Here is a 57,671-nt window from a genome sequence, read left to right as displayed (position 1 = left end):
CGAGACCGCCCACGACCACCTGAGCCTTAACCTGCTCAAACGCATTGCCGCTACTTTTGGCGAAGCTGTGCCGGAACAGGGCGCCGATTTGCCGCCGCTGTGGCAGTGGTGTTTTTTCCAGGACCCGCTGCCGGAATCGGCCTTGGGCACCGATGGCCACCCGGCCCGTGGCGGGTTCCTGCCGCCCGCTGATAACCGCAATCGCATGTGGGCCGGTGGGCGCATCGAGTTCGTGCATGCCTTGCGCGCGGGTGAGGCGGCGACCCGCGTGTCGACCATCACCCAGGTCGAAGAAAAGACCGGGCGAACCGGCTCGCTGTTGTTTGTCACCGTGCGTCATGACTATTCCCAGGACGGTCGCCTGGCGATCCGCGAAGAACAGGACATCGTTTACCGCGAACCGACGCCGCCCAAACAGGGCAGTGGCGACGCCTTGCCCGAAGGCGAATGGCAGGCATCGATCAGCCCCACGCCAACCCTGCTGTTTCGTTACAGCGCCGTGACCTTCAACGGCCACCGCATCCACTACGACTACCCGTATGTCACCGACACCGAAGGCTATTCAGGCCTGGTGGTGCACGGCCCGCTGATCGCTACCTTGAGCCTGCGCGCGTTTTGCCGCGCCCATCCCGACGCGACCCTGCGCCGTTTTGCCTATCGCGGTGTTCGCCCACTGATTGCACCGCAGCCATTTGTGGTCGGTGGGCGCGTGACCGAAACCGGTGTGGCGCAGTTGTGGGCGGGCAACGCCGGTGGTCTGGCGCAGACCGCTCAGGTCCACTTCGAATAATCCAGGAACAACAGGCGGAGAGCCGTTAATGAACCCCAATGACAACGAAGAACTCAATGCCATCCGTGAAGGCGTGCGCGCCTTGTGCGCCGAGTTCGACGCGGCGTACTGGCGCAGGATCGACGAACAAAAAGGCTTCCCCGAAACCTTTGTCAAAGCCCTGACCGACGCCGGCTGGCTGTCGGCGATGATCCCTGAAGAATACGGCGGCTCTGGCCTGGGCCTGGCCGAAGCCTCGGTGATCCTCGAAGAAGTCAACCGTTGCGGTGGTAACTCCGGCACCGTGCACGGCCAGATGTACAACATGTTCACCTTGCTGCGCCACGGCAGCGAAGCGCAAAAAAGCTTCTACCTGCCCAAGCTCGCCAGCGGCGAATTGCGCCTGCAATCGATGGGCGTGACCGAGCCCACCACCGGCACCGACACCACCAAAATCAAGACCACGGCGATCAAGCGTGGTGACAAGTATGTGATCAACGGCCAGAAAGTCTGGATCTCGCGCATCCAGCATTCCGACTTGATGATTCTGCTGGCGCGCACCACGCCGCTGGCCGAGGTGAAGAAGAAGTCTGAAGGCATGTCGATCTTCCTGGTCGACCTGCGCGAAGCCATCGGCAACGGCCTGACCGTGCAGCCCATCGCCAATATGGTCAACCACGAAACCAACGAACTGTTTTTCGACAACCTGGAGCTACCCCTCGACAGCCTGATCGGCGAGGAGGGCAAAGGCTTTAAATACATCCTCGACGGCCTCAACGCCGAACGCACCCTGATCGCCGCCGAGTGCATCGGCGACGGTCGCTGGTTTATCGAAAAGGCCAGCGCCTACGCCCGCGACCGCGTGGTGTTTGGCCGCCCGATCGGGCAGAACCAGGGTGTGCAGTTCCCGATTGCCGAGGCGCATATCGAAATCGAAGCGGCGGACCTGATGCGCTGGCGTGCCTGCGAAGAATACGACAGCGGCAAGAATGCCGGGGCCAGCGCCAACATGGCCAAGTACCTGGCTGCCAAGGCGTCCTGGGAAGCGGCCAACGCCTGCCTGCAAACCCACGGTGGTTTCGGCTTTGCCTGTGAGTACGACGTAGAGCGCAAATTCCGCGAAACACGCCTGTACCAGGTGGCGCCGATCTCCACCAACCTGATCCTGTCCTACGTGGCCGAGCACCTGCTCGAACTGCCACGCAGTTTCTGAGGGCCTGAGCATGAGCCATACCCAAACGCTGTGCCGGTTCCTTGCGGACCTGAACTACGAACAATTGCCGGAAAAGGTACTGGCACGCACCGAAGACCTGTATCTGGATTGGTTGGCCTCGGCGCTGGCAAGCAAGGGTGCGCACCCGATCCCGTTGTTTGAACGCTATGCACAAAAAATGGGACCCCACAGCGGTCCCGCCCAGGTGATCGTCAATGGCAGCACCACCAGCGCGTATTTTGCGGCGCTGGTGAACGCCGCATCCTCACACCTGGTGGAGCAGGATGACCTGCACAACAGCTCGGTGCTGCACCCCGCGACCGTGGTGTTTCCGGCCGCGCTGGCTGCCGCCCAGGACCTCGGCAAATCCGGCCGTGAATTGCTGCTGGCCTCGGTGGCCGGTTATGAAGCCGGAATTCGCATCGGCGAATTCATGGGCCGGTCCCACTACCGCATCTTCCACACCACAGCCACCGTCGGCACCCTGGCGGCGGCGGTGGCCGTGGGCAAACTGCTGGACTTTAACCAGGAACAGTTCATCAACCTGCTCGGCAGCGCCGGCACCCAGGCCGCCGGGCTGTGGGAGTTTTTGCGCGATGCCGCCGACTCCAAGCAACTGCACACCGCCAAGGCGGCGGCGGATGGCTTGCTCGCGGCGTATTTGACGGCGGACGGGCTCACCGGCGCACGCAATATTCTGGAAGGCGATCAAGGCTTGGCAGCAGGCATGTCCAGTGATGCCGAGCCTCGCAAGTTATCGGCCGACCTTGGCAGCCGCTGGGCGCTGCTGGAAACCTCGTTCAAGTTCCACGCCTCGTGCCGTCACACCCATCCGGCCGCGGATGCCCTGCTGGATCTGATGCAGCGCGAAGGGCTATGCGCTGTAGATATCGCCACGGTTGAAACGCGTGTCCATCAAGGTGCCATCGACGTGCTGGGCCGCGTGACCACGCCTGCCACTGTGCACCAGGCCAAATTCTCCATGGGCACCGTGCTCGGCCTGATCGCCGTGCACGGTAAAGCCGGGCTCACCGAGTTCCACGAACGGGCGCTGACCGACCCCGCCGTCTCGGCTTTCCGCGACAAGGTCAGCATGACCCTCGACGCAGAAGTCGACGGCGCCTACCCGCAGCGCTGGCTGGGCCGCGTCACTGTCACCACGCTCGATGGCCGCACGCTGCAGGGCGCCATCGACGAACCCAGGGGCGATCCTGGTAACACCCTGAGTCGGGTGGAGCTCGCGGATAAATTCCGGCGCCTTACCCAATTCAGCGGTGCGCGCACACCCGCGCAGGCCAATGCACTGATCGAAAAGGTCTGGCACCTGCGCAGTGCAGCGTCCATGGCCCACTGGCTTTGAGGAAGCGTCATGACTAATCAACGACCGCTGGACGGCATCACCGTGATCAGCCTGGAGCACGCGATTGCTGCGCCATTCTGCACCCGCCAGTTGGCGGACCTCGGCGCCCGTGTGATCAAGATCGAACGCCCCGGCGCCGGTGACTTTGCCCGTGGCTATGACGAGCGCGTGCGCGGCCTGGCCTCGCACTTTGTGTGGACCAACCGCTCCAAGGAAAGCCTGACCCTGGACCTCAAGCAGGACGAGGCCGGCGACATCCTCCAACGCCTGCTGGCCGATGCCGACGTGCTGGTGCAGAACCTTGCACCCGGCGCGGCGGCGCGCATGGGCCTGTCGTTTGAAGCGCTGCATGAGCGCTTTCCACGGCTCATCGTCTGCGATATTTCCGGCTATGGCGAAGGCGGGCCTTACGAGAAAAAGAAAGCTTATGACCTGCTGATCCAAAGCGAGGGCGGTTTTTTATCGGTAACCGGTGGCCCGGGTGAAGATCAGATGGCCAAGGCCGGTTGCTCGATCGCCGATATTTCCGCCGGCATGTACGCCTACAGCGGCATCCTCTCGGCCTTGCTGTTGCGCGGCAAGACGGGGCAGGGCAGCCGCATCGATGTGAGCATGCTCGAAAGCCTGGTGGAGTGGATGGGCTACCCGATGTATTACGCCTTCGACGGCGCGCCCCAGCCACCACGGGCCGGGGCGGCGCATTCGACGATCTACCCGTATGGGCCGTTTCCCACCGGCGACGGCGGCACGGTGATGCTCGGCTTGCAGAACGAACGCGAATGGGCGGCGTTCTGCGACAAAGTGCTGCTCACGCCTGAGCTGGCTACCGATGAACGTTTCTCGGCCAACTTCAAGCGCTCGGCCAACCGTGACGTGCTACGCCAGATCATCGTTGACAGCTTCGCGCAGTTGGACGCTGAAGCCGTGATCCAACGCCTGGAAAACGCGCAGATCGCCAGCGCCAGGGTCAACGACATGCAAGGCGTGTGGGACCACCCGCAGCTCAAGGCGCGAGACAGCTGGCGTGAAGTCCAGAGCCCGGCCGGGCCGCTGCCGTCGTTGTTGCCGCCGGCGCGTAATGCTGCGTTTACCCCGCGCATGGACGGCGTTCCCGCCTTGGGCCAGCACAGCCAGGGCATCCTCGATCAGCTTGGGTTTTCGGCGCAAACCATCGACGGCCTGCGCGCACGCGGCGTTATCTAATAAGGAATTCAAGTGATGCCAAAGCCTATAGTTCGTTCGGCCTTGTTTGTGCCCGGCAGCCGCCCGGAGCGGTTTTCCAAAGCGCTGGCCAGTGGCGCCGATGCGGTGATTGTGGATTTTGAAGACGCGGTTGAAGAACCCCTCAAGCGCCAGGCGCGGGATAACCTCGGGGTGTTCTTGCAAGCGCATCCAGAGGCTCAGGTGTGGGTGCGCATCAACGCGCCGGAGCATGCCGAGCATTTTGAGGATGTGGCGTTCTGTAAAGCCCATGCCAATGTGACGGGTGTGCTGCTGCCCAAGGTAGAGAGCGCCGCCCAGGTGGCCGTGGTGGCGGCTGCTAGCAAGGTGATATGGCCGATTATCGAAAGCGCCAAGGGCTTGCTGGCGGTGGCTGAGATTGCCCACGCGCCGCAGGTCGAGCGCCTGTCCTTTGGCGGCCTGGACCTGGCGCTGGACTTGAACCTGAGCAGCGGTTCCGCGGCTGCGCAGTTTGCGTTGGATCAGGCACGCCTGGCGCTGATTGTGCATTCCCGTGCTGCTGGCTTGGTGGCGCCACTGGACGGCGTGCACCCGGCCATCGACGACCCTGAAGGCCTGCGCCGTTCGATCCGGCATGCCTATGAAATGGGCTTTGCCGGGGCGCTGTGCATCCATCCCAAGCAGGTGGCAGTGATTCATGCCGCACTGGCGCCCAGTGCCGAAGACCTGGCCTGGGCCAAACGCGTGGTAGAGGCGGGTGCCCATGGGGCCGGGGCTTATCAGATTGATGGGCAGATGGTGGATGCGCCGGTGTTGCTGCGCGCACAAAGGCTCCTGGCCGGCCAACTCTGACTGAAACAACCGGGAGCAAAATGTGGGAGCTGGCTTGCCTGCGATAGCGGTGGACCCTCCCATGAATTGACGGCCTGACACACCGCCATCGCAGGCAAGCCAGCTCCCACACTGGATCTTCATTGTTCTGAAGTATGGCGTTCGGCCTGGCCGAACGCAGGTATCTAAAATTCGAAATTCACTACACGCACCACATCAGGCACCTTGCCCTATAACACAACAATAAGAAGGTGATTCCCCATGCTCAAGCTTTCTCGGGCGCTGCTGTGCGCCGCCACTCTGTTTGCCGCGGGCCTGGCCCAGGCGGCAGACCCGATTGTGATCAAGTTCGCCCACGTGGTTGCCGAAAACACGCCTAAAGGCCAGGGCGCGCTGCTCTTCAAGAAGCTCGCCGAAGAACGGCTGCCGGGGCGTGTGAAGGTCGAGGTGTACCCCAACTCCTCGCTGTTCGGCGATGGCAAGGAGATGGAAGCGTTGTTGTTGGGCGATGTGCAGATGCTGGCGCCGTCCCTGGCCAAGTTCGAGCAGTACACCAAGCAAGTGCAGATCTACGACCTGCCGTTCCTGTTCAACGACCTGGCCGCCGTCGACCGTTTCCAGGCTGCTCAGGGCAAGGCATTGCTGACCTCTATGCAGGATAAGAACATCCTCGGCCTGGCCTATTGGCACAACGGCCTCAAGCAGCTTTCTGCCAACAAAGCACTGCGTGAACCCAAGGACGCCCGTGGCCTGAAGTTCCGTGTGCAGGCTTCCAGCGTACTTGAAGAGCAGTTCAAGGCGATCCGCGCCAACCCGCGCAAGATGAGCTTTGCCGAGGTATATCAAGGCCTGCAGACCGGCACCGTGAATGGCACCGAGAACACCTGGTCCAATTATGAAAGCCAGAAGGTCAACGAGGTGCAGAAGTACTTCACCGAGTCCAATCATGGCCTGATCGACTACATGGTGATCACCAACGCCAAGTTCTGGAACGGCCTGCCGCCGGATGTGCGCACCAGCCTGGACCAGATCATGGTCGAAGTCACCGTCGAGGTGAACAAGCAGGCCGAAGCGCTGAACCAGTCGGCCAAGCAGAAGATCATCGACGCCAAGACCAGCGAAATCATCGAACTGACCCCGCAGCAACGCCAGCTGTGGCGCGAAGCCATGCGCCCGGTGTGGCAGAAGTTCGAAGGTGAGATCGGCGCCGACCTGATCAAGGCGGCGGACGCCTCCAACCAGTAATTGGGCGACCACCCAAAACTACTGTGGAAAGGGCTTTATGTGGGAGCTGGCTTGCCTGCGATGCAGGCAACTCGGTGTATCTGTAGCGCCGAGTTGATCCCATCGCGGGCAAGCCCGGCTCCCACAGAGGTCCGCTTCCACAGTTTGTTCCGCTTTCCACCCCGACATCATTCCCGCTTCGCGAGGTTTTGCCATGCAAACGCTAAGGCGCGTCTGGGAGCACCTGGAGGAAGGGTTTATCGCCTTCCTGCTGGCCGCCATGACCCTGGTGACATTCGTCTACGTCATGCTCAACAACATCTACACCCTGTTTTTTGCTCTGTCTGACAAGTGGGCATGGAGCAGCAGCTTTTTCGGTGCCCTGGGCGACCACACCATGACCTGGGCCCAGGACATGACCTGGAGCGTGGCGCTGACCAAGGCCATGTTCGGCTGGCTGATTTTCTTCGGCATCTCCTACGGCGTGCGCACCGCCGGCCACCTTGGCGTAGATGCGCTGGTCAAGCTGACCAAACGCCCGGTGCAACGCCTGCTCGGCATGCTCGCCTGCCTGTGTTGCCTGGCCTACGCCGGGCTGTTCATGGTCGCCAGCTACAAGTGGGTGAGTGCGGTGATGACCGCGCAGATCGGCGCCGAAGACCTCGACCAATACGGCGTGGACGTGGGCGATATCGTGATCATCGTGCCCATCGGTTTTGCCCTGGTGTTTATCCGCTACCTGGAAATTTTCTATCGCATCTTTACCCACCGTCAGGTCGGGTTGGGGCTGGCCGACGAGGCCGGGGAGGCCAGTAAGCTGGCCGGCAGCCATGAGGAGCGTCACTGATGGCCGTGCTCTGTCTGTTTTTGCTGTTGTTCGTGTTCATGTTCCTCGGGGTGCCGATTGCGATTTCCCTGGGGCTGTCCGGCGCGGTGTCGATCCTGATGTTCAGCCAGGACTCGGTGAGTTCGCTGGCCATCAAGCTGTTTGAAACCTCCGACGCCTACACCTTCCTGGCGATTCCATTCTTCCTGCTCTCCGGTGCGTTCATGACCACTGGCGGTGTGGCGCAACGGCTGATCGACTTCGCCAACGCCTGTGTCGGGCATATCCGAGGCGGCCTGGCGATTGCGGCGGTTCTGGCGTGCATGCTGTTTGCGGCGCTGTCCGGGTCATCGCCGGCGACGGTGGCGGCAGTGGGCTCGATTGCCGTGGCGGGGATGGTGCGCTCGGGTTACCCGAAGGAGTTCGGCGCCGGGATCATCTGCAACGCCGGCACCCTGGGCATCCTGATCCCGCCGTCGATTGTGATGGTGGTGTACTCGGCAGCCACCGAAACCTCGGTGGGCAAGCTGTTCATGGCCGGTGTGATTCCAGGGTTGCTGCTGGGCCTGATGCTGATGGTCGCGATCTACATCGTCGCGCGCATCAAGAAGCTGCCGGCGCAGCCACGTGCGACCTTCCGCGAGTGGCTGACCTGCGCACGCCGCGCGTTCTGGGGCTTGCTGTTGCTGGTGATCATCCTCGGCGGCATCTACAGCGGCATGTTCACGCCGACGGAAGCGGCGGCCGTGGCGGCGGTGTATTCGGCGTTTGTCGCGCTGTTTGTGTACAAGGACATGAAGCTGCGCGATTGCCCCAAGGTGCTGCTGGAATCCGGGCGCCTGGCGATCATGCTGATGTTTATCATCGCCAACGCCATGCTCTTTGCCCATGTACTGACCACCGAACAGATCCCGCAGGAAATCACCGCCTGGGTGATCTCCGAAGGCCTGACGCCGATTGGCTTTTTGATCATGGTCAACGTGGTGTTGCTGGTGGCCGGCAGCTTTATGGAGCCTTCCGCGATTGTGCTGATCCTGGCGCCGATCTTCTTCCCGATTGCCATGAAGCTGGGGATTGACCCGATTCACCTGGGGATTGTGATGGTGGTCAACATGGAAATCGGCCTGGTACACCCACCGGTAGGGTTGAACCTGTTTGTGACCTCGGCGGTGACCGGGTTGACCCTCGGGCAGACGATTCGCGCAGCGTTACCGTGGCTGATGATCTTGTTGGTGTTTTTGATCATGGTCACGTACTTGCCGTTTATCTCGCTGGCGCTGCCGCACTGGCTGGGCATGTAACACGGTCTGAAAATGTGGGAGCTGGCTTGCCTGCGATCGCCATACGTTCGAAGGCACCCCGTTCCCCTGTGGCGAGCAGGCTTGCCCTGCGTTGGGCTGCGCAGCAGCCCCAAAACCAGGCGCTGAGTTCTTTCAGAAAGAATTTCAGTGCCCTTGCTGGGGGCTGCTGCGCAGCCCAACGCAGGGCAAGCCTGCTCGCCACAACAAGTGGCGTACCGCAGGCTTTGTTTTAACCGGCAGTTGTGTAGATACCTATGCTGAGATAGCGGTGGTTCAGTCAGCCAATTCGGTGACTGATATACCGCCATCGCAGGCAAGCCAGCTCCCACCTTTGATTCTTGTCAGGCCTTAGTTGTCCATCGCATTCAAGATCGCATAAGCCAATTTAACCCGCTCGGCATTCGGGTAATTGCGGTTAGCCAGAATCACCACACCCATGTCCTTGCTCGGTACGTAAGCCACATACGCGCCAAAACCGCCGGTGGAGCCGGTTTTGTTGTACAGCACGTTGGCCGGTTGTGCCTGCGCCGGCGTCAGCCAATTGACCTTGTGCGGCTGCATCGCCATTTCGGTCGAGTTGCCCTCCAGCAAGGCCTGCAGCTTGATCGGGTAGGGGTAGCGTTCCCAGCCCAGACCCTGGGTCATGCCATTGACGGTGTAGTAACCCGCGTGAGTGGTGGAGATCGCTTGTTGCAGCGGTTTTTCCAGGGTCTCGGGGTGCAGGTTGGCAATCACATAGCGGGCGAGGTCCTGGGTGCTGGTCTTGATACCGTAGGCTTCGCTGTCCAGGGCGCCGGGGCTGACGCGAATGGGTTTCAGATTTTTGTCATAGCCTTGCGCATATCGAGCGGTTTTGCTCGCCGGCACGCTGACGTGGGTGTTGGTCAGGCCCAGCTTGGGCAGCAAGGTTTTCTCCATGGCAACGTTAAACGGCTGCCCCAGGCTTTGCGCCGCGAGGTAGCCGAACAAGCCGATGCTGGGGTTGGAATACAAACGCTGTTCGCCCGGCGCATACGCGGGTTTCCAGTGCTGGAAATAACCGAGCATGGCACCGGCATTGTCGGCCGCGTCGGGAAACTGCAACGGCAGGCCACCCGGTGTGTAGGTCGCCAGTTGCAGCAGGCTGATGTGATCGAATACGCCACCGGCCAGGGCTGGCAGGTGCTGGCTGGCGGTATCCGAGAGCTTGAGCTTACCGGTGGCCTGCGCGTAGCCGCCGAGGGTGGCGGTAAAGGTTTTGCTGATCGATCCGATTTCAAACAGGGTGTCTTGGTTAACGGCCTGTTTGGTTTCCCTTGATGCAACACCGTAGTTAAAGTATTGAACCTTGCCTTGGTTAACCACCGCGACCGACAGGCCGGGAATCCCTTGTTGCTGCATCAGCGGCGCAACGCTGGCATCGACTACCGTGCGCAGGTCGGTGGCGGCCATGCAGCTACCGGAGCCTATTAACAGGGCGCTGAACAGAATTTTTTGTAAGGTGTGATTCATGCGGGTTCGCTTCCATGTAAAAGATGTGCTGACGATCAAGGCCTGCGCAGGCGGGGCAAATCTAGGTGGATTTTGTTCGGCGGGCAAACGATGATATCTCGCATCAGCCATTAGTTAATTTAGGGTCATGCATGCTGCGCTCCCATTTACCGCTCAATGCGTTGCGCGCATTTGAAGCTTCCGCCCGGCATTTGAGCTTCACCCGAGCGGCCATCGAGCTGTGTGTGACCCAGGCGGCAGTCAGTCATCAGGTCAAAAGCCTGGAGGCGCAGTTGAACGTCACCTTGTTCAAGCGCCTGCCACGCGGCCTGATGCTGACCCGCGAAGGCGAAACACTGCTGCCGGTCGTGCGCGACTCTTTCGACCGGATTGCCCTTACTTTAGGCCAGTTCGAAGGTGGCCATTACCGTGAAGTGCTCACCGTCGGGGCGGTGGGCACCTTCGCCGTCGGCTGGTTGCTGCCGCGTTTGCCGGACTTTCAAAGCCGCTACCCATTTATCGACCTGCGCCTGTCGACCCACAATAACCGTGTTGACGTTGCCGCCGAGGGTCTCGACTACGCGATCCGCTTCGGCGCTGGCGCCTGGCATGGCACCGACGCCTGCCAGTTGCTTGAAGCGCCGTTGACCGTGCTGTGCGTGCCGCAGATTGCCGAGCAATTGCACACGCCGGACGACGTGCTCAAGCACACCTTATTGCGCTCTTACCGCGCCGATGAATGGAACCTGTGGTTCCAGGCCGCCGGGCTGCCGGCCGACACGCCGGTGCCGCGCAGCATCGTGTTCGACTCGTCCCTGGCGATGATGGAGGCCGCGCAGCAGGGCATCGGCGTGGCCTTGGCGCCGGCGATGATGTTCTCACGGCAACTGGAGAGTGATGTGATTCGCCAGCCGTTCAGCGTGGGCATCAGCACCGGCAGTTATTGGCTGACGCGCTTGCAATCGCGGGCAGAAACCTCGGCCATGGCCGCGTTCAAAGGCTGGTTGAAGGCACACAGCGCCCAGGCTTGAAGTTTTTATTCTTGAAACAAAATGAAACATTCGTGACGGGTTAACCTCTACCGTACCCCGTACCGAGTGCTTCCATGAAAATTCCGCGCCCCTCTGCCCGCATGCCCCACCTCATCCAACTGCGCAACCTGAAGATGGCGCGCTCGGCCCATGCTTATGTGCGCGGCAGCACCGTGCAGTTTTACGAGTGGCTGCACAGCCAGCCCGGCCGCCGCTTGCCCCATGGCCCGGCGATCTGGATCTGCGGCGATTGCCACGCGGGCAACCTCGGCCCCACGGGTGATACCAAGGGCCGTATCGACATGCATATCCGCGACCTCGACCAAACCGTGATCGGCAACCCGGCCCATGACCTGGTGCGCCTGGCGCTGTCGTTGGCCACCGCCGCACGCGGCTCGGACCTGCCGGGCGTGACCACCGCACGCATGCTCGAAGAAATGATGGTGGGCTACGAACAAGCCTTCAAAGACAAGCCCGATGAAGCGCCGCCGCGTCCGTCCCAAGTCAAGGCTGGCATGCGCAGCGCGGTGGAACGCACCTGGAAAAACCTGGCGCGTGAACGCATTGAAAATGCCCGGCCTACGATTCCGTTGGGCAAGCACTTCTGGTCATTGTCGCGGGCGGAAAAAAGCGCGCTGCAAAGTGTTTGCGCCTCGGATGAAATCCACCAGTTGGTGACCTCGCTCAAAGGCCGGCCCAAAGACGCCAAGGTCCAATTGCTTGATTCGGCCTATTGGGTCAAAGGCTGCAGCTCCCTCGGCTTGCTGCGTTATGCAGCCTTGTTGGGCGTGGGCGACAAGGACGACCAGGAATATTGCCTGATCGACATCAAGGAAGCCGTCGGCGCTGCCGCGCCCCGGGCGGCACGCGCGAAGATGCCACGCGACAATGGCCGGCGTGTGGTGGAAGGCGCCCGCCAGCTGTCACCGGGCCTGGGCGAGCGCATGCTGGCCACACGTTTTCTCGATCACGGTTTCTTCATCCGTGAACTGCTGCCTCAAGACATGAAGCTGGAACTCGATGAGCTAAGCGAGATCGACGCCATGCACGCCGCCGGTTACCTGGCCCGTGTGGTCGGCATCGCCCATGCCCGCCAGATGGACCGCGATACGCGCAAGGAGTGGATGGCGGTGTTGCAGGAAAACCGCTCCAAACAGCTGGATGCGCCGTCGTGGTTATGGACCAGCGTGGTGCAGTTGGTGGGCAGCCATGAGCAGGGGTATCTCAACCATTGTCGGCGGTATGCGTTGGAGCACTAGAAGCGGCGCATGAGCGGTGTGGCTAATTTATGGCGTTAAGAAAATTTCGCTATTATTTAGGAAGTTTCCTATTTCATTAGTCGTTATTTTGAGAGTGTCAAGCCAAGGTCTATTGCCGTTTGTCGGAAAGATTAAATACCAAAAAATGCACAAATTTATTTCATTCTTATATATATCAATAAGTTATATCTCTAATTCTGATTGTTTTATATATTGCCGGAATGTTGGCATATTCAAAGTTCGATGATAGCGTTCCGCCTTCAATTATCGACGGATCGAATATGCACTTGTCCACGCCATGGATTCGGCCATTACTGTGCCTGACAGTGTTGTGCCTCAGCGCTCACAACAGCGCCTTCGCCGCGACCAATCCAGGTGACCAGGACCTGATTCGCGACCGGCAAAACCGCCTGCTGGAAGAGCAACAGCGGCGCCTTGAAGAACTCAAGGACCTGCCCGGCAAAGAGCTGAAACCGGCGGCGCCCGCCACCCCCGTCGATACCCGTTGCTTCCCCATCCAGCACATTGAACTCAAGGGCGCCGACAACCTGTCTGTCGATGAGCGCGAGCGCCTGGTCAAGCCTTATCTCAATCAGTGCCTGGGGGTTTCCCAACTGAATGAATTGCTCAAGCGCGTGACCGACTCTTACATCGACAAAGGTCTGGTCACCAGCCGCGCCTACTTGCCGCAACAAGACCTGTCCAGCGGTCGTCTGCAGGTATTAGTGGTGGAAGGCAAGCTGGAGGGGATTAAAGGCGCCGACAACAGCACCCTGTCCGAGCGCGAGTTGGCCATGGCGTTTCCCGGCCACACCGGCGACTTGCTCAACCTGCGAGAAGTCGAGCAGGCCATCGATCAGCTCAATCGGTTGCCGTCCAACCAGGCGCAAATGGAACTGGCGCCCGGCAGCGCAGTGGGCGGCAGCACGGTGCTGGTCAAAAACAACCCGCAAAAACCCTGGCGTGCCAGCCTGTCGCGCAATAACGATGGGCAGCGCAGCACCGGCGAGCAGCAGTGGGGCACCGGCTTTGAATGGGACAGCCCACTCGGCCTGGCTGATCAACTGGTGCTGCGCGGCGGCCACGACGCGATCAGCGACCATCAAAAAACCTCTAAAAACGCCATGCTCTACTACAACGTGCCGTGGGGTTGGTGGAACTTCAGCTACAGCTACAACCAGAGCGATTACCGCTCGGTGGCCCAGGGCGACGGCTTTGACTTCAAGCAAACCGGCGACAGCCAGAACCACCAATTGCGCGCCGAACGGGTGATCCATCGCGACGCCCTGAGCAAAACCTCGGTCAACGTGGGCCTGGCCCATCTGCGCACCAATAACTACATCAACGACAGCCACCTCAAAGAGAGCAGCAACCGTCTCAGCGAGTTGCAGGTGGGCATCAACCACGGGCGCCGCATTGGCAGCGCCTTCGTAAACCTCGACGTCGGCATGCAAAACGGCACCGGCGCGTTCGACGCCCAGGGCAATCACAACCCCGGCCCGGGCGTGCCGGATGCGCGCTACCGCAAATACACCGCCACCATCAGCTACCTGCAACCGTTCAAGCTGTGGGGCGAGTCCTTCAGTTTCACCAGCCTGGCCACCGGGCAGCGCAGTGAAGATGTGTTGTTCAGCCCGCAGCGCATGAGCCTCGGCGGCTCCTCGTCGATTCGTGGCTACAAGGACCAGCAACTGAGTGGCGACAGTGGAAGTTATTGGCGCAACGACCTGCGCTGGAGTCGCCCGGTGACGCTGGAGTGGCTGCGCCCGGTGTTCGGTGAGTACGGCGCCAGTGTTGGTTATGACCAAGGCGTGATTCGCAATGCGCGCTACAACGGCGAGTTACACGGCCGGGTCTCGAGCAACTCGCTGGAGCTGTTTGCCCGTGGCCAATACGTCAGCACCAGTGTGACCTTTGCCCACTCGCTGGAACGACCGGCCACGCTGCTTGAACGCGAAGCGCCGATCTACTTCCGCATGGATTTTTTCCTGTAATTCAACGCCCCGTTGCATCGAGAATTTGAAATGGATGTTCGCCAGTTTGCCTTCCTTGTTCGCCAGCCTTCGGCTGCCCTGAAAAGCCGTGACGCGTTCCTGGGCCTGCCCAAACGTGGCTTGGCCCTGATCCTGGCCAATGCGCTGTTCTGGCAGCCATTGCTGGCCCAGGCCGAAGGCATTGTGGTCAGCGCACCGGGCACCAGCGTCGGCCAGGCCGGCAATGGCGTGCCGATCGTTAACATCGCGGCGCCCAATGGCAGTGGCTTGTCCCACAACCAGTTCAAGGACTACAACGTCGGCGCCAACGGGCTGATCCTCAACAACGCCACCTCCACCACGCAGTCGACCCAGTTGGGCGGGATCATCCTCGGTAACTCCAACCTGCAGGGCCGCGCTGCCAACATCATCCTCAACGAAGTCAACGGCGGCAGCCCCAGCCAGTTGCGGGGCTACACCGAAGTGGCGGGGCAGTCGGCCAAGGTCATCGTCGCCAACCCCTACGGCATCAGTTGCAACGGTTGCGGCTTCATCAACACCCCCAACGTCACGCTGACCACCGGCAAACCCATCCTCGATAACGGTCGCCTGGACCGTTACCAGGTCGATGGCGGCGCCGTGACCATCGACGGCCAGGGCCTGAACGCCAGCAACGTCGACCGCTTCGAAATCATCACCCGCTCGGCGAAGATCAACGCGCAGATCAATGCGCGCAACTTGACCGTGATTGCCGGGCGTAACGACGTCAACGCCCAGACCCTGAATGCCACCGTACGTGCCGATGACGGCAGCGCCAAGCCGGAACTGGCGATTGACTCGTCGGCGTTAGGCGGGATGTACGCCGGTGCGATCAAGCTGGTGGGCACCGAAGCCGGTGTGGGCGTGAAGCTGGACGGGACGTTGGCGGCCAGTGGTGGGGATATTCAGCTGGATGCCAATGGCCATTTGAGCCTGGCGCAGGCGGCGGCCAGCGGCGCGGTCAACATCAAGGCCGCAAGCCTCGACGCCCAGGGACCGGTCTACGCCGGCACGGCGTTGGATGTGCAGACCCAAGGCGACCTGAACAGCCGTAAAACCCTCGCGGCCCGCGACAGCGTCACCTTGACCAGCGGCGGCCAACTGACCAACAACGGCATTATCGAGGCCGGGGTCAACGCGGATAACACCCGCAACGCCACAGGTGATCTGAACCTCACCGCGCAAACCGTTAACAACAACGCCAGCAGTCTGGTTGCCAGTCGCAACCTGACCGTCAACGTGACACAAGCCCTGAACAACCAGGGCGGAACCTTGAGTGCTAAACAGGTCGCCAACGTTAGTGCGGGTACCCTGGACAACCAGAACAAAGGCCGAGTGCTGAGCACGGGCAGCCTGACCTTGAATGCCAGCCAATTGCTCAACGCCCAGGGCGGGCTGGTGAACAGCAGTGGTCCGTTGACGGCGACCCTCGGCCAGTTGAGTAACCGCAACGGTGAGGTGTCGAGCCTTGGCGCGGCCATGCTGAACATCGCTTCACTGGATAACGTCGCGGGTGTGGTGACAGCCAACCAGAGCCTGCGCATCACCGCCAGCGGTGCTATCAACAACCGGGGTGGCAAACTCACCAGCCTGGATACCCTTAACCTCACCGCAGGCGCCGTGGATAACAGCGCCGCTGGCCGTATCGCCAGCAACCAGGGCCTGACCGCCAACGTTGCCAGCCTGAACAACAACGCCGGTCAACTCACCAGCGTCACGTCGTTGACCCTGGACGTGAACAAGGGGCAGTTGAACAACCAAAGCGGCTTGATCCGTGGTCCAGCCCTGGCCCTGAACAACCTCGCCGACGTCGGCAACCAGAGCGGTGAAATTTCCAGCGCCCAGGGTTTCACTTTCGCGGCGAATAGTCTGGACAACACAGACGGCAAATTGCTCAGCGACCAGGGCCTGACCCTGCGCCTGGATCAGGCGCTGACCAACGTCAAAGGTCTGATTTCGGCCAGCGGACTCGATGCCCGCGCCGCCAGTTTGAACAACAGCAGCGGCACGCTTACCAGTGGCGCAGGCCTGTTGCTCAACCTCGACGGTGCCTTGACCAATACTCAAGGCGAGGTTTCCAGCGCCGGGGCTAGTGAAGTGCACGCCGTCAGCCTGAATAACAGCGGCGGCAAGGTCACTGGCGATACCTCATTGAACGTTGATGTGCGTGGCGCGCTGAACAACCGTCAAGGCGTACTCGGCACCGGCCAGACGGCCTCGATCACCGCCGCCAGCCTGGACAACAGCAACACCGGCAAAGTGCTCAGTGACGGCAGCCTCACCGCGCGTATCACGGGCCTGCTGGACAACCAGAACAACGGTCTGCTCACCGCCAAAGGCACGATGGATGTGCAGGCGGGCAGCCTCGATAACCGGGGCGGCAGCTTGAGCGGCAGAGACTTGCTGACCCTGAACACGGCAAGCCTGGACAACCGTGGCGGCAAGGTCAGTGCCGACAAGAACCTGCAGCTCAACGTCACCCAGTTGAATAACCAGGACAAGGGCCTGCTCAGCGGGCAATCGGCGATCCAATACCTGGGCACGACCCTGAGTAATCAGGGCGGCTTGCTCAGTGGCGTGGGACCGGTGCGCCTCGACGCGACGACCGTGGAAAACACCGACGGGCGTATCTCCAGCAAGTCTGATCTGACGGCCAACGTCACCCATTTCAATCAGCAAAAAGGTGAATTGGTCGCCGAAGGTAATTTGCGCCTGACCGGCAGCACGCTCGATAACCGCAACGGCGGTCTGATCGGCGCGACAAAAGCGCTGACCCTCACCGTCGATGACATCAACAACCAGGCCGGGGAAATCTCCAGCGCCGTAGACGTGAACCTGGCGGGTACCCGCCTCAATAACAGCGGTAACGGCAAGCTGTTGGCCGGTACCGACCTGGGGCTCAAGGTGGCGCAGGTCATCAATCAGAGCGAAGGCCTGTTGTTCGGCAAGGGCAAGGTGACGCTGCAAGGCCTGAGCCTGGACAACAGCGGCGGCACGGTGTCCGGCCAACAAGGCCTGACCCTGACCCACAGTGGTGATCTGAATAACACCGGCGGCTTGCTCACCAGTCAAGGCTCCATCACCGCCACAACGGCCGGGCTGAACAATACGGCGGGCAAGGTATCGAGTGCCGGTGCCATTGCGCTAACCGCTACCGGTGCGATGACTAACCACAATGGCGCCGTGACCACCGACCAAGGCTTGATCCTTAACAGTGCCAGCCTGGGCAATAGCGGGGGCACACTCAGTGCCAAGGGTGCGGTAGGCGTTACCACCGGTGCTTTTGACAATACCCAGGCCGGTCGCCTGATCAGCAATGACACCCTCACTCTGACTGCCGGCCAGGTCAGCAACGGCACGCACAGTCGTATTGCCAGTGACAAAAATCTGGTCGCCAGCGTGACGGGTTTTGATCAGCAGGGCGGGCAGCTCTACAGCAAGACCTCACTGAGCCTGGACCTGAACAACGGTCAACTGAACAACCAGCAAGGCCTGATCAACGCGCCGTTACTGATGCTGAAAAACCTCAACGCGGTCAACAACCAGAACGGCGAAATCTCCAGTGCCCAGGCGTTCACCCTGGCCAGCAAAAGCCTGGATAACAGCAGCGGCAAACTCATCAGCAACCAAGCGCTGACCCTGCGCGTTGAACAGGCTCTGAGCAACATTAAGGGCCTGGTTTCTGCAGCTGCGCTGCAGGTGCATAGCGCCAGCCTGGATAACAGCGGCGGTCTGCTCAGCAGCCGTGGCGAGTTAGGTCTCACGGTTGACGGTGCTTTCAAGAACCAGGACGGCTCGGCGATTGGCGACGGCAACGCGCAACTGACGGCGGCCAGCCTGGACAACACCGACGGCCAGGTTTCCAGCAAAGGTGATCTCACGGTGAACGTCGCGGCGGTCACCAACCAGAACGGCGCCCTGATCGCCCAAGGTGCGCTTTCCCTTACAGGTCAGACGCTGGACAACCGGAAAAATGGTTTCGTAGGCGCCAACCAACGTGCCGACGTCAACGTAGGCGCGGTGGATAACCGTGGCGGTGAGATCTCCAGCAAAGCCGCCGTGCAGATAACCGGCCAGCGTTTGGATAACAGTGACAGTGGCCTGGTGCTCGCCGCGACTGACTTGAAGCTAAACGTCGACAAGGTGCTGAACCGTAACAAGGGCCAACTCAGCGGCCAGAGCGGTGTGAACCTGGCAGGCGACAGTCTGGACAACAGCGGCGGCAGCCTGATCAGCCAGAAAGACCTTGCCCTTAAGCTCGGTGGCGAGCTGAACAACAGCCAAGGCAAGTTGAGCAGTGAAGGTCTGCTGACTGTTAACGCGGCGAGCCTGAACAACCGTCAAGGCAGCGTATCCAGTGCAGGGGCGTTAAACGTCACCACCCCAGGGGCCGTGGATAACCAAGGCGGGGAACTGGTCACTGATGCAGGCCTGACCTTGAGCAGCGCCAGCCTGGATAACAGGCAAAAAGGCACCCTCAGCAGCACTGCCGCGCTGAAGATCACCACCGGCGCGTTCGACAATAGCCACGCCGGCAACGTCAGCACCAGCGACACCCTCGACATCACCGCCGGCCAGTTGACCAACCAGGACGGCGGTCGCTTGACCAGCAACAAGGCCCTGATCGCCAAGGTCACCGGCCTGGATCAGCAGGGCGGCAAACTCTTCAGCAACACCTCGGTCGCACTGGACCTGAACAACGGCCAGTTGAACAACCAGGGCGGTCTGATCAACGGCCCGCTGTTGATGCTGAAAAACCTCAAAGGCGTGAACAACCAGGGCGGTGAACTCTCCAGCGCCCAAGCCTTCACACTGGCCGCCGACAGCCTGGATAACACCAGCGGTAAATTACTCAGCAACCAGGCGCTGACCCTGCGCATCAACCAGGCGTTGAGCAACGTCAAAGGCCTGATCGCCGCCCAGTCCATCGACGGCCGTGCCGCCAGCCTGGACAACAGCGGCGGCACCCTGACCAGTCGTGGCGACACTTCGTTTAATGTCGACGGCCAGCTCAGTAACCAGAACCAAGGGCTGATTAACGCTGCCAATACCCTGACCCTCAACAGCACCGGCCTGAACAACCAGGGCGGCTCTGTGCTGGGCAAGTCCATTGCCATCGACCTGGGCAACGCTACTGGCGACCTGAATAACAACGCCGGCCTGATCACCACCGACGGCCAACTGACCATCACGCACCTGCGTGACCTGAGCAACCAGGGTGGCGAAATCTCCACTGCTCAGAACCTCAACCTCAGTGGTCGCACGCTGGATAACAGCACTGGCAAACTGATCAGCAACAACCTGCTGACCCTAAGCGGCAATAAGCTGGTCAACCAGAGCGGCCTGATCTCCGGCTGGCAGGGTGTCAGCATCAGCGGCGCGGACCTGGACAACCGCAACCAAGGCACCGTCTCCAGCCGTTATGGCAACGTCGACGCCACCCTGAGCAACAGCCTGCTCAACAGCGGCGCCGGTGCGCTGGTCAGCCAAAAAGCCCTGACCGTCAAAGCCGCCAGCCTCGACAACAGTGACAAAGGCATCCTCTCAAGTGCAGGCGGGCAAACCCTGACCATCACCGGCCTGCTCAACAACGCCCAAGGTGGGTTGATTGACAGCGGCGCGGCCCTCGACCTGCAAGCGCAAACGCTCAACAACACGGGCGGTACGGTTAATGCGCAGCAGGCACTTAGCCTGACCGCCACCAGCCTCGACAACAGCGGCGGCACCCTGATCGGCAACGGCGCCGTAACCCTCGACCTGCTCGACGCCCTGACCAACACCAATGGCAAGCTCGCCAGCGCCGGCGCGCTGCTGCTCAAACGCGCCACTGAAATCAACAACCAGGGCGGCCAACTGGCCAGCCAAGGCCTGCTGACGCTATTCGCGGGCAGCCTGGACAACCGCAATCGCGGCACTGTGGCTGCCAACGGCGCAGTGACTGTCACGACCACCGGCGCCGTACAAAACAGCGGCGACGGCCTGATCTACAGTCAGAACGCTGACTTGAAGCTCAAGGCTGCGAGCCTCGACAACGCCAAGGGCTCGATCCAAAGCCAGATCGCCCTGAACCTGGAGATAGACAAGGCCCTCGACAACCAAAGCGGCAAAGTCATCGCCCAGGCCGGTGATGTGAACATCACCGCTGCGACCATCGACAACCGTGGCGGCACCCTGGCCAGCCTCAAAGGCGCCCTGCAAGCCAAAGCGCTGGGTGGCTTGTTGCGCAACGACTTTGACCTGAACAACAACCGCCAGGCCGGCATTATCCAGGCACAAAACCTGATCCTGACCAGCGCCAGCCTCAACAACAACGGCGGGCGCATCGCATCGCAAACCGGCGACACCGTCGTCACCACTGGCGCCTTCGACAACCGCGACGGCGGCCTGTACGCCAAAGGAGCGGTCAAGGTCACCGGCGGCAGCTTTGATAACAGCGGCGATGTACGCGGCCAGGTTGCAGGCAGGCAGATCGACCTCAACCTCAGCGGTGCGCTGAACAACCAGAAAGGCATCATTGAAAGCGATACCACCCTGAAAGTCGTTGCGGGCAGCGTGGACAACCAGAAAGGCCAACTGCGGGCGCTGGGGGCTAGCGGTAAGACTGAGTTTCAGATTGGTGGGGTGTTTGATAACCGCAACGGCACGTTGGAAACCGCCAACAGCGATCTGACGTTGAACGCCGGCAGCTTCCAGAACGTGGGCGGCAGTGTCTTGCACGTGGGGGCTGGTACGTTTGATATCAGTACCGCCAACCTGACCAATGCGGGCGGCACCGTTATCACCCGCGGCGGCCTGACCCTGACGGCCGACAACTGGACCAACAGCAGCGTGATCCAGGCTGGGCGATTGACGGTTAACGTCAAGACGCTCAACCAAACGGCAGGGGGGCAGTTACTGGCTTCCGATAGCTTGATTGGTGATGGTGGTAACTGGAGTAACGATGGGCTGATTGCCAGTGATGGCGGCCTCAAGCTGACGCTGGGCGGAACCTATAGCGGCAGTGGACGCGTCAGCAGCCTCGGAACACTGGGCCTGAGTGCCGCGCAAATGAACCTCAGTAGCGCCGCCACGCTCGCGGGAGGCGGCAATACGGCGGTGTCTGTGGCGGGCCAGTTGAATAATGCCGGGCGCATGACGTCGGCGACCGACCTGACCTTGACCGCCGGTAGCGTGAACAATACCGGGACCCTGGGCGCCGGCCAGAACCTGACAGTGACTGCCGGGACGTTGCTCAACGACCGCGGCCTGATCTTCAGTGGCGCGGACATGCAGCTGCTCAGCCCGAGCTTCACCAACAGCTACGCCCAGGTCTACAGCTTGGGGAGTTTACTGATTGCCCGGGACAAAGACGGGACCAAAGCAGACCTGCTGGACAACCGTTCCGCAGGGATCGAAAGCGTGGGCAACCTGACCCTCGCCGCCGCCACACTCAACAACACCATGGACGTGTTGCAGTACACCGAACATGAGAAAAGTGCCACGACCATCACTCGGCTATCGTGCGCACTGATACCCATATGGGGCTGCGACAATCGGGGCGGTGGGCGCTTCAACGGCCTTTGGGAGGTATCAGAAACCGACCGCTTGCTGATCACGCTGCGGTCCGCAGCGGCCACGATCAATAGCGGTGCGGATCTGGTGATCAATGCCCGAGAACTGAACAACACAAGCAGCAGCATTAGCGCTGCCGGAAACCTGACGGCGAATGCCACGACGATCAACAACAAAGGGCTGCAAGCGCAAGAGATCAAATCCAGCCAGCAATACGTGAGTTACGTCGACCAGACAGGCAGAGCCGCGCAACTGGCCGCTATCTTCAATCAGCGAAACAGCCCGACTCCTTCTGCCACGGTCGAGGCGGACCTGAGCAACTTTCTGGCCTTGACCGGGCCACCGGCGGTCCCTCTGCCCAAGAGTTCAACCGTCACCAACATCGAGTCTTTGGACGCGATTATTCAGGCAGGGGGCGCAGTCACACTCAACGCTGTCCAGAACATTAACAACAGCGTAGTTCGTCCCTACTATGCCTATGTTTCGGCGGGTAAAACCAAGATCGACACGGGCGCAGGCAGCGGCTACTCGACGGCGATTTCCATCAATGCGCAACTCCCTCCAGATGTCGCCCAGCAACAAGTCAACCCGATAACGCTTCCCGGCTTTAGCCTGCCGACAGGGCAGAATGGTTTGTTTCGCCTGAGCGGCCAAGGTGCTGCAACACCGACCCAACAAGGCCCGCAAAGCTGGACCATGGGCAGCGCGGTTATCGACACTGCCCAACGTGAACAAGCGGTGCCTGCCAGTGGCGGCAGGGCCGTGCAGGTGGGCAATGCAGCTCAAACCGCAGTAACCACGCAAGCTCCCGTGCACACCGCTGACCTGGCGGCCAATGTATCCGGTAGCGCCACGGCCCTGAACGTGGCCCCGGTCGTAGATCCTGCCACGGGCGCCACGTTGCCAGGCCGGTCAGACGTCGGCGGTGTCAGCTCGGCAACGCCCGTAGAGGGGCAGGCGACATCAACGGGCTCGTTGACCGTTAACCGTGTGCAAGGGTTGCCTGACAGCAGCTACGTATCCAATCCTCAAAAATACCTGATCGAAACCAACCCGGCTCTGACCGACCTCAAGCAATTCATGGGCTCGGACTACCTGCTGTCGAAGCTTGGTTACAACCCGGATAACAGCTGGAAACGCCTGGGTGATGGTCTCTACGAACAACGACTGATCCAGCAAGCCGTGATCGCCCGCACCGGCCAGCGCTTCATCGACAACCAGACCAGCGATGCCGGTTTGTACAAATACCTGATGGACAACGCCATCGCCAGCAAGCAACAACTGAACCTGGCCGTAGGCGTGAGCCTCACTTCCGAACAGGTCGCGGCGCTGACCCACGACATCGTCTGGATGGAAAGCGCCACCGTAGCCGGTCAACAAGTGCTTGTGCCGGTTTTGTATCTGGCCCAGGCCAATAACCGTCTTGGCCCCAACGGTGCATTGATCGCCGGTAACGACGTCAACCTGATTGCCGGGGAAAACCTCAACAACGTCGGCACCCTGCGCGCCACCAACAATCTGTCGGCCAGCGCCGGCGCCAACCTGGTCAACAGCGGCCTGATCGAGGCCGGTAATCGTCTGGATCTGTTGGCGGGCAATAACCTGATCAACAAGGCGGGCGGGATCATTTCTGGGCGCGATGTGAGTCTCACGGCGGTTAACGGCGACGTGATCAACGAGCGTACGGTTACCACTCACGAGAGCGGCGGCGGGGCTTACATCCGAGAGGTGCGGCAGGACTTTGTGGACAACGCTGCCCGTATCGAAGCGGCCAACAACCTGAGCGTACGCGCCGGTCGCGACGTCAATAGCGTTGGCGGCGTGATGAGCAGCGGCGCCGACATGAGGATAGCGGCGGGGCGTGACGTGAACCTCGTCGCAGCCGAACAACGCACTGGCCGTGGCACCACAGAGGCGCGCACTGACAGCGTCACCCAGTATGGTACCGTGATCGAAGCCGGCCGCGACTTCCGTGTGCAGGCTGGGCGTGATATCAGCGCCATTGCCAGCCAGATTGACGCCAAGCGTGACGTTGCCATGGCTGCTACGGGCGACCTGACCTTGGCTTCAGGCGTGGATGAACAGCATTACTCGTATAACACCAAGAAGGTCAAGATCCAGGAAGACCACGCCCAGCAAGTGTCCACCACGGTGAAGGCTGGTGGTGATGTGGCGTTGAGTGCCGGGAATGATTTGGCGTTGATTGCCAGCCGGGTGACGGCGGGGGATGAGGCGTATTTGTACGCGGGTAAAAATCTGGAACTCAAATCTGCTGAGGACCAGGACTACAGCTTCTTTAGTAAGACCAGCAAGACATCGACGGGCAAGAAGTTCCGTCTCGATGAAACCGATACCGTCACGAACGTTGGCAGTTTGGTCAATTCAGGTGGCAACAGCACTCTGGTAGCTGGTGAAAACCTGCTGTTGGCCGGCAGTGCTGTGACTGCCGAGAAAGGTGCCGCGAAATTGGTGGCCGGCAAGGATGTACAGATTCTGGCCGTGACCGATTCCGACAGCGCCCGCCATGAGCGCAAGGAAAGCAAAAGCAGTTGGGGTGGGTTTAAGTCGAGCAAGGTTGAGGACCAGGTCGACGAGAAACGTACCACTGCGGTGGGCAGTATGGTCTCCGGCGATACCGTCACTGTTGCAGGCGGACAAGACGTGAAAGTGACGGGGTCGTCTCTGGTCAGTACCGGTGATTTGGCTGTGCAGGCTGGGCGTGATCTGACCATCGACGCGGCGCAGAATACCTTCTCACGCACCGACATGCACAAGGAAAAGAACCGTGACCTGACGGGGGTGTTAACAGGCAATAAGCTGGGCCTGGATGACATCACCGGCAACCAGCATCTGTTCATCAACAGCCAGAAACACAACGGAACCGCTACAGAAACTACCCTCACCGGCAGCACCGTTGGCTCCAGCGCTGGCAACGTGACGCTGACCGCAGGGCGCGAGCTAACGGTGATAGCCAGTGACCTGATCAGCACCAAAGACATGTCCCTGAATGGCGCGAACGTCACCATCGCCGCAGGGACCGAAACGGCTAACCAGACCAGTAAGGACAGTTCCAAAAGTTTGGCCGTGGGACGCGTGATCGGCGGGACAATCGTCGATACCGCCAAGAGCATCCGCAATGACGTGCGGGCGGCACAACAGGCCGATGACAGCCGTTTGAAAGCCGTCAAAGGCGCTCAGGCGCTGCTTTCTGCCTATGGCGCAATGAACGGCGATGACAGCGCGGCCAACGAATCGGATGGCAAGCCCGCCAATAGCAAAGGTTCCATGATCAAGATCGGTACCGAGCTGGCTTCTACACGTAAGAAAAGCACCAGCGAGTACGACGCCGAAACGGTCAAACAATCGAGTCTCAACAGCGGTGGCAGTCTGGCTATCGTTGCCACAGGCAACGCGCCGGATACCAAAGGCGATATCCATGTGATTGGCAGCAGCATCAAGGCCAAGGAAGTGCTGCTGCTGGCGAAAAACAACATCACTCTGGAAAGCGCACAAGATCGCAAAAACTGGGACAACCAGAACAGCAATAACAAAACCAGTATCGGTGCTAGCTTCAACATTGGTGACCAGAACGGTTTCACCCTCGACCTTGGCGCCAAAATGGCCAAAGGCATGGGCACTGGGCAGGAGGTTACTCAGGTCAATAGTACCGTCGACACTGGTGTGTTAGTGCTCAAAAGCGGGCAGGACACCACGCTGGCCGGAGCCCAAGTGCGAGCCGATGCCATCAAGGCTGACATTGGCGGCAACCTGAATATCGCGTCGCGCCAGGACGAGGCGAGCCAGAAGAACAAGCAGACCAGCGCAGGTGTCGGCGCGAGTATCTGCGTACCTCCTTTCTGCTGGGGTTCGATGGTGACGGCCTCCGGCAATATCGCCGGCAGTAAAATGAACAGTGACTACAAAGCCGTCACTGATCAGACCGGGTTGTTTGCAGGTAGCGGTGGCTACGACATCAATGTGGGCAAAAACACCACGCTTGAAGGCGCCGTGATTGCCAGTGAAGCCAGCGCTGATAAAAACCGCCTCAGCACCGAACGCTTGCTGGTCAGCGATATCAAGAACAAGAGTGATATCAAAAGCCAGGCGGCCAGCCTGAGCCTTTCCTATACCAGCACCAAAGGGGATAAACCGGGCGGTCCAAAAACACCGGACGATCAAAGGCAGTGGGCGCACACGGACACCGGCGGCACGATGCCGTTGATGCTCAAGGAATCCGACAGCAGTAAAACCCGCAGCGCTGTCAGCCCTGGGACCATCGTCGTGCGTGACGCTGCCGGGGCGAATGATCTGGTGGGGTTGAGCCGCGACACCGCCAATGCCAACAAACATCTTGATCGGCCGGACGAGAAGGCCATGCAAGAGCGGATCGACCTGATCCAAAGCTCGGCGCAGCTTTCCAGCAGCGTGATCAGCATGGTGGGTAAAGCCAAGGCGGATGAGGCTAATAAACTGCGCAAGCAGGCGGAGGCGCAGGCTAACGCAGGTTCGTCTGATGCAGCCGGAACAGCACGTGCAGCCGATGCGGCATACGCAGAGGCCCAGCGTTGGCAGGTCGGTGGCGATAAGAAAATGATGGCCGATATTGCATCGGGCCTGGTTGCTGCGGGCTTGGGTGGTGCAACGGGTGGTACGGCGGTTGGGATTGTTGCTAATACTTCATCCAGTGACATATTCAATAAAATTGGTAGCTTCGCCGACGAACAGAAAAACCGGAAAGACATAGATAGCGTGACTAAGGCTGCATGGGAAGAAGGCGGCGCGGCGCGCGTTTTATTGCACGCTTTGGCGGGCGCAGCGATTGGGCTTTCCAGCGGTAGTGCGCAGAGCGGAGCGTTGGGTGCGGGAGCCTCGGCGGCTCTACTACCATCCGTCATGCAAGCTCTGGCTGACAGCAAGATGAATGAGGCTGATCAAAAGGCCGTAGCCTCATTGATAGCCGCGGGTGTAGGTACTGCGGTCGGATCCAGTAATGGCGTGAGCGGCTCAGTCGTGGCCGCTGGGACTGCAGTGGGTGTGGAGAAGTACAACCGCCAGTTGCATCCGGACGAAATCAAGTTCGCCTCTGACAATGATCGAGTCAATCGCTACGCGAAAGAGAAAGGTATTACTGACGAGCAAGCGCGTATGGAGCTTCTGCGAACTGCTGCGGCGATGGTTGACCGAGGGTGGAATGCTGTGCTGAGTGTCGGGGATGGCAATACGGCGGATGCTGCCAGCTTCCTTCGCGCGGAGCTTTCGCAATCGAAAAGTACGGATCTGTTTCAGGTGAGTCTGGCGGACTACAATAATGAGCGACTGGGCTTGTCACAGCTGATGAAAGATAGGAAATCAGTTGAAAACCTAGTCAAGTACATTGAGTTGGTTGACCCTGATAAGTACCTGCACGATCCTAAGAATCAGGCTGAAATACTTAACGCGAAGGGCCAGGGTAGCGCCGAAGGTTTTGCTAATGCTGTAGAGGATTTGGCAAGCCTTGGATCCAAGACGGCACTGTGGGCGATGAGCACGGTGAATTGCCCTAGTTGTGGAGGGCGACAGTTTGTCGCCGCTGTTGAAGCTGTCCAGAGTTTGCCTGAGGAGTTAAGGCTCAAGGGGTATCTGGACACACTTCATATTATGCAGGGATATGGTGCTGATGTACTGAGGCAGAATGAGGCTATCGCGACCTCTGCGGGAGTGGGTATTGGTCTGGGTGGTGCCGGTGTCGGTGGTGCGGGGGGGGCAACGACACGCCTGACAGGGGAGCTTGCAGAGGCCGTGGGGAGACGTTTCACCGGAATACTCAACGAAGCGTCCGAACAAGCACTGATCAAGAGTGGCGGTATCTTTGGTCCAGATGGCAAGCCGATGATGGACCTGGGGATATTAACCAGAGAACAGAAAGGTGTCATGGGTGACTTGTTTGGCGAACGTTCTGTCCAGCAAATCGTTCCCGAAGGACAGAAACTGGCGCGGGTACCGGGTGTTGGAGAGACGGGGGTCGATGATCTTTATAAGGTCAATCGCCCGGATGTCGACTTTGTTGTTATCGAGTACAAATTTGTTGGTGATAACAAAAAATCTGGCTCCTCGGGGCTAGGCAATACGCAAGATGGTAAACAAGGTTCGACTTCATGGATACTCGGAGGTGACCGTCTGGAACGTGCGGTCGGAGAGAATCAAAGCATAGATGTACGGATCGCCGTGGATGCGAATCGTACTGAAACCTGGGTTGTGAGAACTCGGCCAGATGGTGCGACAGAAATTGAAGTGCTTGATGCCCGTGGAAAAATCAAAGCGATAGATACGTCTAAAATTATATCTTCCAAAAATTTGAATGGGGTTTTTCCATGATTCGTGCGCCTTGGGGAGATAAGCAGTATTGGGATGGTCGTGAGGCAAAGGATCTGCAATGGATTGAGCGTGCCAGTAAGATTTTGTCGGAGCCATCGGCTAACCCCGTATACAGAGCGCAATTTACGTTCGACTTTGCCAAAGATAATTTGCGTGCGGCCATACGGGTCTACTCGAGTGGTGGAGATGTTAAATCGATCGCAACATACTTCCCCGGAGTTCTGGATGCATGGGAACTTTCCAACCGAGAATCCGACAAAATATGCGCTGAAAATGGTCTTCAGACTTGCCGAGACTGGACCTTCGAGCTGACCGACTTAAACCACTACATCTACTGTTTCTGGCTGGTGGGCCTGGCGCTTGCTCTCGAAATTCCCGATGACCAGTGGCTTCGATTGGTTGCGTTAATAGGCGATGGGGGGCAGGACGTTCTGCTGGATCGGATCATTGCGTACCGCCAACCAGAACGAGCAATTGGGGAGAAGCTGCTACATGCCAAACCATATGCGAGACTGCTCAAGGCAATTGATGCGCCACAGGCGCAACAAGCAGCTTTGCTGCTGGCATTCGTAGAGCATTGGTATCCGGAGTTGAACAGGCGCGGTAAACAGCAACCGTGGTGGTACATCTATGGTGATCCGGTAAAACATCCACTTGAGATGGGAAGCTACTTTGGCCGCTGGTGTCTTGAGGCGGTCGCCGCCGTGAAAGTATTTGGGCTTGATGACAGCAATTGCATTGGGCACGAACACTATCCGGGTGATTTGCTCCATCCCAGTGAGAAAGTGATACCAACACCTAATCCAAGTGCCAAGTCTGGATGGTGGGCGCGGTTGTTGGGTAGGTCAGATTAGGCGTTGCCCGTATGAGCTACTGAAAGGAAAAGGGGACAAATTTATTTGATTTTCATAGAGTATTTGTGTCTGGGGAAGGTGGATCTATTTAGGTTTGGTGTGATTTTGTTCGGGGAAAAGGGGACAGATTTATTTAAGTAACAAAGAGCTCGGACTAAATAAATCTGTCCCCTTTTTCCCGAACGGGGAATGTGGGAGATCTTTCTGTACGACAGCAGAACATGACAACGTTCATCGAGGATGTTCTGGGTCAGGCAGCTAGTCGACAAGGTCGTTACAAGAGCATCAGCGTGGCAGAGCAGCAGCAGGCTAGGCAGATGCTTCGGGAGTTCAGGCGTGCCCCTGAAAATGTGAGTGGTAATTTGATCGGCGTTGACCTACAGGGTGAAGTATTGCGGGTCTCACCTTGGGCGCGTAATTGACTGATGGGGCGTACCAGAATGGAAAAAATAGAAGGAATCCTAGAGCAGCATCGGCACTGGCTGTCTCAGTCGGATGGGATGGTGGCTCAAGAGCTTGAGTACCTTGAAGAGGATCTTGCCTGTGACTCCTTGGAGGGGTTGGGCAATGTATCTGATTCATTGGGGATACTTGCAGTTTGTCACGGTATACAGGGAGAGGTCTCTATTTGTGCCGGTGATATTTCTGGCTGGGAGGAGGTATCCCGCGCGATGATTTACCGCTATTGGGTGCTAATGCTCAGAGCTAAGACCTTTTCTAATACGAGCTTTCTTCAAGGCATTAGAAACGCCCCGAATCTGACTAATCAGTTGAGCAATGCAGGTTGCTTACTTGCAGGTTTCATTGCTGCGGATAGGCATGATCTAGCAGAGTCGGTCGCCGATGTGCTTGTCGGGATGTTAACTGTTGATGGAGCTGTTGATCCCGGCTATCTCAAAGGGCGTCGATTCGAACCTTTCATGCTGTGGCTCTATTCTGTCTATTCGGGTGGGAGTGCACCTGCCCTGATTGAGTCTATGGATCTCGGCATTTACAAGAAAGTGATAGACAGTTGGGCAGATGAGCAAAGGCTTGCCGGTGTACTGGACGAGGTATGCCAATATCACTTAGCTAACTCCGAAGATAAGGGCGGGGCTTGGGACCCTGAGTTCAAAAACCCACCTTTTGATTTGCTGCCTTTGGAAGTTTTCGCAATTTTTAAGGTTCGCCAACAGTGCGGGTTGAAGTCACTTGCAGTTGCGAATCCCTTGTTATCTATTGAAGTGGCTGCATTGGAGAATCTGGTTTTCAAGCCTGATGACGTTTCTGTAAGGGTTGAGACGGCCTATAGAAATTTCTTCAGCTAAAGCACAGATAGAACAATCGGGAACTGACCCTGATAAACGATAGGGGACAGACCACGTTTTTCGTAGATGTTGATGTGGCTGAATAGCAGTTCACTTGGTGCAAAAGGACCAGGGCAGGCTATCCCTGATGCAATAGGAAAAGGGGACAGATTTATTTAAGTAACAAAGAGCTCGGAGAATTAAATAAAACTGTCCCCTTTTTTCCCGTTGTAATGAGCGGGACGCTGATCGGTGTCATTCAGGTGCCGGTCAGTAGCAGGCGTAAGCGCTCAAATAGGTTGTTCCATTTTTTGAACCTGTAACCGCCCGGGTACTGGGTGGTGTTGTCTGTCATACATGGAGTTTCACATGAAGCAAAAGTCGTTTAATAAAAGCGCATTGGCCATGATGGCCGGGCTCATCAGTAGCCAGGCGCTGGCCGTTGAGGTGGATATCGGTCAAGGCAAGACCACGTGGATCGGCGAGACGCTCAATGAGTCACTGACCCTTACCGGAACATTGTCTGAGCCCACGAACTTGACCGCCAGCCAAGGCACGAGCAATTGGAGAGGGGTGAGTGTCGCCGACACCAGGATCCAGGGTTTGTTGATCAATCGTGCGGATATTGTGCTGGATTCTCAGGGGCGTTCCATTCGTGCGTTTGCCGTGGACCCGGACGTGTCGCTGGCCACCAATCCCGGCACAAGCACCATCACTGGTGACGTGATCCAGGCCGGCAAAATCATCATGAACAACGGCGGCTATGAAGGTCTTGAAATAGGCGGTACCACCATCGGTGGAAGTGTCATCAACTCCGGTACGATCCAATCCACAGCCCCAACATCTGGCTCCCTGAGCGGCGGCGATGGCATTTATCTGCATGGCGCCACAGTGGCGGGTGATGTCTCCAACACCGGCGTGATAGCGATGGTGGGTGATGACTCCCTGGGTATGGCGCTGGACCGGCGCGGCACGTTGCAGACCAGCATCGGTGGCAAGATCCTCAACTCCGGGACGTTGTCGGTGACAGGTAAAGACGCTTGGGCTTTTGAGGTGGAGACCAGTACAACCCCATTGAGAATCGAAAACAGCGGTCTGATCTCTGCCAATGGCTCCGACGGCAAAGGCATCGCATTTTTTGACGGCACCGTCGACTACATCCTCAACACCGGCACGATTGAAGCCAAAGGCGAAAACGCCAAAGCCTTCGACTTCCAGGGCGCAGCCTTCGCCCAGAACAGCGCAACCGGCTCCCGTGGCATCGTCAACCGCGGCACCATCAGCGCCGACGGCACGGCCATTTTTGTTGATGCTGTCGAGCAAACGTCGCCCTTCGAAATCAATCAGCAAGCCGGCGAAATCCGCAGTAACTCCGGCACTGCCATCGATGCGGCTCATTTGGCCACTCTGAACTGGTCCGGCGGCAAAATCGTCGGTGACGTACTCAACGTGAATGCCGTGAACATCGCCGGCCAGGCGGACTTTACCGGCAACCGTATCATCGCGCCGGTAACCATCAACGCCGGCTCCTTGAACCTGTCGGCCCCCGGCACCATCCTCACCGGTGACCTCAATGTCGCCAGTGGCGCAGGCATTGATATGCGCCTGGCCAACAGCGTCGTGCCAACCACGCCGTACCTGACGGTCACTGGTGCAGCGAATTTCGCCCAGGCTTCAAAGGTGACTTTGAGTGCCAATCCAGGTGATTTCACCGCCGTGCCGAGTGGCACCGAATACACCCTGTTGCAAGCCAGCAGCGTGCAGAACAATGGCCTGACGGTTAGCAGCACCTCGTCGTTGCTGGATGTGCTCAGCTATTCGACAGATGCGCAGACAGTCAAGGCTGTGGTTGGCTTGAAGAGCAATCAACAGGTACAAGAAGAGCTTATCAACGTCGGCGCCACTGAGCAGGTCGTCACCGCAGTCAACGAAGTGAAAAATGACGTGCTTGGGCAGTTGGGCGCGAACGATCCGGTGTTCCAGTCCTTGGCCAACGCGGGCACGGCGCAGCAACTGGCGCAGATCGGTGAGCAGCTCAAGCCAGATGTAAACCGTGGTGCTTTGGATGTGGCGTTGTCGGGCCAGACAGTGATCAATGGCGCGATCCTTAATCGCCTCACCGGCCAACGGGATAACCGCGAAGCCGTTGGTGTGTGGTTGCAAGGCTTGAGCAGCAACATGGACCAGGACGGTCGTGGTGGTAATAACGGTTATTCGGCCAACAGCAGTGGTATGGCAGTGGGTGTGGATGGTCGGTTGAACGACAGCACTACGCTGGGCGTGGCGTACAGCTACGTCAATTCCAATATCCATTCGGACCTGGGCAACAAGACCGAAGTGCAGGGCAACGCGCTATCGCTGTATGCCAACTGGTCGCTGCAGAACTGGTTTGTCGATGGCAGCTTGAGCTACGGCCATAACGACAACGACAGCAAGCGTCATGTGGCCGGTACCACGGCCAAGGGCAGTTATGGCAGCGATGTGTTGTCAGCCAGCGTGCTGGGCGGCTACACCTTCAAGTTGTCGGAGGCGGTACTGGTTGAACCGCGAGTGGCGGCACGTTATTCCAGCGTGCGCGTGGACGGCTTCAACGAGAAGGGTTCTTCGGCAGCGCTGAGCACCGGTTCGCAACGTTATGAAGTGGGCGAGTTGGGCGCAGGTTTACGTCTGGCCGGCAACTTCCCGCTGTCCATGGGAAGCCTGCAACCGGAAGCGACCTTGATGGCCTATCACGACCTCATGGGTGATCGCGTGGCGCAGACCTCGAGCTTTGTGATGGGCGGCTCGGCGTTTACCGTCACCGGTGCCTCGGTGGCGCGTGACAGTTACGAAGCCAGCCTGGGCCTGAATTATCAGGTGTCGGCGCTGACGGTGGGTGCCAGCTACACACGTCAGGCGCGTAGCGGGTTTGATGCTGATGGTGTGATGGTTAAGGCGCAGTACGCGTTTTAAGGAGCAACAGCATGAAGGTGGCTCTTTGGGAGCCCCCTTCATGCAATCGGTTTAATCGGATAACAGGTAAGGAGGCCCGGTGGGCAAAAGCCGGCACATTACTTTGTCTGGTAACGGTTATGAGGGACAAACAAAGGGCTCGGAAAATTAAATAAATCCCCTTTTTTTACGCTGGCCCACGCACAACGCTTCACGTCTTCATCCCCATGGCCGATACCCTGGCGATGATTAAACGCATCAAAGAACCCGCGCCGGCCAATCGCTGGCGCTCTCAACCCGCTCTACCGTCACACCACAAGGAAGAAGTACATGATCAAGCTGTTCTGCAAAGCCGCTGTTGTATTGTCCCTGGCCACGCTGTTTGGTTGCTCCTCGACGCCGTCGGTGGAGAAGATGCAGGCTGACGTGGCGAACTACTCGTTGCCCAAGGCCGCCGTCGCCGATAAAGGCCTGGTGTATGTCGTGCGCCCAAGCAACGTGGGGATGATGGTGCGGTTCAACGTGTTCCTGGATGACAAGGAAGCCGACTCGGAGATGGGTTACAACCGTGGTAACCAGTACATTTATTTCTTCGTGTCGCCGGGCCATCACGTGATCAGTTCCAAAGCTGAAAACTGGGCTGACATGCCGATCAACGTCAAGGCCGGTGAGGTGGTTTACCTCAAGCAGGAAGTTGAAATGGGCTTCGCCGTGGCGCGCAACAGCCTCAAAGTGCTGAGCGATGTGGAAGGCCGTTATCTGGTCAAGGACGCGTCGTTGGGTACCATTGCAAAAGAAAGCAAGTGAATTAAAAAGCGCTTGAGGCGGCCGGGCGCTGAGCTTGGCCGTTGTTGCTGTTTACATAAGCCGGAGTGACACCGTATGGACGCAATTACCCCCGCTAAACGGCCGACTATTCTGGCCAGCATCGGCCGTCGCCTGCTGGCCCGAATCATCGACTCTGGCATCGCGGTGCTGATCTTTTTCATCGTCAAGTTCGGCGCCGAGGTGCTGTCGGCGTCCGTCCCCGCCGTGACGGCCAAGGGCGGGTTCCTTGTGGCGTTTTTCGCAGGTTTTGCCTACCTCTTGCTCGCAGACGCGCTGCCCAATGGCCAGAGCCTGGGCAAGCGCTTGCTGAGCATCGCGGTCGTCGACCGTAAAACCCGCAAGGGCTGCTGCATTTCTCAGTCATTCACCCGCAATGCCGGGGTGCTGGTGATCATCGACTGGGTGTGGATTTTTCTTGAGTCCAGAACCCGCCTCGGCGATATGTTCGCCAAAACCATTGTGATTCAAACCGGCAACTTGACTAAGGTACGCGGTCTTGCCGACATCTATGACGACGGGAAGCCCGGCACTGCTTGAGGGTGGTAGCTCTGGTTTCAACGTGTAGGTTAAAAGGCTCTGGGGCGAAAAGGGGACAGATTTTTTAAGTAACAAAGAACTCGGAAAATCAAATAAATCCGTCCGCTTTTTCTCCCCTGGGCGGAAAATGTGGGTAATTTATTTGATTTTACGTGGTCGATATCACAAGTAAATTTGGCACCTTTTTTCTTATGTCCTTGGGTGAGTGTAAAAATGAAACGTACTGAACTTTCCGAGCTGGAGCTACCGACAATGAGGGAGGAGCTTCTGTCTTATATGGGTGGGTTGTCAGACGCTAATTATCAGTATCGGGCCTGGGTTGAACACTCCTTGCCAGAGTCTGGGTATGACAAACTCGATTACACTGTGCATTTCTTATATGATGATACCGGGCTTGCTAAGGATCCCTATGCTTGGATAGGTGTGGTTCTGAGAAATACGGAAGAAGCCAGTTCTATGGCAGCCCTTGTGAGTGCCATTGATGTGGTTTTTGATAAGTATGGCGTTGATCTTTCTGATAAGGATTACTTGGAGAAGAAAGAGTGGCAGTTAGTGGTGGATAAGGCTAAGTCCGCGCTTGAGGTTCTTCTCTGTGATGGCAAAGGTTAGCCCGCCTTCCCACTTAAAAATGAAATTTATTGCCATTTTTGTCCTGGTAGGTATTTAGGGAAAAGGGGATGGGTTGGTTTAAGTAACAAAGGGCTCGGAAAGTTAAATAAATCTGTCCCATTTTTCTCGAGAAATGAATGCGGTAGCCAAATTGAAAGCTTGGAATTTCCAAGTGTTAATGCTTGTTCAAGCGATGCTAGGGGCAGTTACTCCAAACTTTAGAATGGTGGTGTTATCTTGTGAGGTTGATGTCTGGGTAATAAGATTTTATCTCGAGAAAAATATAGAAGATGATATCGCTGAGATAGAAGATATTATATGTCAATATGCCGCGTATCAGGATTCGAGTTTACAATGCAAGTCAGAGATTTTAGTCGGTAATGAAAATCTACCTAGTTTTTCGGAAGGCAATAGGGCTGTTTATCGTCGAAAAGAGTGATTTTTGAGTTGAAAAAATGGGTCGGATCCTGCGAAAAAAATGCGATCAGATCACTAATGTGGAGAGCTAGGTTGTTCTAAATGAGCACTAAAGGTGGTCTGATCTCTACTGTTTCTAATGAGTTTAGTGGGCATTACTGGAAGAATTGGACGCTTCAGGTCAAGGGAGAAATGGGGTCAGATCACTATTCTTCTGGCGGTGCATTAAACGTGGTCTTCCCCCTATTTTTCAAGGACAAAATGATGGATGGATTGGTTTGGCTTGAAAAACTCAAGGAGTCATTTTCTTCAACTGGTCTGGGTTATGAAGATCTTTACGAACTCATAGAGGCTGCTATAGCGAGAGGGAGGACTAACTTCCCGGCTTTTATCTATGATGCTTCGCGGGGGGTTGGCGTCTCTGTAAGTGAAGGTTTTTTTTACTCTCTCGATCAGGATTGGGACGATCCAGAGGATTTCAATGAGGTCAGCTTTTTTTTGGGCGAGGTGGAAACTTCAAGTCTTCCAGTGCCTGACTACGTTTTCCTGATGAAAATTGCAGCTCATGTATACTCTACTTTCTTTCCTGATGATGGGGGCGCTGTTCTAAGGTCTGCTGAAAGATTAGAAAAGCGTTACTCAAAAAGGTTTTAGTCTAGTTGAATCGTTCAGTAAAAGGAAAACAGGATAAAAATAAGTCAGAACACTATTCTTCTTTGGAAGAGCAAAAAATGGGGTTATGCTACTATTTTTTACGGAGCACTAAACGCGGTCTGACCCCTATTTTTCGCCTATTCTTCTGGCGGAGCACTAACGTTGTCTGACCCTGAGGAATCCCTGCAGTAACGAACTGACACAACTCATCAGTTTTGTCAGGCGACGAGAATGGATTGAAGGCAGTGCTTGAGCGAGCGCTCTGTGTAAAAAACGGATGGCTTGCATGGGTCGAGGATCTTGTTTTAGTGTGGTGCAAACCAAGTTGCCGACTCATGCAGGCTTCTTCAATGATTCCAACTTCTTGATTTTTCTTAAGAAAAATCGGGGATCCCTCAGGGTCAGACCACTATTGTTCTTGCTGAGTATTAAGCGTGGATTGGCCCCTATTTTTCCAGAGTTGAAGAGTTAGGAATATGTACTCACAAGCCGACCTCGCTATGGATTTAGAAAAAGCACTGGTTAACGGTTTCGATGTCTTTAGGATTTCTAAACTGGCATTTGAAATTTATCAAAACCATGGCTTAGAAATCACTGCTCCCATGGATCGAGCACTTCTCACATTGATGGCAATGGAGGACGGTGAGGAGTTTGAGTTGACTGAGTCCGAGCTTTTGGGTCTGATTTCAGCGATTAAAGCAGTGTAGATGGAGCAAAAGAGATCGAGTGGGATCAGACCACTATTCTTCTGACGGAGCACTAAACGTGGTCTGCCCCCTATTTTTTTTTAAAAAACCTTCCTGAATCGGCAAACTGGCTCATGAGGGAAAGTGCCCAGTTCGGCTTGCTGCCTACGGCGGTGTATCAGTCATTAATCCGGCACTGACACACCGCCTTCGCAGGCAAGCCAGCTCCCACAGTTGGTTTGTGGTGTGTCAGCAGGTTTTGGGTTGCAGGCACTCCAGCGCACGGTCGGCCAGGGTTTGGGCCATGTCGATCAGGTGTTCGGTGGCGCCGGCCATGTGGCGTTGATCGCCTGTCAGGCCTTGGGTGGTGTCGGCAGCGGTGGCGGCTGCGCAGCGCAGCAGGTCGCAGAGTTGGGCGAGGGCGTCTTCGAAACTGAGGTCGTGATGCACTGTAAAGGACTGCGGTGAGGCGGGTTGCAGGTAGTGGTTCAGGGCGCGTTCAAATATCTCGCGGCTGGGAGTGAAGCGCGTTGTATTGCTCATGCATAAGCTCCTGATAAGGGGCCTACTTGTTTCAGGTTTCCACACCTGTTCGCTGATAGGCAGCGACAGAGCACAGGCTAGCCAGTGGCATGCGCAGGCGCAAGGCCGAAGGGCTGCTTAGGAAGCTTCCTGCAAGGTTAAGGGATATGGATTGCTGGCCTTTAACACTGCATGTCGATCAGGCAACACCGATCAAAGCTGAGAGGCGGGGTGTTGTGGCGAGCGGGCTTGCCCCGCGTTGGGCTGCGCAGCAGCCCCAGGGGAGTCAACGCGGTTTTCCAGATGTATCGCGTCGTGAGGTGTCAGGGCCGCTTCGCGCCCCAACGCGGGGCAAGCCCGCTCGCCACAAGAAGTTAGCTCCCACAGTTCTGAACGTGTTCAGACCAGGTATTTGCGGAACCAGCCCAACGTGCGCTCCCACGCCAGATTCGCCGCTGCCTCGTCATATCTCGGCGTCGAATCATTATGAAAGCCATGATTGGCGCCCTTATAAATAAACGCCTCATAGGTCGTGCCTGCGGCCTTCAACGCCTGTTCATACGCCGGCCAACCCTCGTTGATGCGCGTGTCCAGCTCGCCGTAATGCAGCATGATCGGCGCCTTGATGCGTGGTACGTCCTTCGCATCCGGCTGCCTGCCGTAAAACGACACCGCTGCGCCGAGTTCTGGATAAGCCACCGCCGCCGCATTGGTCACGCCGCCGCCATAGCAGAAGCCAGTAATCCCGACTTTGCCGGTGCTGCTGTCGTGGTGCATCAGCCATTCGATGGCGGCGAAGAAGTCGTTCATGAGTTTGGTGGGGTCGACTTTTTGTTGCAGTTCCACGCCTTTTTCATCGTTGCCGGGGTAGCCGCCCACGGAGGTGAGGCCGTCGGGTGCCAGGGCGATGAAGCCGGCTTTGGCCAGGCGCCGGGCGACGTCTTCGATGTAGGGGTTAAGGCCTCGGTTTTCGTGCACCACCACCACGGCGGGCAGTTTGCCGCTGGCCTTGGCCGGGCGAACGAGGTAGCCGCGTACGGTGCCGTTGCCTTTGGGCGAGGGGTAGGTGATGTAGTCGGCGACGATGTCTGGGTCAGTGAATTTGACTTGTTCGGCCAGCGCGTAGTTGGGGCTCAGGGCTGCCAGCAGGGCCGAGGCGGTGAGGCCGCCGAAGGTGAACAGCGCGGCGCGGTCGAGAAATTCGCGGCGGTTGAGTTTGCCGTGGGCGTAGCCGTCGTAGAGTTCCAGCAGTTCGGGGGCGAAGTCTTTCGCGGTGAGACGAGTCATCGGAGCAGTCCTCGATTAGCGGTGGTCATCACTGTAGACCAGGATCAACGTTCGCGGCCATGGGCGGAATCCGACAATTGCCGGGTATCGACGCGCACGAACACCGAGTCGCCGAGGGCGGTGAGCACGTCACCGGCGTACACCTCGCAGACCACGCGGCTTTTACGCCCCACGTGGCCTTCAACCCGCGCGCGCAGGGTCAGTGTCACGCCCATGGGCGTGGGCTTGATGAATTTGATCCCCAGGTTACCGGTCACGCAGTCGATACGCGGCAGGCTGCCGGGCTCGCGCTGTTCGTTGCGGTAGTGGTAGGCCATGGCCGTCCAGTTGGAGTGGCAGTCGACCAGCATGGCGATCAGGCCGCCGTAGACCAGGTCCGGCCAGCCGCTGTAGTGGGCTTCGGGCAGGTGCTCTGCGATCACATGGATACCATCGGCATCCCAACGGCTTTTGATGTGCAGGCCATGGGGGTTGCTGCCGCCGCAGCCGTAGCAGATGCCTTCGGGCGCGGTGATGTCCTGCAGGGAAGGGGGATGCATGCAAAGTCCTTATTGTATCTTTTGGCGACTACTCTGTTTAGCAGGGCACGCTGCGAAAGGGAATAAAACCATGGCATGGCGTGTTAGCTCAGCACATCTGTTCATTTATCTTGCGGAGTGTTGCATGAAGCGTCGAATGCCCCTGTTTGTAAGCCTGGCGGTGCTCCTTGGTGTGTTTCTCGGCAACGCGCAGGCGGTGGAATACAAAGACGTCAACCGCACCGCCAGCCAGATCAGTTTTACCTTCCAGCAATTCGGGCAGCGGGTGTACGGCACCTTCAGCGACTTTGAAGGCACCCTGACCTTTGACACGCAAAAGCCCGAGGCGGCGCATGCGTTGCTCAAGATCCAGCTCGCCAGCATCGACGCCGGCAGCCAGGACGCCAATACCCAGTTGCAGCAACCTGCGTGGTTCGACACCGCGGCTTATCCTGTGGGCGTGTATGAGTCCAACGGCGCCACGGCGCTGGGCGATAACCGCTACAAGATCACCGGCAACCTGACGATCAGGGGCATCACGCGGCCGGTGGATATTGAGGTGCAGCTCAAGGAGCAAAGCGGCATCGGCGTGTTTGACGGCGCGTTCATCCTCAAGCGCAGCGACTTCAAGATTGGTGAGGGTGAATGGGCGGGCAACAGCGTGGTGTCCAATGACATCAACATCAAATTCAAGATGGTTGCGCCGCAGCGCTAACGGGCAAACTTCTTGGCCCCGGCCACACAGCCGATCACCGCAACCGTCACCAGCACCATGCCCAGGCTGACCTGCTCATGCAGCAGGCTCGCCGCCAGCGCCAGGCCGAAAAACGGTTGCAGCAACTGCAACTGGCCGACCGCAGCGATACCACCCTGGGCCAGGCCGCGATACCAAAACACAAAGCCGATCAGCATGCTGAACAGCGACACATAGCCCAGGCTCAGCCACGCCGGCAGGCTGATGCCCGTGAGGGTTGCCGGCGCCAGCATCACGCTCAACGGCGCCACCACCGGCAACGACACCACCAGCGCCCAGCAGATCACCTGCCAGCCGCCCAGGCTGCGCGACAACGTGGCGCCTTCGGCGTATCCCAGGCCGCACACCAATACGGCCAACAGCATCAGCAGGTCACCGGCCGGCGCGGCGCTCAAGCCTTGGGCAACGGCGTAGCCCATCACCAGCAGGCTGCCGAGAATCGAAAACAGCCAGAACACCGGGCGCGGGCGCTCGCCGCCACGCAGTACACCAAACACTGCAGTGGCCAGCGGCAGCAGGCCAATGAACACGATGGAGTGCGCCGAGGTCACGTATTGCAGCGCGAGTGCCGTGAGCAGTGGAAAACCGATCACCACACCCAGGGCGACGATCACCAGCGGCCCCCATTGGTGGCGTGCAGGGCGTTTTTCCCTGAACAACCACAACAGCAGCAAGCCGAGCACCGCGGCAATGGCGGCGCGGATCATGGTCAGAAACACCGGGTTGAACTCCATCACCGCCAGGCGCGTGGCTGGCAGTGAACCGCTGAAGATCACCACGCCGATAAACCCGTTGATCCAGCCTTGGGTGCTGGTGTGCGGCGCAGTGAGGCTTGAGGTGCGTTCCATGGTGAGGGCTCGAACTAGGTGGTTGCGTAAACACCATCCTAGGGGCCAGGATTAAGACAATCAAAAAATTGTCATGGATACACCGCCTATGCCGCGCGCCCGCTACAAGTCGCTGGTCGACACCTTTGCCCAAGACATCCGCAGCGGCGCACTGGCGCCCGGTACACGCCTGCCCACGCACCGGCAATTGGCGGCTGAACATGGCCTGGCGTTGGTCACCGCGAGCCGGGTGTACACGGAGCTTGAAGCCATGGGCCTGGTCAGCGGCGAAACCGGGCGCGGCACCTTTGTGCGGGAAATCGCCTTGCCGCCGGGGCAGGGCAGTGGGCAGATGAATGTGGCCACCGGCATGCTCGACCTGAATTTCAATTACCCCTCGCTGCCCGGCCAGGCAGACCTGCTGCGCACCGCTCTGCGCCAATTGGCGCTGTCGGGCGACCTGGAAGCGCTGCTGCGTTACCAGCCCCATGCCGGTCGCCTGCATGAGCGCGCTGCCGTGGCACGGCATCTATTGAGCCGAGGCCTGGCGGTTGAGGCGGAGCAGGTGCTGATGGTCAGCGGCGCCCAGCACGGCCTGGCGGTGACGATGATGGCGTTGCTCAAGCCTGGGGATGTAATTGCCGTGGATGCGCTGACCTATTCAGGCTTCAAGGTGTTGGCCGAAACCCTGCACCTGGAAATCGTCGCCATTCCGGTGACCGCCAGCGGCCCGGATCTGGCGTTCCTGCACGCGCTGTGCCGCAGGCGCCCGGTGCGTGCGGTGTACAGCATTCCAACCCTGCATAACCCGTTGGGGTGGGTGATGAGCCTTGCGCAACGCGTGCAACTGATTGCCATCGCGCGTGAGCACCATCTGATGCTGATTGAGGACGCGGCCTACGCGTTTTTGGCCGAAGACGCGCCACCGCCGCTGGCCACGTTGGCGCCTGAGTGCACGGTGTATGTGGGCGGGCTTTCCAAAAGTGTCGCCACGGGTTTGCGCGTCGGGTTTATCGCCGCGCCGTTGGAGTGGGTGAAAAAACTGGAGCGCACGATCATGGCCACCACCTGGAACGTGCCCGGTGCGATGAGCGCGATTGCGGTGGGCTGGATCGAGGACGGCACCGTCGCGCAGCTCGAAGCACAAAAGCGCCAGGACGCACGGGCACGCCAAGCCTTGGCTGCGCAGGTGCTCAAAGGCGTGCCTTACATCAGCCATCCGTCTTCGTATTTTTTGTGGTTGCCGCTGGGGGACGAGGCGCGGGCCGATCAGGTGGCCATGGCCTTGCAGCGCGAGCAGATTTCCGTGTCCACCGCCGAGCCGTTTGCGGTCTCGGCCACGGTGCCGCACGCGCTGCGCCTGGCGCTGGGTTCGGTGAGCATGGCCGCGCTGGGTGAGGCGCTGCTGAAGGTCCGGGAAGCGGTGCGGTGGTGAGCCGCACCGCTTGGCGTCAGTATTTGTAAGCCTGACGCCCGATCAGCAGCCATTTGCCTTTTTGCTTCTGCCAGACCTGGAAGTTGTCGATATCGGTCGGCACTTCGACGCCGCTGTTCACGGCCAGGGCGTGAAAGTGGTTGCGCACCAGCGCGGTGTCGCCGTCCAGGGTGATGGTCTGGTTTTGCATTTCGAGGGTTTTGAACGCGCTGGTGTGGGTTTCCAGGTCAGCGATAAATTGCGCTTTGTTCTGCACCTTGCCGCTGGAGTGGCCATAGGTGAGCTTGTCGGACGTCAGCGCGTGCAGCGCCTTGAGGTCCAGGTGCAGCATGGCTTGGGTCAGTTGGTCGACCGCTTGAGCCACATCCTTTTCGGCCGGGGCAGGCGCAGCTGCGACGTAGCCGGTGAACAGGCACAGAAAACCGATCAGCACTTTGACGTTTGGCATGGGTGTTTCCTTATTGTTGTTGGGGTGAACACGACAACTTAAGTCGTCGTACAACCATGCAATATTTTTGAGGAAGAAGGAAAGTGAAATTTTGAAATATCTTGCAAAGGTTAGGCTTGATGACGTTATAAAGAATTCCAGTTCTTGTACGACGTCCCAACACATCAAATAAGTGCGGGCGGAACGCCTTGTCGCTTCCAGCCCAACAAGCCGATCGCTATGCTACTGCGCAAATAACAAGCCGCCCGAGAGACAACATGGATTTTGACTGGCACAGCGACGCCATCACCCGCGCCACTCCCGTGACCCCACACTACAAAAATACCCAGAACGTTCGCCGTTTCATGCTCGAACACTGCGGCCCGACGTTCAAGTTCGACCGGCCGTTCATGGCCTGGATCCGCAACGACTTGCCCAAAACCTTGGGCGATGTGGTGGATGAGTGGCAACGCCGCAACGAGGACGCACGCCCATGACACGCGACGAAAAATACCAGGCTGCCCAGGAACGCATCGGCTACCTGCTGGAGGAATTCAAAATCGGCGGCAACTACACGCCGTTGGTGCGCGATGGCAACCAACTGTACATCAGCGGCCAGATTCCGCGTGTCGGTGACACTCTCATGCTGCCGGGCAAGGTCGGTGAAAGCCTGACCCTGGCCCAGGCGCAAATCGCCGCCAGTATCAGCGCGTTGCGTTGCCTGGGGTTGCTCAAGCAAGCGCTGGGTTCGCTGGATCAGGTCAAGACCCTCGTGCGTATCACCGTGTATGTGCGCAGCGCAGAAGACTTTGATCAGCAAAGTGAAGTGGCCAACGCCGCGTCGGACCTGTTCCACGAAATCCTCGGCGCTGCCGGTGTGCACACGCGCACGTCGGTGGGGGTGATGCAGTTGCCCAAATCGGCGGCCGTCGAGATCGACATGATCGCTGTTGCACACGATTGAACTGGCGATGATCACCCAAGGGCTTGAGGTACTGATCGACTACGCCGTGCACTTGGCGCCGGGTCTGCTGCTGTTTGGTGCGTGGTTCGCGTTGACACCGAGAGCGCAGGTGGCGATGCGCATCCTGATTCTGCTGGCGGCGTTTGTGCTGATGCGCGATGTGATGACGCCGCTGGGTATGTGGGCGGTGAGTCGCGATGTGCAGATCGCATTCAGTGGCAATGCCTTCGTACTGGCGGCGCTGGGCGGGCTGTCGGTGCTGCTGATCATGCTGCTCTCACGCCTGGCACCCGAGTTGTGGCGGTTGATGCGTTGGTCCATTGGCAACCCGTTGGTTGGCATGGCGGTGGGGGTTGTGGTCGGCTGTTTGATCGGCGTGCCACTGCGGGTTTACCAAGGCATTGATGCAAGCCAGTTCCACGGCTACTGGGTGTGGTTGCCGGGCATGGTGGTATTGGCCTATGGCGCCAATGCGTTGGAGGAAGTGCTGTTCCGCGGCTTTTTGCAGGGTTACCTGGAGCAACAGGTTTCGCCATTGCGCGCGGCATTGATCAGCGGCGTGGCCTTTGCAGCCTGCCATGGGTTCCTGGCCTTAAGCGTTACCCAACTGGGCTGGCCGGTGTTGCTGTTCACCCTGCTTGAAGGGTTGGCCTGCGCGCTGGTGCGCATGCGTTACGGCGTACTGCCCGCCGCACTCGCCCACGGCACCGCCATCCTGCTGATCGCCGTGCCCTACATGGCCTGACCTGAAACACAGTTCCCACATTGCTTGACTTGAAACACAGCCAAAAAATGTGGGAGCTGGCTTGCCTGCGATAGCGTCAGGTCAGCCAGCATAGTTGTCACTGGAAAGCCGCCATCGCAGGCAAGCCAGCTCCCACAGGTTGACCGCATTCAGACCGTTGTGGCTCTACCTGGCTTGACTAGAAATACAGTCAAAATGTGGGAGCGGGCTTGCTCGCGAAGAGGGTGTATCAGTCACCTGATGCATCGCCTGACACGCCGCTTTCGCGAGCAAGCCCGCTCCCACAATGTTTACAGCGGCGGTGTGCGCGGCGGGATCAGGCGTTTGCTGCCGGTGGCTTCATACGCGCTGGCGAAGCTCAGCAGTGCCGAATCATCGTACGCACGACCGGCAAAGGTCAGGCCGACGGGCATGCCGATGTCGGCCATCACGCCCATCGGCACGGTGACGGTGGGCACGCCGAGGTGGCGGATGGCGAGGTTGCCGTTAGCGACCCACACGCCATTGCTCCAGGCGATGTCGGCACTGGCTTCGTTCACGTCGGCATCTGCCGGGCCTACATCGGCCACGGTCGGGAACAGCACCGCATCCAGCCCAAGCGTGTCCATCCAGTCTTCCAGGTCGATGCGCCGGGTTTGCTCCAGGCCGCGCAAACCGTCCGGCACCGTGCTGATCTCGTTCCACGGCGTGATGCCGCGCTCGGCCATGCGCACGTATTCGTCCATGCCGGCGGCCAGGTCATCTTCACGGTTGGGCAGGGTGCCCGGGTCGTGCGGGAAGATTTTCGGCCCGTCGACATCCGCCAGGCGGTTAAGCGCCGGGTCGTTGTTGGCGCGCAGGAAGTCATCGAAGGCCCAAGCCGACAGTTCCCACAATTCGTCGTGCAGGAATTCCTTGGAAACCAAGCCACGGGTAAACACGGTTGGCGCGCCAGGGCGATCGCCTTCGCAGTTGGACACCAGCGGGAAATCCACCTCGATCACTTCGGCGCCGGCGGCTTGCAGCGCCTTGCGTGCAGCTTCCCACAGGTCGATCACGCTGGCGCGGGTGTTGATCTTCTGCCCGGTCGGCCCGCCAATGCCGGGCTTTTCGCTGGTGCCCGCCTCGGGGTCGGCATTGATGTACATGCGCGGCACGCCGAAACGTTTACCGGCGAGGGCTTCGCTGCTTACCGCCAAGTCGGCGTAAGACGCGGGGCGCACCGACGCCACGCTCGGGATCGGCACCCAGGGCTGCAGGCGCCACAGGTCGCCACGGGTGTCGGAGTCTTCGGCGACCACCACATCCAGCACTTCCAGCAGGTCGGCCATGGTGCGTGCATAGGGCACCACCACGTCCATGGTCGGCGTGAGCGGCCAGTTGCCGCGTACCGAAATCACCCCACGGGACGGTGTGTAGGCGCACAAACCATTGTTGGACGCCGGGCCACGCCCGCTCGACCAGGTTTCTTCAGCCACACCAAAGGCGGCGAAGCTTGCCGCCGTGGCGGTACCCGCCCCGTTGGACGAACCGGAGGCAAACGGTGCAGTCAGGTAGTCGGCGTTGTAAGGGCTTTCGGCACGGCCATACACACCCCGCTGCATCCCTCCATTGGCCATCGGCGGCATATTGGTCTTGCCCAGGCAGATGGCGCCGCCCGCTCGCAGGCGTTCGATGGTGAAGGCGTCGCGCTGCGCAACCAGCTTGGCAAAGGCCGGGCTGCCGGATGCGGCCGTCAGGCCCTTGACCAGGTAGCTGTCCTTGGCGGTATAGGGAATGCCGTCCAATGGCCCCAACGTTTCACCCCTGGCCCGGCGCGCATCGGACGCCTCGGCTTCTTTGAGGGCTTCAGGGTTGCGCACCACCACGGCGTTCAGCGCGGTGGCGGTCTGCGGGCCGTCATAGGCATCGATCCGCGCCAGGTAGGCGTTTACCAGTTCAACGGCAGTGGTCTGGCCGGTTTCAAGCGCCGCGCGCAGTTGGGCAATGGAGACTTCGGTAACTTGCATCACGTTTTTTTCGCCGCCTTCAAGTGGGAGGTATGGCGGCAGTCTACGGACAGATATTTCACAAAACCAGCGCGGCATGCTCCGCATAGGCGGCGCGCATGACTTGCCACGTCGGCTCGTCAGCCGGAATCAGATGCTCGATACGCAGCGACGTGAGGGTGATGTCCTGGGGCATGCCGAACGTGGTGAAGGTCGACAGAAAGCTCAGCTCGCCCTGGGGTGAGCGGATGCGCGTCAGCGCCAAGGGCGGCATGTGGCCGGGTGGTTCGGTGTGGGTGGGCGTCGGCAGGCTGGCTAATAAAACCGCCAATTCAGGATTGCCCAACGCCTCCCGGCTGGCGCGTTGCCAGGCAAGCGTGCGGATCTCTTCGGCGTTGATCAGGTGGTCGCCAAAGCCGCCGGTTTGCAGCAGCGTGGTCAGCAGGTTCAGCCCGTCTGCCGCATCCGGTTCAAGCCCCAACAATTCAAACAGGACGCCGGTACTCGCATTCGCCGCCAGCACTTGCCATTGGCTGCCGAGCAGAATCGCCGGGGCCGGGTTATTGGCGTGCAACACATGGCTGACGGCTTCGCGAATCGCGGCCATGGCCGGTGAGGCGAGCGGGGTGGCGGTGTAGCGTGGCGCGTAGCCGGCGGCGAGGAACACGCGATTGCACTGCTCAAGCGGCACATCCAGCGCGGTCAGTAAATTGTGCAACGTGCCCGGGCTCGGCTTGGCGCGGCCGGTTTCGATGTAACTGAGGTGGCGTTGCGAAACGCCGGTGATCAGCGCCAGGTCCAGCTGGCTCAGCTTGGCGTGGCGACGCAGTTGGCGCAGTTGGTCGCCGGCAGTAGTGTCCATGGCGGGTTCATAACCTGTGAGGTCATTGCGAGGGCCAAGACCTTATCACTATCGTGAGCTTCATTCACTTCAAGGACGAGACCATGCACAGACCCTCTATTGCCCTGGTCGGGTTAGTTGGATTTTCACTCTATACACTGGTGACGATGCTCACCGCCGAGCAATCACTGCTGGCCTTCGGGCGCCAATTAATGTCGCGGCCGGACACCGCGCAGGTGGTGATCGACCTGTACCTGATGGCGGTGCTGGCGTGTGTGTGGATGTATCGGGATGCGCGCGGGCGCGGGCGGTCAGTCGTGTCTGTGCTGCCGTATTTTGCGCTGACGGCGGTGTTTGTTTCGGTGGGGCCGTTGCTTTATATCGTCGTCAATGGGTTGCGCGATGAATGACCTGCTGGCTATCTACGCAGGCTGTGTGCTGGTGCTGTGCCTGAAAATGTTTGCGATTTCCTGCTATCAGGGTTTTTGGCGGATTCGGCGGCGGGCGTTCACCAACCTTGAAGATGCGGCGTTCTTCAGCCGCATGGCGCAGCCACAAGAATTGCCGCACGTCGTGAGGGCGCAAAGGGCGTGGGCCAATGACCTGGAAAACATCCCGCTGTTTTTTGTGTTGGGCGGATTATGTGTGGCGCTGGGGAGTTCCCAGGGTGTCACGGGTTGGCTCTTTGGCCTGTTTACCCTGGCCCGATTGGCGCACACGGTGACGTATCTGGCAGGGCTGCAACCCTGGCGCACGCTGGCCTATGCAGTGGGCGTGGCCTGCCTCTTCGGGCTCGGTGCCCTGGTGGTCTTGAGGCTGAGATGAAATCCCCCCTGGCTGAGCAAACTTATTGTGGCAAGCCCGCTCGCCACAAGAAAACCTGGCCATAGGCAAGGGATTAAGGGTTCAGAAACGCCTGGTAATTGTCTTTGGTGATCTGCTGATAAGGAATGGTCAGCTCAGCCACATAGGGTTCCTTCTTGACCATCTTCACCGCCAGATCAATCGAGCCGACGGCCTGGCCTTTGTTGTCCTGATACACCGTCACCAGCAACTGGCCCTTCTTCACCGCGTCCAGCCCCGCTGCGCCGCCATCGCTGCCGGCCACCAGGATATCCTTGCCCGGTTGCATGCCCGCCTGGCTGATCGCCATGGCGGCGCCAATCGCCATTTCATCGGCATTCGCCGCCACGGCATCGATTTTGCGTCCGGACACAATCCAGTTGCTCATCAGGTCAATCGCCTTGCCGCGCTGCCATTCGGCGCTTTGCTCCTCGACAATCTTGATGTCCGGGTAATCCTTGAGCACCGTCTTCACCCCCAGCGTGCGGTTGTGCGTGGCGTTGTTGGACAACAGCCCGAGCATGATCGCTAGGTTGCCCTTGCCGCCCATTTTCTCTGCCAGGTAGCGCATCTGGATTTCCCCGGCCTTGATCTCATCCGAGCCAACATAACCCACGCCCGGCGGCACGTCCTGGAACTCCGGGCGGCGGTTGACGTACACCAGCGGGATCTTGGCCTGCTGGGCATTGACGGTCATTTTCTGCGTGGCCGCCGTGTCCACCGCGTTGACGATAATCGCGTCCATGCCCTGGGCGGTAAAGTTCTGCACCTGATTGAGTTGGCGCACCACATCGCCCTGGGCGTCTTCAAATTGCAGGGTCACGCCGGGTAGCTCCTTGGCGTGGGCCGCCATGTAGTCACGCATCTGTGCGAGGAACACATCGTCGACCTGGGCGATGCTCACGCCGATACGTATATCCGCCCAGGCCCAGGGCGTAACAGCGAGGGTCAGCAGTGCTGCGAGGAGTTGCTTCTTCATGGTTATGCTCCGTTCTTTTTGTTGTTGTAAAAGCAGTGGGATTCACGCCTGGCGCTTGGCCCGCAGTTGCGCCACGGCAGCGGCGAAGTCTGAATAGGGCCAGCGTTCGTCAAGGGCTTGTTGCATTAATTGCTGCCCGGTTTGCGGGGCGAGCCCGTGCAAGGGCGGGTCGGTGTCGAGGTTGGTGGGGAAGGCATAACCGTCGGCCGTACAGGCGATCACCGCTTCGGCATTCAACGCAGGGTTGGCCAGCAACACCGGGTACACCGCGAGCATCATGCGGTCGCGGTCGAGGGCTTCCATGGGCTTGCCGAACGCCGACGAGATTTGCAGCAGGTTGGCCATACGCCGGTGGTGGGTCGTGCGGTTGGTACCCGCCGCGTGGAACAGCGCCGGGTTGAAGAACAGCAGGTCGCCCTTGTTCAGCGGCAATTGCACGGCGTGCTGCTGGAAGTAGTCGATAAACTCTGCGCAGCGCCAGGCCAGGTAACCCAGCGGGTATTGCTGGGAGAAGGGCAGCAGTTGGGTCGGCCCGCTTTCCAGCGGCATATCCGAATGGGCCACCGCGCCTTGCAGCGTCAGGTATTGCGACAACAGATGCAGCGGCAGCGGAAAGCGTTCAACCACCTCAGTGGTCTGAAAGCCCAGGTGATAGTCACGGTGCGGCTGTTGCGCCTGCCCACCAGGGTGGACCACGTTCACTTGCGCGGTCATCTGAAAGCTCGGCCCCAGCCACGCTTCGGCGATCAAACCGAGCAGCGGGTTGGCGTAGTACTCGGCAAACGATTCCGGCGACTGCAGCGCGGCTTTCTGCAGCGAATTCCAGATGCGCCCGTTGCTGCCGGCCTGGGCAAAATGGTCGGCGGCCACGCCTTGCGCAGCCTCATGGGCAAAGATCGCCTCGAATACCTGGCTATGGCGATCGACCACCGCCAGGTCTTCATAGGCCTGGCGCACCACCATCACCCCAGGCCCGTCGCGGAACAGGTGATGCAGCTCATCCATGACGCGCAAGCGCTCGCTGTTGCGTAAAGTGCCGGCCTGATAGATCGGCACATTGCTCACCACCTCGGCACACAGCGGGTAGTCCTCGGCGTTGGTCCGTTGGGCGCAAATACGGCTGAAATCCGCCAGGCGCACCGCCGCGCCGGTCACGAACGCCGACATCACACACCTCCCGGCAGGCTCAGCGCCTGGTGCGGTTGCGGGCTGCCGCTGTCGGTGCAGCCGACCACGCCTTGCTCCAGGTCGATCACCGAGCCGGTCATCATCCCGGCTTCACGCGAGAGCAAAAACGCCACGCTTTGCGCCACTTCTTCGGGCTTGAGCAGCCGCCCGAACGGCTGCGCGCGCTCGGCCTCGGCCAGCCAGCCGTCCTGCGCGCCGTGGTATTGGCGCTGGATCTGATCCTCGTGAGGCGTGTCCATCCAGCCGATATTCAGGCCATTCACGCGGATGCGATTACGCAATGCGCTGAACGCCACGTTCTTGGTCAAAATCGCCAGCGCGCCCTTGGACGCCGCATAGGCGCTCAAAAACGATTGCCCGCCATGCCCGGTGATGCTCTGGATATTCACCACCGCGCCTTCCACGCCGGTGCTGATCATCAGCTTGAGCGCTTCCTGCATCAGAAAAAACGGCGCACGTACATTCACCGCAAACAGCCGATCAAACAGCTCGGGCGAGGTGTCGAGAATAGTGCCGCGATCCGACATGCCGGCGCAGTTCACCAGCCCGTGCAAGGTGCCGAAGTGGGTGCGTGCTGCGTCGATGATCGCGCGGCAATCCTCGACGTTTTCCAGGTCGGCCTCGACAAAAAATGCCTGGCAATCGAGCTGTGCCAGTTGCCGGACCTGCTCTTCGCCCTCTGCGCGGCGGCGCCCGCAGATGATCAGCCCGGCAGCGCCACGCTGCGCCAGGGTATGCGCCACGGCAGCGCCCAAACCCTGGGTGCTGCCGGTGACAACAAAATATTGGCCGTTGAATGCGTTGGCGAGATCGGTGTGAGGCATGCGGTTCTCCTGAAATTGTTGTTGTTTTATCGACCTGGCTCGACGCCGGGCAAAACTGAGACTAGCATTGAAAAGCCTCAGTAACGCCCAAAAAAGACCTCAAAAACACCTCAGGCGAACCGCATGCTCGAACGCGCAAAACACTTCTCCATCAAGCAACTCGCGACCCAGGCCGGCGTGAGCAAAGCCACGGTCGACCGCGTGTTGCACCAGCGCGGCAGCGTGCATGCGCAAACCACCCGGCGTATCGAGCAGGCGCTGGATGAGCTGGAGGCCCAGGAAAAAAACGGCCTGGCGGTGGGGCGCACCTTTCACGTCGATGTGATCATGCACACGCCCCAACGCTTCAGCGCGGCGGTGCAGGCGGCGATCACCGCGCAATTGGGCAGCTTGGCGCCGTTTCGCATCGCGCCGCGTTTTCACCTGTTTGAAGAAATCGAACCCCAGGCTATGCACGACCAGCTGCTGCGCTGCCTTGAAACCGGCAGCCAGGGCGTGGTGCTCAAGGCGGCGGATGAGCCGGCGGTGAATCAGGCAGTCAAGCAGTTGATCGCGGCGGGCATTCCGGTGGTGACCCTGGTCACGGACCTGCCGCAAAGCGAGCGCATTGGCTATGTGGGCATGGACAACCGCACCGCTGGCCAAACCGCCGCCTACCTGATGTCGCGTTGGCTGCCGGCGCAGCCCCAGGACGTAGCGGTGGTGATCGGCAGCGAACTGTTCCGTGGCGAGGAAGAACGCGAGATGGGCTTTCGCGCCTGGCTACGCGGGCGTGCCGCGCACCTGCGGGTGTTGGATATCAGCGGTGGCTACGGCGTATACGACCGCACGTTTGAGCGCGTCACCCAAGCCCTGAAGCAACATCCCGAGCTCAAGGCGGTGTACAGCGTCGGCGGCGGTAACCGCGCGATTGTCGACGCCTTCGCCGCGCTGGAACGCCCGCTGGAGGTGTTTATCGGCCATGACCTGGACGAAGAAAACCGCCAGTTGCTGTTGGAAGAAAAAGTTGCCGCGATCATCGACCACAACCTGCAGATCGATGCCCGCAGCGTGTTTTTGCACATCCTGCAACACCACCGGCTATGGAAAGCCGGGCCGATTGCGCCGTCACAGGTGCAGATCGTGACACCGTTCAACCTGCCGGACTGAAGCTCCCTCAATAACAACGCCAGGAGTTCGACCATGCTACGTATTGCCGTTTTAGGTGCCGGGCGCATCGCCAAAATCCACGCCGCCAACGTCGCCGCTCACCCCAACGCCACGCTGGTGCTGGTGGCCGACCCCTGGCGCGAAGGTGTCGACGCGCTCAGCACGCGGTTAGGTTGCGAAGCGGCCTATGACTGCGCCGCCGTGCTTGCCCGCCAAGACATCGATGCCGTGGTGATCGGCACGCCCACCGACACCCATATCGACCTGCTACTGGCAGCGGTGGCCGCAGGCAAGGCGGTGCTGTGCGAAAAGCCGATCGACCTGGATATCGCCAAGGCCCGCAGCGCCGCCCAAGCCGTCGAGCGCCTGGGCGGCAAGGTGATGCTTGGTTTCAACCGGCGTTTTGACCCCGACATGCTGCGCCTGCGCCAAGCGCTGGACGCCGGCCAGATCGGCGCCGTGCGCCAGGTGATCATCACCAGCCGCGACCCTGGCCTGGCCCCGCGTGACTACCTGGAACACTCCGGCGGCATCCTGCGCGACATGACCATCCACGACTTCGACACCGCTCGCCACCTGCTCGGCGAGGAACCGGTGGAAGTCAGTGCGTTCGCCAGCCGCCTGGTGGACCCGAGCCTGGCCGACATCGACGACTACGACAGTGTGATGGTGTTGCTGCGCACCGCCTCCGGCAAGCAATGCCACATCAACTGCTGCCGCCAGGCGGTGTATGGCTATGACCAGCGCGTGGAAGTCTCCGGCGCCACAGGCGTGTTGCTCACCGACAACCACCGGCCCAGCACGTTGCGCCACTGGAGTGCCGACCACACCGAAGCGCTGGAGCCGTTGCAGCACTTTTTTCTGGAGCGTTACGCGGATGCTTATCGCAATGAGCTGACGCAGTTTATTGATGCGCTGAACGCTGGCCGCGCGTTACCGACCAGCGTGCGTGATGGCTTGTATGCCTTGCACCTGGCCGATTGTGCATTGGAGTCGGTGAAGACCGGGCGCAGCGTAGCGGTGCATTACGACCTTTAGCCGAACGTGCGGGTCTGGTCCACCAGACGAATGCTGTCGCGCCCGCCACGCTTGGTTTCGTAGAGCGTGGTGTCGCCTTGTTCGATCAGCGCGGCCAGGCTTGCCGGTGGTTGGTCGAACAGGTTGGCGCCGATGCTCAAGGTCACCGGCGCTGGCGTGATAAAGGTGTCAGCGGCGATTTGCTGGAACTGTTCACGCAAGCGGCTGCCCAGTTCGACAATCTGCTGGGTTGAGGTGTTGTTCAGTAGAATCAAAAACTCGTCCCCGCCCAGGCGCGCAGCCAATGCATCCTGGGGGACGACGCCGCGGATCATCTCGCTGAGGGCGATGAGCAAACGGTCGCCGGCGGTATGGCCGTAGAGGTCGTTGACCCCTTTGAAGTTGTCGATATCGATCAACAGCACGGCGCCTGGCTGGGCCGGCGAAACTCGCGCCAACAGGCGTGGCGCTTGAAGGTCAAGGGCGCGACGGTTGAAGAGTGCTGTGAGTGGGTCGCGGGCCGCCAGCCGCGCGATGTGCTGCTCGCGGCGGTAGCGTTCGGAGCCGGTCATCGACAGCGCGATCAACATGATCGCCATCGCACCTTCCACCAGGGACACCTGGATGATTTCGCCCTTGAAGGCAGCCAGGTCAATCAGTGTGCCGGGGATCATCACTGACAACGCTTTGGCTACATAAAACGCGCCATGGATCAGCAGCACATAGCGCAACTGCACCGCGCCGATGCTGAGTGATTTGCCGTGCGGGCGCAGCAAAAAGCTGGCGCGCAGAGTCGGCGCTGCCACCAGCAGCGACTGCACCGCCAGCATGGCTTTGGACCATGGGAGCTCGGCTGGAAGCATCAGCATTCCCAGCCACACCAGCAGCATCAACAGCCATAGCGGTGAAAGGCGCGCCTGGGTAAAACGCGCCACGCCGAGCAGGAACAGAAAGTGCGCAGTCACCAGCAAGCCGTTGGCGAACCAGATGCCGATCATTAACAGGCCACTGCCGCGCAGCAACGCCAGGGTGGAGCCGACGCTGATGGTCGCAAAACCTGCGGCCCAGAACAGCAGGGAAGCCTCGCGTACGCTGCGCCATTCAATGGCCAGATACAACGCGGCAGCGGCGGCCAGCGCGATGGTCAGAATCAGAATCGTAGGAGGGTCGAGCGTCATGTCGTGCCGGGCTGCCTGGGTGTACGCTTGAAAATCGGGATTGTAAGCGCACACGCAGGTTTTTCAGAGCATTCCGGCTAATAGCACACGGCCAGCCGATAATCGGCGGGTCAGACGCCTTTGGTCGAGGGCAGCAATATCGTGAGGATGCCCGCCAGCGGCAGGAACGAGCAGATCTTATACACGTACTCAATGCCGTGGTTGTCAGCGAGCAAGCCCAGCAGCGCAGCACCAATGCCGCTGAAGCCGAACATCAGGCCGAAGAAGATACCGGCGATCATGCCCACATTGCCCGGCACCAGTTCCTGGGCGAAGACCACGATGGCCGAGAAGGCCGAGGCGATGATAAAGCCGATGACCACGCTGAGTACGGCGGTCCAGAACAGGTCGACGTAGGGCAGGGCCAGGGTGAAGGGCGCCGCGCCGAGGATCGAGAACCAGATGACTTTCTTGCGCCCGATCTTGTCGCCAATCGGGCCACCGGCGAAGGTGCCCACCGCCACCGCGCCAAGGAACAGGAACAGGTACATCTGCGAACTGGCCACCGACAGCTGGAACTTCTCGATCAGGTAGAACGTGAAGTAGCTGGTCAGGCTGGTCATGTAGAAGTATTTGGAGAACACCAGCAGCGCCAGCACCACCAGGGCAAAGGTCACGCGACCTTTGGACAGGCCATGAGTGGCCTTGCCGCCTTGCTTGAGCTTGAACAGGTTGAGGTGGTTGCGGTACCAGCGGCTCAGGCCATAGAGCACCAGAATCGCAAACACGGCGAACAGCCCGAACCAGGCGATATGGCTCTGGCCGTAAGGAATGATGATCGCCGCCGCCAGCAACGGGCCGAAGGCGCTGCCGGTGTTGCCGCCGACCTGGAAGGTCGATTGCGCCAGGCCATAACGCCCACCGGAGGCCAGGCGTGCGACGCGCGAGGTTTCCGGGTGAAAGGTCGACGAGCCGACGCCCACCAGGGCCGCCGCCAGCAAAATGGCCGGGAAGGTGCCGACAAACGCCAGCATCAGAATGCCGATCAAGGTGCACACCATGCCGGCCGGCAACAGCCAGGGCTTGGGGTGGCGGTCGGTGTGGTAGCCGATCCAGGGTTGCAGCAGCGAGGCGGTCAATTGGAAGGTCAGGGTGATCAGGCCCACTTGGGTGAAACTCAGCCCGTAGTTGGCCTTGAGCATCGGGTAGATCGAGGGCAGCACGGCCTGGATCAGGTCATTGATCAGGTGGGCCAAGGCGCAGGCGCCGAGGACGCGCATGACCAAGGGGCTCACTTGGGGTGTAGTGGTTGCAGCGGCGGGTGACGCGGTAACGGTCGTCATGCAGGCATTCCATACAGGGCAGCAAACTGAGGTGGCGAGTACTTGAGCCCGGCACCCATTTCTAATTGTTTCGGCGGTTATGCTAAATTCGGTGCCAATGCCTGTCTCACGAAATTCGGGAGGCAACTGTCGCAAAAAGGGCGAAATGATCAAACCACTGAATGAATTTTTGCAGGAAATCGACGCAGGCGACTGGGCTGTCATCAGTTCCGCTACCGATTACCCCGAAAACTGGGTGATCCCCGAGCATAGCCACGAAAAGCACCAGTTACTCTACGCCATCGAGGGCGTGATGGTGGTGCACTCGGCGCACAACCAATGGACGGTGCCGTCCAATCGTGGCTTCTGGATGCCTTGCGGGCAAGTCCACTCGCTGCGCTGTGTCGGCCCGTTGAAAATGCGCAGTGTGTTTGTGCGCCCCGATGCGTTCCCGAACCTGCCGACCGAGACCAAGGCGGTGAGCGTTTCACCGTTGCTCAGTGAGCTGATCAAGGCGTCGGTGAGTTTGAAACCGCCGTATGCCGAGGACTCACGCGATGCGCGGATCATGCACCTGATCCTCGATGAGCTGGCGATTCTGCCGGCCTTGCCGCTGTCGTTGCCACAACCGGGCGACCCGCGTATCAACCGGATTTGCCTGGCGCTGCAGCAGGATCCCGGGGATGCGTCGACGGTGGAGGATTGGAGTGGGCGCCTTGAGCTGGACCAGAAGACCATCCAGCGTCTGTTTCGCAAGGAAACCGGGTTGACCTTTGGCCAATGGCGCCAGCAGGCGCGCTTGCTGCTGGCGCTGGAGCGGATTGCGGTGGGGCAGAAGATTATCGATGTTGCCATCGAACTGGGCTACGAGAGCCCGAGCGCCTTTACCAGCATGTTCAAGAAACAGTTTGGCAAGACGCCGAGTCAGTTTTTCAGGTAGGGCGGCTGGCCATCAACCCCGGCGCTGAGTGCCGCGCGGCCAGGCCTGCCAGCAGCGCGGCAACCCCCAGCGTGGCTGCGCTCAGTTCAAAGGTCGCCTGATAACCGCTGTGGTCGAACGCCACGCCACCGACAGTGGCACCGGCAGTAATCGCCAATTGAATGATTGCCACCATTAATCCACCGCCGGCCTCGGCATCGTCCGGCAACACGTGCGCCAGCCAGGTCCACCAACCCACCGGCGCGGCGGTTGCCACGAAACCCCAGCAACCGAGTAACACGGCTGTGGTGATCGGCGAGCCGCCGAAGGCCACCAGGGCCACGGCGATCAACGCCATGATCAATGGAATGGCAATCAGCACAGGATACAGGCGGTTTTTCAGCACGCGCTCTATCAGCACAGTGCCCGCCAGCCCGGCCAGGCCGAGCACCAACAGCATCAACGAGAGTGTGGAGGTACTGACCCGCGTGGCGCTTTCCAGAAACGGACGCAGGTAAGTGAACAGCATGAACTGGCCCATGAAAAAGCCGCTGATGGCGAGCATGCCCAGGGCCACAGGCGTCTGTTTGAACAAGCGCAGCACGTTGCCAGTCTTGGCCTGGCCTTGCACCTTGATCGCGGGCAAGCTGAACAGCAGCCATAGGCCAGCCGCTACCGCCACCGGCACGACGCAGAAAAATGCGCCACGCCAACCGATCAGTGCGCCGAGAAAACTGCCCAAGGGCGCCGCGATCACCGTCGCCAGTGCGTTGCCGCCATTCACGATCGCCAACGCGCGCG

At 59.4% G+C, this 57,671-nt stretch carries 45 protein-coding genes (2 of these 45 running past the window's edge); 31 read left to right on the top strand and 14 right to left on the bottom strand.

Translation table 11 applies throughout. The features are described from left to right. The 8 genes from ACQY47_RS01315 to dctM form a co-directional block, all read left to right on the top strand. A protein-coding gene (locus ACQY47_RS01315) for an FAS1-like dehydratase domain-containing protein (protein WP_428554892.1) crosses the window boundary here: on the top strand, positions 1–790 show its 3' portion. The gene continues 29 nt to the left of window position 1, outside the view; only the last 790 of its 819 coding nucleotides appear in the window; the start codon falls outside the window, past its left edge; it ends in the stop codon at positions 788–790. A 28-nt stretch (positions 791–818) separates the two neighbouring features. After that, positions 819–1,982 (top strand): acyl-CoA dehydrogenase family protein, encoded by a 1,164-nt coding sequence (locus ACQY47_RS01310; protein ID WP_099549621.1) that lies wholly within the window; start codon positions 819–821, stop codon positions 1,980–1,982. Between the two features lie 10 nt (positions 1,983–1,992). Then, positions 1,993–3,342: an MmgE/PrpD family protein gene (locus tag ACQY47_RS01305; RefSeq protein ID WP_428554888.1), complete on the top strand. Its 1,350-nt coding sequence runs from the start codon at positions 1,993–1,995 to the stop codon at positions 3,340–3,342. Between the two features lie 9 nt (positions 3,343–3,351). Beyond that, positions 3,352–4,545 (top strand): CaiB/BaiF CoA transferase family protein, encoded by a 1,194-nt coding sequence (locus tag ACQY47_RS01300; protein ID WP_099549623.1) that lies wholly within the window; start codon positions 3,352–3,354, stop codon positions 4,543–4,545. Positions 4,546–4,560: 15 nt separating this feature from the next. Continuing rightward, a complete protein-coding gene (locus ACQY47_RS01295; RefSeq protein ID WP_428554885.1) occupies positions 4,561–5,376 on the top strand; it encodes an HpcH/HpaI aldolase/citrate lyase family protein in 816 nt (271 codons plus the stop codon). 240 nt (positions 5,377–5,616) lie between these two features. Next, positions 5,617–6,600: a TRAP transporter substrate-binding protein gene (locus tag ACQY47_RS01290; protein WP_395599749.1), complete on the top strand. Its 984-nt coding sequence runs from the start codon at positions 5,617–5,619 to the stop codon at positions 6,598–6,600. A gap of 193 nt (positions 6,601–6,793) precedes the next feature. Then, entirely contained in the window at positions 6,794–7,426 is a 633-nt protein-coding gene (locus tag ACQY47_RS01285) for a TRAP transporter small permease (RefSeq protein ID WP_017137473.1), read from the top strand. Then, entirely contained in the window at positions 7,426–8,706 is a 1,281-nt protein-coding gene (gene dctM, locus ACQY47_RS01280) for a C4-dicarboxylate TRAP transporter large permease protein DctM (RefSeq protein WP_017137472.1), read from the top strand. The genes ACQY47_RS01285 and dctM overlap by 1 nt, the downstream gene beginning before the upstream one ends. A gap of 348 nt (positions 8,707–9,054) precedes the next feature. On the opposite strand, the gene ampC is transcribed toward dctM, so the two are convergent. Further along, positions 9,055–10,197, bottom strand: a complete 1,143-nt coding sequence (gene ampC, locus ACQY47_RS01275) for a class C beta-lactamase (protein ID WP_428554880.1) — start codon at positions 10,195–10,197, stop codon at positions 9,055–9,057. 131 nt (positions 10,198–10,328) lie between these two features. On the opposite strand from ampC, the gene ACQY47_RS01270 reads away from it, so the two are divergent. From ACQY47_RS01270 to ACQY47_RS01210, 13 genes are all read left to right on the top strand, one after another. Further along, the gene (locus ACQY47_RS01270; RefSeq protein WP_017137470.1) at positions 10,329–11,207 is read left to right on the top strand and encodes a LysR family transcriptional regulator; all 879 of its coding nucleotides are present in this window, start codon (positions 10,329–10,331) and stop codon (positions 11,205–11,207) included. A gap of 74 nt (positions 11,208–11,281) precedes the next feature. Further along, on the top strand, positions 11,282–12,466 hold the full coding sequence (locus ACQY47_RS01265) for a DUF2252 domain-containing protein (protein WP_026013734.1): 1,185 nt from the start codon (positions 11,282–11,284) through the stop codon (positions 12,464–12,466). A 281-nt stretch (positions 12,467–12,747) separates the two neighbouring features. Then, positions 12,748–14,460, top strand: coding sequence for a ShlB/FhaC/HecB family hemolysin secretion/activation protein (locus ACQY47_RS01260; protein WP_428554875.1), 1,713 nt, complete (start codon positions 12,748–12,750; stop codon positions 14,458–14,460). Positions 14,461–14,490: 30 nt separating this feature from the next. Beyond that, complete coding sequence (locus ACQY47_RS01255; protein WP_428554872.1) at positions 14,491–28,383, top strand: hemagglutinin repeat-containing protein; 13,893 nt, start codon at positions 14,491–14,493, stop codon at positions 28,381–28,383. Next, entirely contained in the window at positions 28,380–29,237 is an 858-nt protein-coding gene (locus ACQY47_RS01250; protein WP_428554869.1) for a PoNe immunity protein domain-containing protein, read from the top strand. Before ACQY47_RS01255 ends, ACQY47_RS01250 begins: the two co-directional genes overlap by 4 nt. Before the next feature lie 440 nt (positions 29,238–29,677). Continuing rightward, positions 29,678–30,544, top strand: coding sequence for a hypothetical protein (locus ACQY47_RS01245; RefSeq protein WP_428554866.1), 867 nt, complete (start codon positions 29,678–29,680; stop codon positions 30,542–30,544). A 348-nt stretch (positions 30,545–30,892) separates the two neighbouring features. Continuing rightward, positions 30,893–33,475 carry an autotransporter domain-containing protein gene (locus tag ACQY47_RS01240; protein WP_428554863.1) on the top strand — a complete coding sequence of 861 codons (2,583 nt, stop codon included), beginning with the start codon at positions 30,893–30,895 and terminating at the stop codon, positions 33,473–33,475. A 393-nt stretch (positions 33,476–33,868) separates the two neighbouring features. Further along, positions 33,869–34,261, top strand: a complete 393-nt coding sequence (locus ACQY47_RS01235) for a DUF2846 domain-containing protein (protein ID WP_428557406.1) — start codon at positions 33,869–33,871, stop codon at positions 34,259–34,261. 75 nt (positions 34,262–34,336) lie between these two features. Continuing rightward, positions 34,337–34,819, top strand: a complete 483-nt coding sequence (locus tag ACQY47_RS01230) for an RDD family protein (protein WP_428554860.1) — start codon at positions 34,337–34,339, stop codon at positions 34,817–34,819. Positions 34,820–35,032: 213 nt separating this feature from the next. Next, positions 35,033–35,428, top strand: a complete 396-nt coding sequence (locus tag ACQY47_RS01225) for an SCO4402 family protein (RefSeq protein ID WP_100219310.1) — start codon at positions 35,033–35,035, stop codon at positions 35,426–35,428. A gap of 151 nt (positions 35,429–35,579) precedes the next feature. Next, a complete protein-coding gene (locus tag ACQY47_RS01220; protein ID WP_176992123.1) occupies positions 35,580–35,867 on the top strand; it encodes a hypothetical protein in 288 nt (95 codons plus the stop codon). Between the two features lie 80 nt (positions 35,868–35,947). Continuing rightward, complete coding sequence (locus tag ACQY47_RS01215; RefSeq protein WP_170037703.1) at positions 35,948–36,499, top strand: hypothetical protein; 552 nt, start codon at positions 35,948–35,950, stop codon at positions 36,497–36,499. Between the two features lie 476 nt (positions 36,500–36,975). Then, positions 36,976–37,206: a hypothetical protein gene (locus tag ACQY47_RS01210; RefSeq protein WP_017138978.1), complete on the top strand. Its 231-nt coding sequence runs from the start codon at positions 36,976–36,978 to the stop codon at positions 37,204–37,206. A 228-nt stretch (positions 37,207–37,434) separates the two neighbouring features. Here the strand turns inward: ACQY47_RS01210 and ACQY47_RS01205 are convergent, their stop codons facing one another. The 3 genes from ACQY47_RS01205 to ACQY47_RS01195 all read right to left on the bottom strand — a co-directional run bounded on the left by ACQY47_RS01205 (position 37,435) and on the right by ACQY47_RS01195 (position 39,533). Next, positions 37,435–37,728: a DUF6124 family protein gene (locus tag ACQY47_RS01205; RefSeq protein ID WP_428554855.1), complete on the bottom strand. Its 294-nt coding sequence runs from the start codon at positions 37,726–37,728 to the stop codon at positions 37,435–37,437. A gap of 378 nt (positions 37,729–38,106) precedes the next feature. Next, positions 38,107–38,994 carry a YghX family hydrolase gene (gene yghX / locus ACQY47_RS01200; RefSeq protein ID WP_236375429.1) on the bottom strand — a complete coding sequence of 296 codons (888 nt, stop codon included), beginning with the start codon at positions 38,992–38,994 and terminating at the stop codon, positions 38,107–38,109. Between the two features lie 44 nt (positions 38,995–39,038). Continuing rightward, a complete protein-coding gene (locus tag ACQY47_RS01195; protein ID WP_428554851.1) occupies positions 39,039–39,533 on the bottom strand; it encodes a PaaI family thioesterase in 495 nt (164 codons plus the stop codon). A 124-nt stretch (positions 39,534–39,657) separates the two neighbouring features. Between ACQY47_RS01195 and ACQY47_RS01190 the strand changes: the two genes are divergently transcribed. Next, positions 39,658–40,227, top strand: a complete 570-nt coding sequence (locus ACQY47_RS01190; protein WP_428554848.1) for a YceI family protein — start codon at positions 39,658–39,660, stop codon at positions 40,225–40,227. Here ACQY47_RS01190 and ACQY47_RS01185 read toward each other — a convergent pair. Next, the gene (locus tag ACQY47_RS01185; RefSeq protein ID WP_428554845.1) at positions 40,224–41,114 is read right to left on the bottom strand and encodes a DMT family transporter; all 891 of its coding nucleotides are present in this window, start codon (positions 41,112–41,114) and stop codon (positions 40,224–40,226) included. The genes ACQY47_RS01190 and ACQY47_RS01185 overlap by 4 nt on opposite strands. An 88-nt stretch (positions 41,115–41,202) precedes the next feature. Here ACQY47_RS01185 and ACQY47_RS01180 point away from each other — a divergent pair, with 88 nt between their 5' ends. After that, the gene (locus ACQY47_RS01180; RefSeq protein WP_428554842.1) at positions 41,203–42,528 is read left to right on the top strand and encodes a PLP-dependent aminotransferase family protein; all 1,326 of its coding nucleotides are present in this window, start codon (positions 41,203–41,205) and stop codon (positions 42,526–42,528) included. Positions 42,529–42,544: 16 nt separating this feature from the next. Here the strand turns inward: ACQY47_RS01180 and ACQY47_RS01175 are convergent, their stop codons facing one another. Continuing rightward, entirely contained in the window at positions 42,545–42,976 is a 432-nt protein-coding gene (locus ACQY47_RS01175; RefSeq protein ID WP_017138971.1) for a nuclear transport factor 2 family protein, read from the bottom strand. A gap of 257 nt (positions 42,977–43,233) precedes the next feature. On the opposite strand from ACQY47_RS01175, the gene ACQY47_RS01170 reads away from it, so the two are divergent. The 3 genes from ACQY47_RS01170 to ACQY47_RS01160 are packed head-to-tail and all read left to right on the top strand — an operon-like array spanning position 43,234 to position 44,664. Further along, positions 43,234–43,452: a DUF6434 domain-containing protein gene (locus ACQY47_RS01170; protein WP_428554837.1), complete on the top strand. Its 219-nt coding sequence runs from the start codon at positions 43,234–43,236 to the stop codon at positions 43,450–43,452. Next, on the top strand, positions 43,449–43,919 hold the full coding sequence (locus ACQY47_RS01165; RefSeq protein WP_176992126.1) for a RidA family protein: 471 nt from the start codon (positions 43,449–43,451) through the stop codon (positions 43,917–43,919). The genes ACQY47_RS01170 and ACQY47_RS01165 overlap by 4 nt, the downstream gene beginning before the upstream one ends. 7 nt (positions 43,920–43,926) lie before the next feature. Then, positions 43,927–44,664 carry a CPBP family intramembrane glutamic endopeptidase gene (locus ACQY47_RS01160; RefSeq protein ID WP_099549634.1) on the top strand — a complete coding sequence of 246 codons (738 nt, stop codon included), beginning with the start codon at positions 43,927–43,929 and terminating at the stop codon, positions 44,662–44,664. Positions 44,665–44,954: 290 nt separating this feature from the next. Here ACQY47_RS01160 and ACQY47_RS01155 read toward each other — a convergent pair whose 3' ends face one another. Both ACQY47_RS01155 and ACQY47_RS01150 read right to left on the bottom strand, forming a co-directional pair. Beyond that, the gene (locus tag ACQY47_RS01155; RefSeq protein WP_099549635.1) at positions 44,955–46,655 is read right to left on the bottom strand and encodes an amidase; all 1,701 of its coding nucleotides are present in this window, start codon (positions 46,653–46,655) and stop codon (positions 44,955–44,957) included. 55 nt (positions 46,656–46,710) lie between these two features. Next, positions 46,711–47,493, bottom strand: coding sequence for a helix-turn-helix domain-containing protein (locus ACQY47_RS01150; RefSeq protein WP_099549636.1), 783 nt, complete (start codon positions 47,491–47,493; stop codon positions 46,711–46,713). 83 nt (positions 47,494–47,576) lie between these two features. On the opposite strand from ACQY47_RS01150, the gene ACQY47_RS01145 reads away from it, so the two are divergent. Next, a complete protein-coding gene (locus tag ACQY47_RS01145; RefSeq protein WP_026013836.1) occupies positions 47,577–47,882 on the top strand; it encodes a DUF2834 domain-containing protein in 306 nt (101 codons plus the stop codon). Then, the gene (locus ACQY47_RS01140) at positions 47,875–48,297 is read left to right on the top strand and encodes an MAPEG family protein (RefSeq protein ID WP_099549637.1); all 423 of its coding nucleotides are present in this window, start codon (positions 47,875–47,877) and stop codon (positions 48,295–48,297) included. The genes ACQY47_RS01145 and ACQY47_RS01140 overlap by 8 nt, the downstream gene beginning before the upstream one ends. A 73-nt stretch (positions 48,298–48,370) precedes the next feature. On the opposite strand, the gene ACQY47_RS01135 is transcribed toward ACQY47_RS01140, so the two are convergent. From ACQY47_RS01135 to ACQY47_RS01125, 3 genes are read right to left on the bottom strand one after another with little or no spacing between them, the layout of a single operon-like run. Further along, positions 48,371–49,294 carry a sugar ABC transporter substrate-binding protein gene (locus tag ACQY47_RS01135; RefSeq protein WP_017138963.1) on the bottom strand — a complete coding sequence of 308 codons (924 nt, stop codon included), beginning with the start codon at positions 49,292–49,294 and terminating at the stop codon, positions 48,371–48,373. Between the two features lie 42 nt (positions 49,295–49,336). Then, a complete protein-coding gene (locus tag ACQY47_RS01130; RefSeq protein WP_099549638.1) occupies positions 49,337–50,461 on the bottom strand; it encodes a phytanoyl-CoA dioxygenase family protein in 1,125 nt (374 codons plus the stop codon). Continuing rightward, complete coding sequence (locus ACQY47_RS01125; protein WP_428554830.1) at positions 50,461–51,306, bottom strand: SDR family oxidoreductase; 846 nt, start codon at positions 51,304–51,306, stop codon at positions 50,461–50,463. The genes ACQY47_RS01130 and ACQY47_RS01125 overlap by 1 nt, the downstream gene beginning before the upstream one ends. A gap of 123 nt (positions 51,307–51,429) precedes the next feature. Here ACQY47_RS01125 and ACQY47_RS01120 point away from each other — a divergent pair, with 123 nt between their 5' ends. Both ACQY47_RS01120 and iolG read left to right on the top strand, forming a co-directional pair. Further along, positions 51,430–52,455 (top strand): LacI family DNA-binding transcriptional regulator, encoded by a 1,026-nt coding sequence (locus tag ACQY47_RS01120; RefSeq protein ID WP_428554827.1) that lies wholly within the window; start codon positions 51,430–51,432, stop codon positions 52,453–52,455. 33 nt (positions 52,456–52,488) lie between these two features. Further along, the gene (gene iolG, locus ACQY47_RS01115) at positions 52,489–53,493 is read left to right on the top strand and encodes an inositol 2-dehydrogenase (protein ID WP_428554824.1); all 1,005 of its coding nucleotides are present in this window, start codon (positions 52,489–52,491) and stop codon (positions 53,491–53,493) included. On the opposite strand, the gene ACQY47_RS01110 is transcribed toward iolG, so the two are convergent. After that, entirely contained in the window at positions 53,490–54,650 is a 1,161-nt protein-coding gene (locus ACQY47_RS01110) for a GGDEF domain-containing protein (RefSeq protein ID WP_428554821.1), read from the bottom strand. The two genes, iolG and ACQY47_RS01110, sit on opposite strands and share 4 nt — an antisense overlap. Before the next feature lie 110 nt (positions 54,651–54,760). Further along, positions 54,761–55,972, bottom strand: a complete 1,212-nt coding sequence (locus ACQY47_RS01105) for an MFS transporter (protein ID WP_017138958.1) — start codon at positions 55,970–55,972, stop codon at positions 54,761–54,763. A 97-nt stretch (positions 55,973–56,069) separates the two neighbouring features. On the opposite strand from ACQY47_RS01105, the gene ACQY47_RS01100 reads away from it, so the two are divergent. Next, positions 56,070–56,891, top strand: coding sequence for an AraC family transcriptional regulator (locus ACQY47_RS01100; protein ID WP_065931628.1), 822 nt, complete (start codon positions 56,070–56,072; stop codon positions 56,889–56,891). Here the strand turns inward: ACQY47_RS01100 and ACQY47_RS01095 are convergent. Continuing rightward, on the bottom strand, positions 56,884–57,671 hold the 3' portion of the coding sequence (locus ACQY47_RS01095; protein WP_428554816.1) for an MFS transporter. Its footprint extends 400 nt past the window's final position; 788 of the gene's 1,188 nt are visible here — the last part of the coding sequence; its start codon lies off the right edge, out of view; the stop codon is at positions 56,884–56,886. The two genes, ACQY47_RS01100 and ACQY47_RS01095, sit on opposite strands and share 8 nt — an antisense overlap.

This window comes from Pseudomonas edaphica (assembly GCF_965277385.1).
In the GTDB taxonomy this organism is placed as follows: domain Bacteria; phylum Pseudomonadota; class Gammaproteobacteria; order Pseudomonadales; family Pseudomonadaceae; genus Aquipseudomonas; species Aquipseudomonas edaphica.
This window is presented reverse-complemented; position numbering and strand designations above follow the sequence as displayed.

Bases quoted from the DNA above. Each gene is read 5' to 3' on its own strand.
- ACQY47_RS01310 (WP_099549621.1), top strand. From the start codon at position 819: ATGAACCCCAATGACAACGAAGAACTCAATGCCATCCGTGAAGGCGTG.
- ACQY47_RS01305 (WP_428554888.1), top strand. From the start codon at position 1,993: ATGAGCCATACCCAAACGCTGTGCCGGTTCCTTGCGGACCTGAACTAC.
- ACQY47_RS01300 (WP_099549623.1), top strand. From the start codon at position 3,352: ATGACTAATCAACGACCGCTGGACGGCATCACCGTGATCAGCCTGGAG.
- ACQY47_RS01295 (WP_428554885.1), top strand. From the start codon at position 4,561: ATGCCAAAGCCTATAGTTCGTTCGGCCTTGTTTGTGCCCGGCAGCCGC.
- ACQY47_RS01290 (WP_395599749.1), top strand. From the start codon at position 5,617: ATGCTCAAGCTTTCTCGGGCGCTGCTGTGCGCCGCCACTCTGTTTGCC.
- ACQY47_RS01285 (WP_017137473.1), top strand. From the start codon at position 6,794: ATGCAAACGCTAAGGCGCGTCTGGGAGCACCTGGAGGAAGGGTTTATC.
- dctM (WP_017137472.1), top strand. From the start codon at position 7,426: ATGGCCGTGCTCTGTCTGTTTTTGCTGTTGTTCGTGTTCATGTTCCTC.
- ampC (WP_428554880.1), bottom strand. From the start codon at position 10,197: ATGAATCACACCTTACAAAAAATTCTGTTCAGCGCCCTGTTAATAGGC.
- ACQY47_RS01270 (WP_017137470.1), top strand. From the start codon at position 10,329: ATGCTGCGCTCCCATTTACCGCTCAATGCGTTGCGCGCATTTGAAGCT.
- ACQY47_RS01265 (WP_026013734.1), top strand. From the start codon at position 11,282: ATGAAAATTCCGCGCCCCTCTGCCCGCATGCCCCACCTCATCCAACTG.
- ACQY47_RS01260 (WP_428554875.1), top strand. From the start codon at position 12,748: ATGCACTTGTCCACGCCATGGATTCGGCCATTACTGTGCCTGACAGTG.
- ACQY47_RS01255 (WP_428554872.1), top strand. From the start codon at position 14,491: ATGGATGTTCGCCAGTTTGCCTTCCTTGTTCGCCAGCCTTCGGCTGCC.
- ACQY47_RS01250 (WP_428554869.1), top strand. From the start codon at position 28,380: ATGATTCGTGCGCCTTGGGGAGATAAGCAGTATTGGGATGGTCGTGAG.
- ACQY47_RS01245 (WP_428554866.1), top strand. From the start codon at position 29,678: ATGGAAAAAATAGAAGGAATCCTAGAGCAGCATCGGCACTGGCTGTCT.
- ACQY47_RS01240 (WP_428554863.1), top strand. From the start codon at position 30,893: ATGAAGCAAAAGTCGTTTAATAAAAGCGCATTGGCCATGATGGCCGGG.
- ACQY47_RS01235 (WP_428557406.1), top strand. From the start codon at position 33,869: ATGCAGGCTGACGTGGCGAACTACTCGTTGCCCAAGGCCGCCGTCGCC.
- ACQY47_RS01230 (WP_428554860.1), top strand. From the start codon at position 34,337: ATGGACGCAATTACCCCCGCTAAACGGCCGACTATTCTGGCCAGCATC.
- ACQY47_RS01225 (WP_100219310.1), top strand. From the start codon at position 35,033: ATGAAACGTACTGAACTTTCCGAGCTGGAGCTACCGACAATGAGGGAG.
- ACQY47_RS01215 (WP_170037703.1), top strand. From the start codon at position 35,948: ATGAGCACTAAAGGTGGTCTGATCTCTACTGTTTCTAATGAGTTTAGT.
- ACQY47_RS01210 (WP_017138978.1), top strand. From the start codon at position 36,976: ATGTACTCACAAGCCGACCTCGCTATGGATTTAGAAAAAGCACTGGTT.
- ACQY47_RS01205 (WP_428554855.1), bottom strand. From the start codon at position 37,728: ATGAGCAATACAACGCGCTTCACTCCCAGCCGCGAGATATTTGAACGC.
- yghX (WP_236375429.1), bottom strand. From the start codon at position 38,994: ATGACTCGTCTCACCGCGAAAGACTTCGCCCCCGAACTGCTGGAACTC.
- ACQY47_RS01195 (WP_428554851.1), bottom strand. From the start codon at position 39,533: ATGCATCCCCCTTCCCTGCAGGACATCACCGCGCCCGAAGGCATCTGC.
- ACQY47_RS01190 (WP_428554848.1), top strand. From the start codon at position 39,658: ATGAAGCGTCGAATGCCCCTGTTTGTAAGCCTGGCGGTGCTCCTTGGT.
- ACQY47_RS01185 (WP_428554845.1), bottom strand. From the start codon at position 41,114: ATGGAACGCACCTCAAGCCTCACTGCGCCGCACACCAGCACCCAAGGC.
- ACQY47_RS01180 (WP_428554842.1), top strand. From the start codon at position 41,203: ATGCCGCGCGCCCGCTACAAGTCGCTGGTCGACACCTTTGCCCAAGAC.
- ACQY47_RS01175 (WP_017138971.1), bottom strand. From the start codon at position 42,976: ATGCCAAACGTCAAAGTGCTGATCGGTTTTCTGTGCCTGTTCACCGGC.
- ACQY47_RS01170 (WP_428554837.1), top strand. From the start codon at position 43,234: ATGGATTTTGACTGGCACAGCGACGCCATCACCCGCGCCACTCCCGTG.
- ACQY47_RS01165 (WP_176992126.1), top strand. From the start codon at position 43,449: ATGACACGCGACGAAAAATACCAGGCTGCCCAGGAACGCATCGGCTAC.
- ACQY47_RS01160 (WP_099549634.1), top strand. From the start codon at position 43,927: ATGATCACCCAAGGGCTTGAGGTACTGATCGACTACGCCGTGCACTTG.
- ACQY47_RS01150 (WP_099549636.1), bottom strand. From the start codon at position 47,493: ATGGACACTACTGCCGGCGACCAACTGCGCCAACTGCGTCGCCACGCC.
- ACQY47_RS01145 (WP_026013836.1), top strand. From the start codon at position 47,577: ATGCACAGACCCTCTATTGCCCTGGTCGGGTTAGTTGGATTTTCACTC.
- ACQY47_RS01140 (WP_099549637.1), top strand. From the start codon at position 47,875: ATGAATGACCTGCTGGCTATCTACGCAGGCTGTGTGCTGGTGCTGTGC.
- ACQY47_RS01135 (WP_017138963.1), bottom strand. From the start codon at position 49,294: ATGAAGAAGCAACTCCTCGCAGCACTGCTGACCCTCGCTGTTACGCCC.
- ACQY47_RS01130 (WP_099549638.1), bottom strand. From the start codon at position 50,461: ATGTCGGCGTTCGTGACCGGCGCGGCGGTGCGCCTGGCGGATTTCAGC.
- ACQY47_RS01125 (WP_428554830.1), bottom strand. From the start codon at position 51,306: ATGCCTCACACCGATCTCGCCAACGCATTCAACGGCCAATATTTTGTT.
- ACQY47_RS01120 (WP_428554827.1), top strand. From the start codon at position 51,430: ATGCTCGAACGCGCAAAACACTTCTCCATCAAGCAACTCGCGACCCAG.
- iolG (WP_428554824.1), top strand. From the start codon at position 52,489: ATGCTACGTATTGCCGTTTTAGGTGCCGGGCGCATCGCCAAAATCCAC.
- ACQY47_RS01110 (WP_428554821.1), bottom strand. From the start codon at position 54,650: ATGACGCTCGACCCTCCTACGATTCTGATTCTGACCATCGCGCTGGCC.
- ACQY47_RS01105 (WP_017138958.1), bottom strand. From the start codon at position 55,972: ATGACGACCGTTACCGCGTCACCCGCCGCTGCAACCACTACACCCCAA.
- ACQY47_RS01100 (WP_065931628.1), top strand. From the start codon at position 56,070: ATGCCTGTCTCACGAAATTCGGGAGGCAACTGTCGCAAAAAGGGCGAA.